Here is a 49635-nt window from a genome sequence, read left to right on the forward strand (position 1 = left end):
AGAGGATATTAAAAAGACGAAATTTAAGTCTGAAATGAAGAAGCTTTTCAAAAAAGCAGGTGTCCCAGTGGTCCCTGGAGCAGTTATCAAGACGGAAGCAGATGTGGATCAAGCTGTGAAAGAAATTGGTCTTCCAATGATTGCCAAACCTGACAATGGAGTGGGAGCGGCCGCCACCTTTAAGCTTGAGACAGAAGACGATATCAATCACTTCAAGTCTGAGTGGGATCATTCAACTGTTTATTTCTTTGAGAAATTTGTCACCTCTAGCGAAATTTGTACCTTTGATGGTCTTGTGGACAAGGATGGTAAAATTGTCTTCTCAACAACCTTTGATTACGCCTATACACCGCTTGATCTCATGATTTACAAGATGGACAATTCTTATTACGTTCTCAAGGATATGGATCCTAAATTACGTAAATATGGTGAGGCAATTGTCAAGGAATTTGGCATGAAAGAACGGTTCTTCCATATTGAGTTCTTCCGTGAAGGGGATGATTACATCGCCATTGAGTACAATAACCGCCCTGCAGGTGGTTTCACTATTGATGTTTATAACTTTGCTCATTCCTTGGACCTCTACCGAGGCTATGCGGCGATTGTAGCAGGAGAAGAGTTCCCAGCGTCAGAATTTGAACCGCAGTATTGTTTGGCTACTTCTCGCCGTGCAAATGCTCACTATGTTTATTCTGAGGAGGACTTGCTTGCCAAATACAGTCAGCAGTTCAAGGTTAAAAAAATCATGCCAGCGGCCTTTGCGGAACTTCAAGGAGATTACCTGTATATGTTGACAACTCCTAGCCGACAAGAAATGGAGCAGATGATTAAGGACTTTGGTCAGCGTCAGGCTTAAGAGACTATCGGATTAAGGAAATTCACTCCCTTAATCCTTTTGTTTTGTCTGATAAAAAATAAGAGCATCCTAACAAGGTAGCTATCATAAAACTTGTTCGATAACTATTTGAAGCAGGATTAGGTGGTCAGAAATTGAATTTTAATATTTCAATTGAGTCATAGTATTATGTTTTTGTATCCTTAAATCAGCTAAAAGGATTCATGACGACACCTATATGATATAGTTTTCAAGATACCAAACAAGTCTATTAATACTCAATGAAAATCAAAGAGCAAACTAGGAAGCTAGCCGCAGGTTGCTCAAAATACTGTTTTGAGGTTGTAGATAAGACTGACGAAGTCAGCTCAATACCTACGGCAAGGTGAAGCTGACGTGGTTTGAAGAGATTTTCGAAGAGTATAAAATATTCAGGTGACGCATAGATATAGTTAATTGAAGCTTTGTTTGAAATCTGATAAAATAATGATATTACTAAGTTTTAAAAACTAAAGAAAAGGGAAGATATGATTACAGGCGAATTAAAAAATAAAATCGATCAGTTGTGGGAAATTCTTTGGACAGAAGGAAACGCAAATCCTTTAACAAATATTGAACAGTTGACTTATCTCTTATTTATGAAAGATTTGGATAGTGTCGAGCTTGGACGTGAAAGTGATGCTGAATTTCTAGGGATTCCTTATGAGGGAGTTTTTCCAAAAGATAAACCTGAATACCGTTGGTCAACTTTTAAAAATATAGGAGATGCTCAGGAAGTTTATCGTTTAATGACTCAGGAGATTTTTCCGTTTATTAAAAATCTCAAGGGAGATACAGATGATACAGCCTTTTCACGATATATGCGAGAAGCTATTTTTCAAATAAATAAACCTGCTACGCTTCAAAAGGCAATTTCTATCTTAGATGTTTTTCCAACTAGGGGATTAGATGTAGATTTTGATAATGACAAACAAAGTATTACTGATATCGGAGATATCTATGAATATCTGTTATCAAAATTGTCGACCGCAGGTAAAAATGGACAGTTCCGTACACCTCGTCACATCATCGATATGATGGTTGAGTTGATGCAACCGACCATCAAAGATATTATCTCAGATCCTGCTATGGGTTCTGCTGGCTTCTTAGTATCTGCTAGCCGTTACTTAAAGCGTAAGAAAGATGAATGGGAAACCAATACAGATAATATCAATCATTTTCATAATCAGATGTTTCATGGAAATGATACGGATACGACTATGTTGAGACTTGGGGCGATGAACATGATGCTACATGGAGTAGAAAATCCACAAATCAGTTACCTTGACTCGCTGTCTCAAGATAATGAAGAAGCCGATAAATATACTTTGGTTTTAGCAAATCCTCCTTTTAAGGGCTCACTTGACTACAATTCAACCTCTAATGACCTTCTTGCAACCGTAAAAACCAAAAAAACAGAATTACTCTTTCTTTCTCTTTTCTTGCGAACTTTAAAACCAGGTGGACGAGCAGCAGTTATCGTACCTGATGGTGTCCTTTTTGGTTCGTCTAAAGCTCATAAAGGAATTCGTCAGGAAATTGTAGAGAACCATAAGCTTGATGCTGTAATCTCAATGCCTAGTGGTGTTTTCAAGCCTTATGCTGGAGTTTCAACTGCCATTCTCATCTTTACAAAAACTGGCAATGGTGGTACTGACAAGGTCTGGTTTTACGATATGAAAGCGGATGGCTTAAGTTTGGATGATAAGCGACAACCGATTAGCGACAATGATATTCCAGATATTATCGAACGCTTTCATCATCTTGAAAAAGAAGCAGAACGTCAGAGAACGGATCAATCTTTCTTTGTTCCAGTTGCTGAGATAAAGGAAAATGATTATGATTTGTCTATCAATAAATATAAAGAGATTGAGTATGAAAAAGTTGAGTATGAACCAACAGAAGTCATCTTAAAGAAAATCAATGATTTAGAAAAAGAAATTCAAGCTGGCTTAGCAGAGTTAGAAGAATTACTCAAGTAGGGAGGTGGCTGTATGAAAAAAGTGAAGTTGGGGGAAGTTTGTGAGATTTTATCTGGTTACGCTTTTAAATCATCACAATTTAATGATAACAAAATTGGTCTCCCCTTAATACGAATTCGAGATGTAGAAAGAGGTTTTTCTGATACCTACTTTGAAGGAACTTATTCCGAAGAATATCTTATTAAAAATGGAGACTTATTGATTACAATGGATGGCAGTTTTATATTGAAAAAATGGGAGGGGGATTTAGCGCTACTTAATCAACGTGTCTGTAAAATTAAAATTACGGATAAAAGTGTAGATGAAGGTTATATATCTTGGTTGATTCCTAAATTTTTAAAAGAAATTGAAGATAAGACCCCTTTTGTTACAGTGAAACATCTTTCAGTAGCTAAAATAAAAGATATCTCATTTGTATTGCCTAATAAACTAGAACAAAAGCTAATTGCAAAAAAACTAAATACGATAAGTCAAATTTATGATTTTCGTAAAATTCAATCAGAAAAATTTAACGAGCTCGTCAAATCCCGATTTAACGAGATGTTTGGGGATTTTTATACTACATTATTCCCCAAATATAAAATAGGTGAAAAATTTGAAGTTTCTAGTGGAAGTACTCAAGAGATAATAAATTATATTGGGATAGCGGAACGATTAATTGGGTAAAAACAACTGAGGTAATAAATAGAGAAATTACGGAAACTGAGGAAAAAATCACAAAATTTGCTTTAGAAAATACATCTCTTAAACTTTTTCCAGTTGATACAATATTAATTGCTATGTATGGTCAAGGACAAACAAGAGGAAGAAGTGCAATCCTCAAAGTTGAATCTACTAGCAACCAAGCATGTGGGGCTATATTTCCAAATAAAATAGACAATCCAGTTTTTATTTGGCATCAATTAATGCTAAGGTATAGCGAATTACGAGAACTTGGACGAGGAGGAAATCAACCTAATTTAAACGGTCAACTGATTAAAAATTTTGAACTGATTTTCCCCCCTCTAGCCCTCCAAAATGAGTTCGCAGACTTTGTAGCCCTGGTCGACAAATCACAATTTGCTTGTGAGATAGCTATAAAAGTGTGGAGAGATAGCTTGAAATTTAGTATAATATAGCTAAACTATTTGTTTAAAGTGAGAAAAAAATGGGAAATTTTAGCTTTCTTTTAAAAAATGACGAATATGAATCTTTTTCAAAACCTTGCATTGAAGCTGAGAATATGATTGCTACATCAACTGTGGCTACTGCCTTTATGGCGCGTCGTGCTTTAGAGCAGGCTGTCCATTGGATATATAGTCACGATTCATATTTAGAAGCTCCCTATCGTGCTACTCTATCTTCTTTAGTATGGGATGATGATTTTAGGGATATCGTAGATTCTGAACTCCACAAGCAGATAGTTCTGTTGATTCGGTGGGGAAACCATGCTGCTCATGGTGGTGAAATTAAGGAACGAGAAGCGATTTTAGCTTTGCATCATTTGTATCAGTTTGTTAATTTTATCGATTATTGTTACAGCAATGAGTTTGTGGAGCGTTATTTTGATGAGAAGTGCTTACCACTTTCAGCAAACATCAAATACCGAGAAACTCCACAATCTATGATAAAGTTACAAGACAGTTTACCAGAACTGCCTGATTTTCATGAACAGATGGCTGCTCAGTCCGTAGAAGTTCAAGAGACTTATACTGAAAAACGTGAGACTGCAGCGCAACGGCAAGATGTACCTTTCCATATTGATCAATTATCTGAGGCAGAGACAAGAAAACTCTTTATTGATATCGATCTCCGTCTAGCAGGATGGATATTTGAAGAAAACTGTCGTGTTGAGATAGCTGTTGATGGTCTGAAGCACGGTTCAGGAATTGGTTACTGTGACTATGTACTTTATGGTAAAAATGGGAAAATTTTAGCGATTGTAGAGGCTAAAAAAGCCTCTGTCAATCCAGAAGTAGGGGAAGTACAGGTCAAAGAATATGCTGAAGCTCTGGAGAAACATATCGGCTATCAGCCAATTTGCTTTATTACAAATGGGTTGAAGCACTATATACTTGATGGTCCGAACCGCCGCCAGATTGCAGGATTTTACTCTCAAGAAGAATTGCAATTAGTGATGGATAGACGTCATCTTCAAAAACCACTTGAGGATATTTCTAGTAAAATTAGGGACGATATTTCCGGGCGTTACTACCAAAAACATGCGATTGCAAGCGTTTGTGAAGCTTTCTCTAATCATCGTAGACAGGCACTTTTGGTTATGGCAACTGGGGCTGGGAAAACTCGTACAGCAGTTTCTCTAGTTGATATCTTATCACGTCATAACTGGGTAAAAAACGTTCTCTTCTTAGCCGATAGAACTTCCTTGGTTAAGCAAGCCTATGATTCGTTTAGAAAATTACTCCCAGATCTTTCCGTTTGTAACTTCTTAGAAGATAAAGAAGGAGCTCAATCAAGTCGCATGGTCTTTTCAACTTATCCGACCATGATTGGAGCGATTAGTGGTCAAGAAGAAGTAAATCAACGTCCTTTCACTGTTGGGCATTTTGACCTTATCATAATTGACGAATCTCACCGTTCTATTTATCAGAAATACAAGTCCATTTTTGATTATTTTGATGCAAGGATTGTAGGCTTAACAGCTACTCCTCGTCAAGATTTAGATAAAAACACCTATGGATTCTTTAATTTGGAGAATGGGGTTCCAACATATGCATATGATTTGGAAGAGGCTGTTAAAGACGGATATTTAGTAGCCTATCATTCTATCGAAACCAAACTGAAACTACCTACGGATGGTCTACATTATGATGATTTGTCTGAAGAAGAAAAGGAACATTTTGATAGCAAATTTGAAGACGATAGCTGTGAAAAAGATATTGATGGGAGTGTATTTAATTCCTTTATTTTCAATAAAAGTACAGTAGAAATTGTTTTAAATGAACTCATGACAAGAGGAATTCAGACAGCCTCGGGTGATGAAATTGGTAAAACTATTATTTTTGCTAAAAATCATGATCATGCGGAATATATCAGAGGTATTTTTAACAACCGCTATCCTGAAAAAGGGAGCGACTATGCTCAGGTAATTGATTATAGTATTAAGCATTATCAGACCTTGATTGATGATTTTAAAATTAAGGAGAAGTATCCTCAAATTGCGATTTCTGTCGATATGTTAGATACAGGTATTGATGTACCAGAGGTTGTGAATTTAGTCTTCTTCAAGAAAGTACGCTCTAAAACTAAGTTTTGGCAGATGATTGGTCGAGGAACCCGTCTATGTAAAGATTTATTTGGACCTGAGCAGGATAAGGAAAACTTTTTGGTATTTGATTATGGGGACAATTTTGATTATTTTCGTGCAGATCCAAGAGATGGAGAGGGTCGTCACATTGTTTCGTTGACTCAGCGTTTATTTAATATCAAAGTGGACTTGATTCGAGAACTTCAGGGACTCCAATACCAAGAAGATCAGTTTGCGAGAGCATACCGTCAGGAGCTTGTTTCAGAACTTCAAGGTCGTATAGAGAGCTTAAATGAGTTAGACTTCAGGGTTCGTATGGTTTTAGATACAGTTTATAGCTATAGGAAATTGGAAAGTTGGCAGAATCTAACTGCTGTTACAAGTGAAACTATTCAAAAAAATCTCTCTCCGCTTTTATTTGATGAAGATAAAGAAGATGAGATGGCGAGGAGATTTGATTTGTGCTTACTTCATATTCAGTTGGGGCAACTGACAGCTAAATCTTCCACTGTTCATATTTCCCAAGTGATGAAGACGGCTAGAGCTCTTTCTGCTATTGGCAATATCCCGCAGGTTTTTGAGCAGGTTGAAATTATCAGGAAAGTACAGGAGCCTGAATTTTGGAAAGAAGTTAGCTTGTCTGATTTGGAAAAAATTCGTCTTGCTATTCGAGATTTATTACAGTTTTTGGATAAAACAGACCGTAAACCCTACTATGTTAACTTTGAAGATCGTATACTCTCCACTGTTCACGAGACCACAGCATTTTTGCAGGTCAACGATCTTCGATCTTATAATGAAAAAGTTGAGCATTATTTGAAAACTCATCTGGATGAAGAGTCCATTTCTAAGCTATACCATAATGAAAAGTTGACATCTGATGATGTGCTTGCACTTGAAAAATTGCTCTGGGAAAAATTAGGTAGCAAATCAGACTACCAACATCATTATGAAAATAAGGCAATTCCGAGATTGGTGCGTGAGATTATTGGCTTAGATAGAGAGTCTGCCAATCGTATTTTTTCTAAATTTTTGTCGGATGAGAACCTTAATGCTAGGCAGATTTCATTTGTAAAATTGATTGTAGACTACATTGTAGAAAATGGTTGCTTAGAGATGAAAGTGTTAACGCAAGAGCCATTTAAATCTCATGGATCTGTTCAACTACTCTTTCAACACCAACTACCAGTACTTCGTAATATTGTTCAAACCATTGAGCTCATCAATGATCGAGCTGGAGAAGTGGCTTAAATTCTAAAGTGATTGCCATACTGAGACTCATTTAAAATTAAAAAGAGTAGAAATTTATGCTATATATGAGAAGTTTTATTAGGAAGAATGTCATCGTTTTCCTAGAATACAGTATCAGTTGTTAAGTGGTTGATAAATTTCAAAGTAGATACTTGTACCACGATGTTTGTTGATCGAGTTATTATAAAAGAGCTACTTTGATTTTAAAGAAATAGAAAACAAAAAGCCGAGCAAGAATTCAATTGCAGGAGAAAATGAAGGAATACTCAGTGAAAATCAAAGAGCAAACTAGCCGCAGGCTGCTCAAAACATGGTTTTGAGGTTGTAGATAAGACTGACGAAGTCAGCTCAAAATATGGTTTTGAGGTTGTAGATGAAACTGACGAAGTCAGCTCAAAACATGGTTTTGAGGTTGTAGATGAAACTGACGAAGTCAGTAACCATACCTACGGCAAGGCGATGTTAATGCGGATTGAAGAGATTTTTGAAGAGTATAAATCTTCCTAGGATAAAGCAAAACGCATAATATCAAGGGTTTTAAACACTTGATATTATGCGTTTTCTGATGTTAAAGACTTTCTACCAGGTTTTTTGAAGCATAATTGTTAGTTGTAGTCATTTATTATTCTTCAAAGAAAAATGGTGGGGCGAATTTTTTCAGTTCTTCAAAGCACTTTTGAGCAGCATCTGCATCTTCACAGATGATAAGACAGACATCATCACCACAAAGGGTAGCGATAGCGTCAGGGAAGCTCAAAGCATCAATGATAGAACCAAAGGATTGAGCCAGTCCAGGAAGGGTTTTTAGTAGGACTTGGTGTTGAACTGGGCGCATCAAGACAAGGGCGTCTTCCATGTAGAGTTCGAGACGTTTTTCCCATTTTGAGATGGAACCATTGTTAAGAACATAATAAGCGCTATCTTCTTCGCGGACTTTTGATAGGTTCATATTTTTGATGTCGCGTGAGAGGGTTGCCTGGGTCACTTGAATGTCGTTCTCAGCAAGAAGGGACTGCAATTCAGCCTGTGTATGAATCTTGTTTTTTGCAACAAGAGCGCGTATGAGTTGGTGGCGGTGCTCTGATTTATTCATAATAATGTAACTCCTTTTAGCAAGGTATGGTAAGCGTGGACTGAGCGAGGTCGACAGTCAAGTAGTAGTCGGTATTGTCACGGATGGTGATTTCAAAGTCAGTCGTATAGAGGACTAAACGAAGAGTATCTCCTTCTTTTAGATTGTAAATAGTTGGTTGCAGTTCAAATTGCACATCCATCCATTCATCTGCAGTAATATCCTCTACTAACAGTAAATCATTTCTATTTTGTAAATTAAGGTAACCTTTTGTCACGACTCGTTGTGCATCTGGTCTAAATGGCAGTTCACAGAGATTTTCCAGCATATGATAGCGACCGTTGTCAATGGTTCTAGCACTTAAAACAGCTGGATAAGGCTGTAAGTATTTCTTTTGACCAAGTTCCAGTAATTGAGCAGATAAAAGCCCCTTGTTTGTGCTGGATTTGATACGAAGATTGAGCTGAGCGCGACCGTTTAGGTGGAGATCTTTAGTTACAGGCAGGTCAATAGTAATCTGATTGGTTTTCCCTTGATAGAGTTCCGTATTGAAGGTCTGGTAGGTCTTACCATAACGCTCAAAATCCTTATCTGGGTACTGGTTTTGAATAGCTTGCTCTTCTTGCCCAAGTGAGAAGGTTTCAAAGTTTTCTTGCTCACCAAAGGTATCAAGTGATAACCAAGTCTGAGGAGCAGTATTGTCCTGCCAGATAACGGTCGGAAGTTGAAAATCTGTATCTTGTCCCAGTAATTTCTTTGTCAACAAAGCATTCATGGACTCACGGAAATCAATGGACTGCCAGTTGTTCATATACACATGGGCGCCATTATGGAAAAAGAAATACTTATTTATATTAGTAGGAAGAGCATGGAACATCTGGTAAACATGAAGTGGTTTGACATTCCAATCCTGAGAACCATGGGTAAAGACAACCTCTGCCTTTACTTTATGGGCATTGAGCAGATAGTTGCGCTCATGCCAAAACTGGTTATAGTCGCCAGTCTTGCGATCCAGTTGCTCTTTCACTTTTTCTAAGTCAGCTTGGTGAGCTTCATTGCCACGGATATAGTCGCCAGCCAAGAGATTACGAGAGTAGGTTAGTTCAGCAAGGGAGTCAAAGTCCTCACCTGGATAGCCACCTGGGCTAGTCACCAGACCGTTTTCTCGGTAGTAGTTGTACCATGAAGAAATTCCAGCCTCAGCAATGATTACTTCTAAACCATCAACACCTGTAGTGGCAAGGCCGTTTGACATGGTACCTAGATAGGAAAGTCCAGTTGTAGCTACTTTTCCGTTTGACCAGTCAGCTTTGACTTGACGCTGGCGCGTATAATCGGTAAAGGCACGGCAACGGCCATTAAGCCAATCAATGACATTTTTATAAGCCTCGATTTGCTGGTAGTCGCCATTAGTCATGAAACCAGTAGAGTCTCTGGTACCAACACCTGAAACATAGAGATTGGCAAAACCTCGTGGAAGGAAGTAGTCGTTGAGTGTATAGCTAGAGTTGATGTGAGTTAGCTTTTCCTCAGCTTCAGCCACAAGCTCAGCTTGGCCTTGAGATTGGACGAGATTGAGTTGAGGTTCCTCTAGTTCAATCTTATGAGCAGGCTTAACCTCGAGATTGCCCTCCATCTTGTAGAGAGCCTTGTCACTAGCCTTGTCATTGGTTCCCTGATGATAAGGGCTGGCTGTCATGATGGCAGGGATTTGGCCCTCATAACGAGGACGAATAATGTTAACCTTGACTAAGTCTGGTAGACCTTTTTGGTCGGTATCGACACGAGACTCCACGTAAACGACTTCACGAATGATATCATGGCTAGAAAAAGTAGCCAAACTCTTGCCGTTAAAGTAGTGGTAGTCATTATCCTCTGGAATAAGACCGTCACTGACAAGTTGGTCGATAAGAGTATTTCCTTTTTTGGTGCGAGTATTGAGTAACTGATAGAGATTTTCAAGCAAGTCACCGTATACAATAGGAAATCCAGTTTCTTTACGAAAAACGTCACTGTCTTCGAAGTCAACCAAATAAGAAAAGCCTAAAAGTTGAAAAGCAACAGTATAAAAAATATCTGCTGTCAGTTCATCTTCTGATTGAAAAAATGTCAGCAGGTCTGTTTTTTTATCAGCTGCTAGGATGGAAAGTGGGTAGTTGGTGTCTTGATAAGTGAAAAAGAAACGACGTAAAAAGGTTTCAAGTGAGTCTTTGTGATTGGCTGTATTTTGTAAATCAAAGCCATATTTTTTTAGTTCAGATAAGATATTTTCTTTTGGGAAAGTGATATAACTATATTGATTAAAACGCATAGAACCTCCATATAGAATGATAGTTAAGATTATTATATCAAAAAAAAAGCAGAGAGGGAATTGTTAACTGTAAAAGGAAATAATCTAATAAAAATGAATAAAGTGCTAAATTCAATATAGAGAACAGTGTAATAATAGATATAATGGATATAATATAAAAATTCTAGGAGATTTATATTGTATGTTTTCTATTTTTTTTATATATAATATAGTATAAATATAAAAACGATGACAAAAATACAAATGAATAGAAAGTAAATTAGTAAGCTGATGAAATTTTTCTCAAGAGAAGCCTTTTATAGGTGAAAATGGTATAATATAGTGAGAAGGATAGAGGAGAAGTGTAAATTGATCGCACAACTAGATACAAAAACAGTCTATAGTTTTATGGAAAGCGTCATTTCGATTGAAAAGTATGTGAGAGCAGCTAAAGAATTCGGCTACACTCATCTGGCTATAATGGATATTGACAATCTTTATGGTGCTTTTGACTTTCTAGAGGTTACAAAAAAATATGGCATTCATCCTTTATTAGGGCTTGAAATGACTGTGTTTGTGGATGCTCAGGAAGTGAATCTGCGCTTTTTAGCTTTATCTAGTGTGGGCTATCAGCAGTTGATGAAGCTTTCGACAGCCAAGATGCAGGGGGAGAAAAATTGGTCGGTTTTATCTCAGTACTTAAATGATATTGCGGTAATTGTGCCTTATTTTGATGGATTTGAGTCTCTAAATCTAGGCTGTGATTACTATATAGGGGTTTATCCGGAAACACCAGCAAGCGAATTTTATCATCCAATCTTGCCCCTCTATCGGGTCAATGCTTTTGAAAGCAGGGATAGAGAAGTTCTTCAAGTTTTAACAGCGATTAAAGAAAACCTACCGCTTAGAGAAGTTCCCTTGCGCTCACGACAAGATGTCCTTATATCAGAAAGTTCTTTAGAGAAATTATTCCTAGAACGATTTCCGCAAGCCTTAGACAATTTAGAAAAGCTGATTTCAGGCATTTCTTACGACTTGGATACGAGTCTGAAACTGCCTCGTTTTAACCCAGCTAGACCAGCAGTAGAAGAGTTGAGAGAACGCGCTGAGCTTGGGCTTGCTCAGAAGGGATTGACTAGTAAAGAATATCAAGACCGTCTAGACCAAGAATTGGCTGTTATTCATGATATGGGATTTGATGATTATTTCTTGGTTGTTTGGGATTTGTTGCGTTTTGGACGACTGAATGGCTACTATATGGGAATGGGAAGGGGTTCTGCAGTTGGTAGCTTGGTTTCTTATGCCTTAGATATTACAGGGATTGACCCAGTAGAGAAAAATCTGATTTTTGAACGCTTTCTCAATCGTGAACGCTATACCATGCCTGATATTGATATTGATATCCCAGATATTTATCGTCCAGATTTTATCAGATATGTTGGTAATAAATATGGCAGTAAACATGCGGCACAAATCGTTACTTTTTCTACCTTTGGTGCCAAGCAAGCTCTGCGTGATGTCTTGAAACGCTTTGGTGTTCCAGAGTATGAATTATCCGCAATTACCAAGAAAATCAGTTTCCGTGATAATCTCAAGTCAGCCTATGAGGGCAATCTCCAGTTTCGTCAGCAAATTAATAGTAAGTTAGAATACCAAAAAGCCTTTGAGATTGCTTGCAAGATAGAGGGCTATCCAAGACAAACCTCTGTCCATGCAGCTGGTGTTGTGATTAGCGACCAAGATTTGACCAATTACATTCCTCTAAAGCATGGTGATGAAATTCCACTGACTCAGTATGATGCTCATGGAGTTGAGGCTAGCGGTCTTTTGAAGATGGACTTTCTGGGACTGCGAAATTTGACCTTTGTTCAGAAAATGCAAGAGTTGCTTGCTGAAACAGAAGGGATTAAGATAGCTATCAACGAGATTGATTTGGAAGATAAAGAAACGTTAGCTTTATTTGCTTCTGGCAATACAAAAGGTATCTTTCAATTTGAACAACCTGGTGCCATTCGTCTGCTTAAGCGTGTGCAACCAGTCTGTTTTGAAGATGTCGTAGCGACTACTTCTCTAAATAGACCAGGTGCTAGTGATTATATCAATAATTTTGTGGCAAGAAAACATGGGCAGGAAGAAGTGACTGTTCTGGATCCAGTACTGGAGGATATTTTGGCTCCAACCTATGGTATCATGCTCTATCAGGAGCAGGTTATGCAGGTAGCTCAGCGGTTTGCTGGATTTAGTCTTGGGAAGGCCGATATTTTGCGTCGAGCTATGGGGAAAAAGGATGCTTCTGCCATGCATGAGATGAGGGCTTCCTTTATTCAAGGTTCATTAGATGTTGGTCATACTGCGGAAAAGGCAGAGCAGGTCTTTGATGTCATGGAGAAGTTTGCAGGTTATGGTTTTAACAGGTCACATGCCTATGCCTACTCAGCCTTGGCCTTCCAGTTGGCTTATTTCAAAACGCATTATCCAGCCATTTTTTATCAGGTTATGTTGAATTTTGCCAACAGTGATTACTTAATAGATGCCTTAGAAGCAGGATTTGAAGTAGCCCCTCTGTCCATCAACACCATTCCCTATCACGATAAAATTGCCAATAAGTCTATCTATCTAGGTTTGAAATCGATTAAGGGAGTCAGCAAAGATTTGGCGCTTTGGATTATTGAAAATAGGCCTTATTCTAACATTGAAGATTTTATAGCTAAATTACCTGAGAATTATCTGAAACTTCCTCTGCTAGAACCTTTGGTAAAAGTTGGTCTTTTCGATTCATTTGAAAGAAATCGTCAAAAAGTATTCAATAATTTAGTTAATCTATTTGAATTTGTAAAAGAGTTGGGAAGTTTGTTTGGAGATACTATTTATAGTTGGCAGGAATCGGAAGATTGGACGGAACAAGAAAAATTCTATATGGAACAAGAACTTTTAGGAGTAGGAGTTAGCAAACATCCACTACAAGCTATTGCAAGTAAGGCTATTTACCCGATTATCCCAATTGGGAATTTGTCAGAAAATAGCTATGCTATTATTTTGGTTGAAGTTCAGAAAATAAAAGTAATTCGTACCAAAAAGGGCGAAAACATGGCTTTCTTACAGGTAGATGATAGTAAGAAAAAATTGGATGTTACCCTCTTTTCAGACTTATATCGTCAGGTTGGACAGGAAATAAAAGAGGGATCCTTCTACTATATAAAAGGAAAAATACAATCACGTGATGGCCGTCTGCAAATGATTGCACAAGAAATAAGAGAAGCAGTTGCTGAACGCTTTTGGATACAGGTAAAAAATCATGAATCGGATCAAGAAATTTCACGTATTTTAGACCAGTATAAAGGTCCAATCCCAGTCATCATCAGGTATGAAGAGGAACAGAAAACCATCGTTTCTCCCCATTATTTTGTAGCTAAATCCAATGAATTAGAAGCGAAATTGAATGAAATCGTTATGAAAACGATTTATCGCTAAAAATACGGAAAATAGAAGAATTTTAAAATCAAATGTGGTATAATCAAGAAGACTGTTAAAAGAAAAAGGAGCATAAACCAATATGAAACGTATTGCTGTTTTGACTAGTGGTGGAGACGCCCCTGGTATGAACGCTGCTATCCGTGCAGTTGTTCGTCAAGCAATTTCAGAAGGAATGGAAGTGTTTGGTATCTATGACGGATATGCTGGTATGGTTGCCGGTGAAATTCATCCCCTAGATGCAGCTTCAGTAGGAGACATCATTTCTCGTGGTGGTACTTTCCTTCACTCAGCTCGTTACCCAGAGTTCGCTCAACTTGAAGGGCAACTAAAAGGGATTGAGCAATTGAAAAAACACGGCATTGAAGGTGTAGTTGTTATCGGTGGAGACGGTTCTTACCACGGCGCTATGCGTTTGACTGAGCATGGTTTCCCTGCTATCGGTCTTCCAGGTACAATCGATAACGATATCGTTGGTACTGACTTTACAATCGGTTTTGACACAGCGGTTACAACTGCTATGGATGCTATTGATAAGATTCGTGATACATCATCAAGTCACCGTCGTACTTTTGTTATTGAAGTTATGGGACGTAACGCTGGTGATATCGCTCTTTGGGCTGGTATTGCAACTGGTGCAGATGAAATCATCATTCCTGAGGAAGGATTCAAGATTGAAGACATCGTAGAAAGCATTAAATGTGGTTATGAGTGTGGTAAAAAACACAATATCATCGTCTTAGCTGAAGGTGTGATGTCAGCAGCTGAATTTGGTCAAAAACTTAAAGAAGCTGGAGATACAAGCGACCTTCGTGTGACAGAACTTGGACATATTCAACGTGGTGGTTCTCCAACTGCGCGTGACCGTGTATTGGCGTCACGTATGGGTGCCCATGCTGTTAAACTTCTTAAAGAAGGTATTGGTGGTGTTGCGGTTGGTATCCGTAACGAGAAAATGGTTGAAAACCAAATTCTTGGAACGGCAGAAGAAGGAGCATTGTTTAGCCTTACTGCAGAAGGTAAGATTGTAGTTAACAACCCACACAAAGCCGATATTGAGCTATCTAGCTTGAATAAGAGCTTGTCATAATTTACAATTTAGTTAATAAGACCAAAAAGGTCATATCTATAAAGGAGTCACAAAAATCATGAACAAACGTGTAAAAATCGTTGCAACTTTGGGTCCTGCGGTAGAAATCCGTGGTGGTAAAAAATTCGGTGATGACGGATACTGGGGTGAAAAACTTGATGTTGAAGCTTCAGCTAAAAACATTGCTCAATTGATTGAAGCTGGTGCTAACACATTCCGTTTCAACTTCTCACACGGTGACCACCAAGAACAAGGTGAGCGTATGGCAACTGTTAAACTTGCTGAAAAACTTGCAGGTAAAAAAGTTGGTTTCCTTCTTGATACAAAAGGACCAGAAATCCGTACAGAATTGTTCGAAGGTGAAGCTAAAGAGTATTCATACAAAACTGGTGAGAAAATCCGTGTTGCAACTAAACAAGGAATCAAATCAACTCGTGAAGTGATTGCATTGAACGTTGCTGGTGCTCTGGATATCTATGATGATGTTGAAGTTGGTCGTCAAGTGTTGGTTGACGACGGTAAACTTGGTCTTCGTGTGGTTGCTAAAGATGACGCAACTCGTGAATTTGAAGTGGAAGTTGAAAACGATGGTATCATCGCTAAACAAAAAGGTGTGAATATTCCTAACACTAAAATTCCTTTCCCAGCCCTTGCTGAACGTGATAACGACGATATCCGCTTTGGTCTTGAACAAGGTATCAACTTTATTGCGATTTCATTCGTACGTACTGCAAAAGACGTGAACGAAGTTCGTGCAATCTGTGAAGAAACTGGAAACGGGCATGTTCAATTGTTCGCTAAAATCGAAAATCAACAAGGTATCGATAACTTGGATGAAATCATCGAAGCAGCTGATGGTATCATGATCGCTCGTGGTGATATGGGTATCGAAGTACCATTCGAAATGGTTCCAGTTTACCAAAAAATGATTATCAAGAAAGTCAATGCTGCAGGTAAAGTTGTTATCACTGCAACAAACATGCTTGAAACAATGACTGAAAAACCACGTGCAACTCGTTCAGAAGTATCAGACGTATTCAACGCTGTTATCGACGGAACTGACGCTACAATGCTGTCAGGCGAGTCTGCAAACGGTAAATACCCACTCGAGTCAGTAACTACAATGGCTACAATAGACAAGAACGCTCAAACTCTTCTTAATGAATACGGACGTTTGGATTCAGATTCATTTGAACGTAACTCTAAGACAGAAGTAATGGCTTCAGCTGTTAAAGATGCTACTAACTCAATGGATATCAAATTGGTTGTAACTCTTACTAAGACAGGTCATACTGCACGTTTGATTTCTAAATACCGTCCAAATGCTGACATCTTAGCATTGACATTTGATGAATTGACAGAACGTGGATTGATGTTGAACTGGGGTGTTATCCCAATGTTGACAGATGCTCCATCTTCAACTGACGATATGTTCGAAATCGCTGAACGTAAAGCGGTAGAAGCAGGTCTCGTTGAGTCAGGCGATGATATCGTTATCGTTGCTGGTGTACCAGTAGGAGAAGCTGTTCGTACAAATACAATGCGTATCCGCACAGTACGTTAAGAAAAATATAAAAACCTATCATATCCAGCTTTAGAGCTTGTGTGATAGGCTTTTTTGGGCTCTTTGTCAACTGTAGTGGGTTGAAGTCAGCTAAGCTCGAGAAAGGACAAATTTTGTCCTTTCTTTTTTGATATTCAGAACGATAAAAATCCGTTTTTTGAAGTTTTCAAAGTTTCGAAAACCAAAGGCATTGCGCTTGATAAGTTTGATGAGATTATTGGTCGCTTCCAGTTTGGCGTTAGAATAGTGTAGTTGAAGGGCGTTAACAATCTTTTCTTTATCCTTGAGGAAGGTTTTAAAAACAGTCTGAAAAAGAGGATGAACCTGCTTTAGATTGTCCTCAATGAGTCCGAAAAATTTGTCAGGCTCTTTATTCTGGAAGTGAAAAAGTAAGAGCCAATAGAGATTATAGTGGTGTTTCAAGTCTTCTGAATAGCTCAAAAGCTTGTCAAGAATCTCTTTATTGGTCAAGTGAATACGAAAAGTAGGGCGATAAAAACGTTTATCACTCAATTTACGACTATCCTGTTGAATGAGCTTCCAGTAGCGCTTGATAGCCTTGTATTCATGAGATTTTCTATCGAATTGGTTCATGATTTGGACACGCACACGACTCATAGCACGGCTAAGATGTTGTACAATATGAAAGCGATCTAGAACGATTTTAGCATTCGGGAGTGAAACAGTCTGGGAGACTGTTTCAGCCTGAGCCTAGAAATTTGAAAGCGAATCTGTTTAGCCAAGGCATAATAAGGACTAAACATATCCATAGTAATAATTTTGACGCGACATCGGACAGCTCTATCATACTTAAGAAAGTGATTACGAATGATAGCTTGTGTTCTTCCCTCAAGAACAGTGATGATATTGAGATTGTTAAAATCTTGCGTAATGAAGCTCATCTCCATCTCCCGATTGAAACAGTCACTCCCCGGACTGTTTCAACGTCCCAAGACATAATCTCAGGCAGATTTCTAACATTACACTCAAAGTGGAAGTCATTGAGCTTTCGAATGACAGTTGAAGTTGAAATGGCCAGCTGATGAGCAATATCGGTCATAGAAGTCTTTTCAATCAACTTTTGCGCAATTTTTTGGTTGATAATACGAGGAATTTGGTGATTTTTCTTGACGATAGAAGTTTCAGCGACCATCATTTTTGAACAGTGATAGCACTTGAATCGACGCTTTCTAAGGAGAATTCTAGTAGGCATACCAGTCGTTTCGAGGTAAGGAATTTTCGACGGTTTTTGAAAGTCATATTTCTTCATTTGACTTCCGCACTCAGGGCAAGATGGAGCTTCATAGTCCAGTTTGGCGATGAGTTCCTTGTATGTATCCTTATTAATGATATCCATAGGGGATTTACCCACTACAAATATTATAGAGCCCAAAAAGGTGGCTATGTCACCTTTTTGTGTCAGTGTAGGTATTTGTGACGCGGTGGTGGGGCATCAATGGAGTTTCTTGAAGGTAATACTCTTCGAAAATCTCTTCAAACCACGTCAGCGTCGCCTTGCCGTAGGTATGGTTACTGACTTCGTCAGTTTCATCTACAACCTCAAAACCATGTTTTGAGCTGACTTCGTCAGTTCTATCCACAACCTCAAAGCAGTGCTTTGAGCAACCTGCGGCTAGCTTCCTAGTTTGCTCTTTGATTTTCATTGAGTATGAAATAAGATATGCACAAATTGATTAGAAAAGTCAAATGAATTTCTACAAATGTTTTAGCAATCGCAATCTACTTGTCTAGATTCGATCTGATATATTTTCGATTTAATGATATGGTATTTAAAACCTCCAAAGCAGCTTGCTCCATTATTTTACTTACGTGAGTGTAGATGTTATTTATTGTTTTAGCGTCTTTGTGTCCCACTCTAACCATTATAGCTTTTAATGGGATATTCTTCTCAGCTAGTGTACTAAAGAGTGTGTGCCTGAAAATATGGGAACTAAGGGGCTGGTTTATCGGTTTCGCTAGTTTAGTATTTGCCTTTTGAAAAGTGATCTTAAATGCCTTTCTCTAAATTTACATATCACTATTGTTTAACAAAATATAATCTGCTTTAGGTCACTTATTCTTTTTTGAAATGTAGAATGAACTTTTTCAAAGTTTTTCGAATCTTTTAAAATCTGTTTGTTTTATATCGTCATTCTCCCTCTTTTTTAATTCTCCCTATACAGCCTGACAACTTTTCCGATGGTGCGAATACGGTTGCTTTCGTCTAGGCAGATGTCGGGGTATTCGGGATTGAGTTTTTTGAGGTAGCCTTGGCGAAGTTTCTTGACCTAGTTAGCACCGTCTACTTGGAAGATGACGATGGTATTATAGTCAATCTGTGGGGGATTCTTGATAAATAGGTAGTTGCCGTTTCTTATCTTTGGCTCCATGGACTTGCTGACGACATAAGCGATTGCGTCGTAGTCGTCTGGGATTTCATCCTCATAGAATGGAAACTCCATATCTAAATTGTCGTCCTGCATCGAGCGGCTACCTGCAGAGATAAACTACCTAACACGAGAGTAAGTAGTCTGTCTGTAGTCGTCCAGTCTGATGATTTTTGCGATACTTCGTTTATCATCGTTTTTCTTCTCATACAGTTGCCTATCGGCATAGGTCAGTACTTTACCTTGTCTGGGTGATGCCCGTTGGTCGTAGATAGATTGGATATCGCTAGGAGAATCCTTTTGAACTGGAGGAAAGAGGACATCAATCAAGCTACTGAATACTTTAACTAAGTCAAATATAGTATTTTTCTTAGTAGACCTACCCCTTTTTTCATAGTTTCCAAGGGTGTTTTTACTTATACCAATCTTAGTACTCAATTCTTATTGAGTCCAACCATTACTAGTCTATATTGTTTTATTTTTCGCATGTAACAATCGCAATCTCTTCTTTATCCACGAATGAAATCGCTTTCTGTTTTTATAAGTAAAGCATAACACGAAATCCACGAAAATGAAAACTTTGTTGTGTTTTCGTAAAAAAATTGTTGACAGAGCACGAAACGCCTATTATAATTAAATCAAGCTTAAGGAAATAACAAAAAAACAAATCGGAGGGAAAGACGATGAGCATATTAAATGAGAAAGTAATCAATATCTGTAAATCAGTAGTTAAAGAAACTTTAATCCAAGACATTTAGGAGAAAAAGATGAAGAAATCAAGAAAATTAGCCATATTAGGAATCTGTTCAGCTTTGTTTTTAGGCTTGGCAGCTTGTCAGCAAGATGCTACAACTTCGAATGGGACGAGTCAAAGGCAAAGTAGTTCAACGAAAGTTCCATGGAAAGCTTCATACACCAACCTAAACAATCAGGTAAGTACAGAAGAGGTCAAATCTCTCTTATCAGCTCACTTGGATCCAAATAGTGTTGATGCCTTTTTTAATCTCGTTAATGATTACAATACCATTGTCGGCTCAACTGGCTTATCAGGAGATTTCACTTCCTTTACTCACACAGAATACGATGTTGAAAAAATCAGTCATCTCTGGAATCAAAAGAAGGGTGATTTTGTTGGAACCAACTGCCGTATCAATAGTTATTGTCTTTTGAAAAATTCAGTCACCATTCCAAAACTTGATAAGAATGATCAATTGCTTTTCCTAGATAACGATGCGATTGATAAGGGGAAGGTCTTTGATTCACAAGATAAGGAAGAGTTTGATATTCTATTTTCGAGAGTTCCAACTGAGGCAACGACGGATGTCAAGGTTCACGCTGAAAAGATGGAAACATTCTTCTCCCAATTTCAATTCAACGACAAAGCTCGAATGCTATCTGTAGTCTTGCACGACAATCTGGATGGTGAGTATCTGTTTGTAGGCCACGTTGGAGTCTTAGTACCGGCTGATGACGGTTTCTTATTTGTAGAGAAATTGACTTTCGAAGAGCCCTACCAAGCGATTAAATTTGCCAGCAAGGAAGATTGTTACAAGTATTTAGGCACCAAGTATGCGGATTATACAGGCGAGGGACTGGCTCAGCCTTTTATCATGGATAATGATAAGTGGGTTAAACTTTAATGGTGGTATGATATGACAGTAATCCTAGGACTTTTATTTCTATTTTTGATGAGTTGGTGGGTTATTTCAATCGTTAATAGCCAGAAACCACGAAAAAATGAAACATTTATTGGCTATATCCAAAGATACGATATTGATGGGAATGGCTATCAATCAGAAGTATGGGAAGTGACTGAGGAGGAAGATTTATAATTAAAGAACAGACTCGTCTTTACAGTATTGCACCTATTTCCAGATAGTCCATTTGTAGTTTTATCCAGATTGCTATATAATTTAACTTAGAGAAAATAGGAGGACTAATCAGATGGAATTAAAAGATTTTACAGAAAAAGAACAGGAAATGATAAAGAATGGGCTGACGACGTCTAAGATTAGTGACAAGGAAACTGCTGAGAAGATTCTTGCGCTTGTCCCACAAGACTTGATTAAGCGAATCCCATTTTTCGTCAGAAAACATGCTACGACACGTACGATTAAACGCATTTCAATCGAACACCTTGAACTCTACGCTGCAGCTCAAACAAGTGGTGAGATTCCAGAAAAAGAACGAGAAGAATTACGTCAGATTATCACAACTATCTTTGAACAAAAGATGAATAAGCATAGTATTAAGTAGAGAATGAAAATGTATTTTATTGGCGGTTTGGGAAGCAATGTCTATCATAGCAAGGATCTTCTTCAAGAACTAGATTCGCAGGTCTATTTTCTAAATCCTTATGAAAAGCATCTTCGAGATGAAACAGAATTGAAATCATGGTTTAAAAAATCGATAGAAGAGGAAGAATCTATCTGTCTGATAGGCCATTCTCTTGGAGGAGATTTGGCTCGTTATCTCGCATCGGAATTTCAAGAAGTGAAGAAACTGATTCTTTTGGATGGTGGCTATCTAGATTTAGATAAGATTTTACCTTTAGATACAGAGTTAGAGGAAACTAAAAATTATATCAAATCTCAAATCGTTTCGGACTTAGCTCTTCTTATTTCTAAAGAAAAATCTGAAGCAAAGCATTGGTCAGAAAATATGGAGAAAGCCGTAAGGCAGTCCTATCACTGGAATTCTGAGTATAATAGATATGAGTTGGCTATAAATTATGAAAATATAGAAGCGATACTCCGCTTACGGAGAAAAATACAAGCTTTTAAGAGAGAAGTGGGAGATACCTTGTTTATTAGTCCTCGCTATCCTAATGAAGCTACATGGAGAGAGGAAACACTAAAAGAATTACCAGATTATTTTGATACTATTTTTCTAGAAAACGTTGGCCATGAGCTTTATACTCAAGCACCCAAAAAAATCGCTAGTATGATTAATGAGTGGTTCTCTTATTCTCACTGAGTTGCTTGTATGGCTTGAAATGGTATAAGATGAAAATCTACAAGTCACTAATTCTCATATAACAAAAAAAACGAACAGGCTCTTTTCTGTCATTCAGAAGAGAACTTGTTCGTTTTTATCTTGATTTTCTTAAAAAGCTCGATAAACATAGGGATTTTCTGGTTTATCGACTTTTGTAAAGCTGTCGATTTCCAAGGTTGGGAGATTTTGTTTGAGTTCTTTATGGTAGTGATTGAGCAGTTTTCCTTTGGCCGTAATCCAAGTGTTGTTTTCATACTGCCGGGTATTTCCCTTGGTCAGCAATCCATAGACACCAGAATCTGCGATACAGTGGATAATGCCGAATCGGAACAGAAATTGACTATTGGCATGACTGGGGTCGTTATAGACAAAGCCTGTAAACTGGATTGTCTTGCCCTCAAACTCATCTGGATAGTCGTAGATAGCCTCCATGACCTCCATATAGTTTTCATTAGTGATCTGAATGCTATCCTGGGACAAGTATTTATCCGCCGCCGTTCGCATTTCCTTTTCATAGGCTGATTTTGAAAAATAAGAACTGGTATCTGGTTTCAAATATTGGCTTGTCGTCCCTTCGCTTGTCTGAATGGCCAGATCCGTTCCTTCCGATAGGGGGAAATGATAGCCTTTGGCAGAAACGGTCTGAGAATCCAAGCTAACAGTTGGGAAAGTTAAGCCGATGACAAGTGGAATAGCCAGAAGAGAAATACTCGTCATCTTGGCCAATCGGCTGTTCAGATGACTGTGGGTTTTGACTTGCTTCATCCAGATATACAGTTGAACAATTGCCAAAATAAAGGAAAGCACCATGGAGATATAGGCCAGATAGGAATAGTGCATGTTGATGTACTGGTTTAGTTTGCCCGACAGATGGAGGTAAATAGTCAGTTCAAAATAGCCAGCTAAAACTAAAAATCGAATCATAGGATGACTCCAATCAAGAGAGAATAGGCTAAAACGACCAGAGTCACAATCGTAATGAAGTGACTAATAAATCGTGCTTTCAAGTAATTTTTCATCATGAGAATATTTTTGATATCCAGCATTGGGCCAATGACGAGAAAGGCCAGAACTGGAGCCAAACCGAAACTCGAGAGAAGAGAAGCACCTATAAAGGCATCCGCCTCACTACAGAGCGAAAGAAGAAAGGATAAAATCATCAAGAGCAGGATGGCAAAAAGAGGGGTCGCACTGATAGAGGTCAGAATCCGAGTCGGAACGTAGACCTGTATTATAGAAGCAAAGAGGCAGCCAAATACCAAATAACGCCCCGTATCAAAAAATTCATCAATGGCCTGCACAAAGACTTGAAAAACTTTTTTTGCAGAACTCAAGTAAGAAAAATCATGCTCATGACAAGTCAGACGATTTTCTTTCTGAATCGGTTCTTGCCAGAAAAATCCTAGAAAAATTCCTAGTATTACAGCTACAAGAATGGAACCCAGAGCTCGTAATAGGGCGACATGGAAGGAGTTGCCAAAGGCAGAATAGGTCGCAAAAAGAACAATGGGATTGATAACAGGTGCTGTCACAAGAAAGGGAACGGCCGTGTAACTGGGAACCTTTTTTTCCAGAAAACGATTGATAATGGGGACAATCCCACATTCACAAGAGGGAAAAAGTATCCCGACGAAGGTGCCAAAAAAGATTCTCCCCCAACGATTTCGAGGGAGAAAATGATAAACCTTGTCAGGTGTGATATAGACCTCAATCAGCCCTGAGACAATACTTCCTATCAGAACGAAGGGGAGGGCTTCAATGATAATGGAGAGAAAAATGGCTCCAGTTTGAAGTACACTAGATGGGAGTTGTTGGAAAGCAGTCATCTAGCTTTTCTTTTCTGCTTTGGCTTTTTTCTCTTTGTCATCAGGGAAAGTGACTTGTTTCAAATCTGGGAGTTTAGCAAACTCTTCAAACATCTTGTCCAAGTCGTCTCGTTTTGTAAATTTTACAGCCATAGGTGTACCTCGATTCTAAATTCTACCTCTATTATACTATTATTTTGAGGAAAAGGGAAAAGTTAAAATTGAGTATCTAACGAATAATAGAGTTTGATATATCCTGATATACACTATGATTGTGATATAATAGTTGTGGAATAACGGAGGAAATTATGGATCATGAAAAAAATCGGTCAGATTACCGATGAAGTAAAAGAAATTTTTGATATTGTTCTTGAAGCGAGCGACATAAAGGTCAACAAAGACGGTTTGAGAAGTCATATGATAAAAGGCCATCACAATGATGTGATTCATCATATTGAAGACCTGGAACTCATACTAAGGAACCCAGATTTCGTCGGCATCAATCCACGAGAGAAAGACGCCAGTTTTGAATATGTAAAAAGATTTGATAATAATGTTCTTGTTGCGATTAAGTTGCGATTAAGTTACATAAAAGTGGTGATTTCTTTTATGTTCCGACCATGTATCGTTTACAAGATTACAAGTTACAAAGTCGTATTAAGTCTGGTAGATTGAGAAAACATAACATTAAATTGTCTGAAAATTTATTGACAGATTAGAAAAAACATAGTATAATGAAACGTAAAATGAATTCAGGTTTCCTGAACCGATAGGAGTATACAATGAAAAAACTAGGTTTTGTCCTTTTATCTTCAGCCTTGCTATTGACAGCTTGTGCTAATAACCAATCTAAGCCAAGCAATACGAGTGATTCGTCCAAGGTGACAGCCTTGTCTGAAGACAAGCAGAAAATGCTTGATAAGGCCACTGCTGACTATAAGACTTTTGTGCAAGAGCAAATCGATAAACTGTTGACAGATACAGAAGGCTTTGTCAAACTGTTGAAAGAAGGTAAGTTAGAAGAAGCTAAGAAGGTTTATCCACTGATTCGTATGTCCTATGAGCGTTCAGAACCAATTGCTGAAAGTTTTGGTGAGTCAGATGTCAAGATTGACTTCCGTTTGGCAGACTATATGGACGAAAACAAGACAGAAGAGGGATGGTCAGGTTTCCACCGTATTGAGCGTATCCTTTGGGAAGACAATACAACTAAAGGAACTGAAAGCTATGGTGATCAGTTGGTCAATGATATCAAGGAATTGAAAGCCAAGATTGCAACTGTTGATGTGGACTACAAGGTTATGCTGACTGGGGCAGTCGACTTGCTTAACGAAGTTGCAACAAGTAAGATTACAGGGGAAGAGGAAATTTATTCTCATACAGACTTGTATGACTTCCGTGCCAATATCGAGGGAGCTGAGAAGATTTTCCAACTCTTTAAACCTTTGCTTGAAAAATCAGACGCTAACCTAGTTAAAGAATTGGAAGCGGACTTCAAGTCTGTCAATGATTTGTTGGACAAACACAAGACCGACAAGGAACACTACAAGCTCTATACAGATTTGACAACAGAAGATACCAAAGAATTGTCAGAAGCTGTGACAAAACTTGGTGAGCCTCTATCACAAATGGGTAAATTTCTTAGTGGAGAATAAGAGTCATGACTGAAAAAGACGAAAAGTTTTTTGAAAAGAAAATGGACCGTCGAGAATTTCTAAAAAAAGCAGGGATTGGAGGGGCTGGTTTAGCGCTAGGACTCTCTGGTGCTTCTGCTTTTTTCGCACCTAAGCTAGGAAGTCAGGAAAAAATCTCGTACGGAAATGAAAAAATTGCTTTTTATGGCAAGCATCAAGCTGGGATTAGTACGCCCATGCAAAAGAATATCTATTTTGTTGTCTTGGACCTGCATACGACGGATAGAGATAAGATTATCCAGCTATTCAAGGATTGGACGGATTATAGTGCCAAGTTGGTTGAGGGGGAATTGGTCAAAAAAGATGGCCAGAATGCTCTCTTGCCTCCGAGTGATACTGGTGAGACAGTCGGGCTCAACCCTCATCGTTTGACGCTGACTTTTGGTGTCTCTGCGAGTTTCTTGAAAAAGATGAACTTGGAAAACAAGCGTCCTCAAGTTTTCAGGGATTTACCGCCTTTTCCTAAAGAGCAATTGCGTGAAAAATATACTGGTGGAGATATTGTCATCCAGGCCTGTGCAGATGATGAGCAGGTTGCCTTTCACGCTATTCGCAATCTCATCCGTAAGGGGAGAAATGCCGTGACCCTTCGTTGGAGTCAGTCTGGTTTTGCAGCTATCGGGGATCGAATGGAGACTCCGCGTAACCTCTTTGGTTTTAAGGATGGAACAGCAAATCCAACCAAGGAGAAAGACTTTGACCGCGTCATTTGGGCTGATAGTAAGGACTGGATGGAAAATGGTTCTTATATGGCAGTTCGTCGGATTCAGATGTTTTTAGAAACTTGGGATCGTACTAGTCTTGAAGAACAAGAAAATACCTTTGGTCGTTACAAGGAAAGTGGTGCCCCTTTCGGTAAGAAAAATGAGTTTGATGAAGTGGATTTGAGTCTTTTGCCTGATGATTCGCATGTTCGTTTGGCTAAGGAAGTGGACAAGCCGCTTTTGCGTCGTTCTTATTCTTACTCTGATGGAATTGATGAAAAAACTGGCCAGTTTGATACGGGCTTGCTCTTTATTTCTTTCCAGAAGGATCCTGATAACTTTGTCAAGGTTCAAACCAATCTAGGCGCTACTGATAAGATGAATGAATACATCACTCACATCGGTAGTGGACTCTTTGCTTGCTTTGGTGGTGTGGAGAAAGGGGGCTACATTGGTCAGAAATTATTGGAAGGCTAAAAGCTGGTTACTAGTTTTAGCTTTGTCACTTTTAATTCTTTCCCCAGTAGGTGCCCAAGAAAGTCTGAGTTTTTACTTTGTGAAAATCACAGATGCTTCTAAAGCGGTCAAAAATGGGAGTCAGTCTGAGGCTCAGAAACTCGTTCAGAAGATGGCATCAGACTTCGAAAGAGTAGAAGACAGCAATTCTGAGGCTGGTAAAGTTGTTAAGGAAAAGTTAGCTCAATCAGGCGAGATTACTGAAGACAAACTCACCGAAATTTCTGCAGCCCTATTAGCTTTTGAAAAAGAACAAAATCCTATTGACCTAGATGCGGAAAAGGAAAAATTGCTAAACCGTCTGAGTCTACGTTTTGAAGCCTTGGAACAGGCTATTACTTCCAAAGATTTGGAAAAGGTCCGAGAGGCCTTTAAGAAAATGAATTCCACTTGGACCATCAATGAAAGTGTGGTTCGTGACAATAGTACGGCCCATTATGGACGTGTTGAAACAGCTATTTCTTTCTTGCGTAGTAGTATGGAAACCGAGCCTACAGATTTTAATTCAATCCAGATTTCCTTTGAGGACTTAAAAAAGGCTATTGATGATTTTGTAGCTGGAAAAGCAGTCGTAGCAACATCTTCTGATTTGAGTCTTAAAGACGGTATTGCCCTTTTGACAAAGGCTTTGGAACAATTCCAAGCTGGTGATCAAGCATCAGGAGCAGCTAGCATGAAGGAATTCATCACTATCTGGCCAACGATTGAAGGCTCTGTTAGCACGACCAATCCTTCCCTCTATACTCGAGTGGAAAGTGAAAGCCCTGTGATTATGGTCAAGGGAAGTGAGAAGGAATACCAAGAAAAATTAGAAAAACTGATTGCAGATTTATCACAAATTGATACTAGCGCACGTTACAATGCCTTTGATGCCATGCTGATTCTCCTGAGAGAAGGGGTAGAGGCTCTCTTAATCGTCATGGCCTTGGTGACGACCTTGAAAGCAGCCAAGATGCGAAAGGGACTCAAGTGGGTTTATGGTGGTGCTATCACTGGAATCATGGCTAGTCTCCTTATTGCTTTTATCCTGCAAATTGCCTTTCCAGCAGTAACATCAGGCTCCAATCGTGAAATCATCGAAGGAGCAGTGGGAATTTTTGCAGTAGCTATGATGATTTTGATTGGAATCTGGCTCCACAGCAAATCCTCGGTCAAAAAATGGAATACCTTTATGGAGTCACAAATGGAAACAGTGACCAAAACAGGCTCCTTTATTTCCATGTTTGCCCTCAGTTTTCTAGCTGTTTTCCGTGAGGGAGCAGAAACCATTCTCTTTTATGTTGGGATTTTACCAAGAATTTCCAGTTTTGAATTTGTCTTGGGAATTTCACTTGCCTTGCTGGTTCTGGTAATTATTGCCGTTGTGATGAACAAGGCCAGTCAATTCTTCCTGCCACATAAGGTCTTCTTTATCCTGACTTGGATGATTTATGCCCTAGCCTTCAAGATGCTGGGGGTTAGTATCCATGCTCTTCAGTTGACCAATATGGCACCAAATCACTTAGTGACAGGCTTTCCAACGATCGACTTGCTTGGAATTTATCCAAGTTGGGAAGGCTTGGTTAGCCAGCTAGTCTTTGTTATTATTGTCTTGATTGTCACTTTTAGACAGGGTGAAAAATAAATGGATAGAAAAGAATTGACAATCGTTGAACATCTGGTAGAATTTAGAAAGAGACTATTGGCAGTAGTCATTTGTTTCTTTTTGGTATTCTCTGCTTCTCTGCTGTTTGCAGACCAGATTTACCAGTATGTGACCCAATCTTTTCAGCAAAAGTTGATTGTTTTAGGGCCTAATGATATTTTATGGATTTACATACGTTTGGCTAGTCTGATGGCCTTTACTATCACCTTGCCTTACACGGTGTATCATATTTGGTCTTTCATTAAACCCGGTTTAAAGAAGGAAGAAGCTAGAGCTGTCTTTGCCTATATTCCAGCTAGTTTCCTTTGTTTTCTAGTTGGACTGGCTTTTGGTTTTTACTTTGTAACACCGGCCTTACTTCAGGTTTTATTAGGGTTGGGAGAAGGTCTATTTGAAACGCAGTTAACCGCCCAAAATTATCTGTCTTTTGTTTTTCAAACGACCTTGCCTTTGGCTCTGATTTTTGAATTGCCAGTTATCATTGCCTTTTTGACGTCGATTGGACTCATTGGACCAGAATTATTGACTGCTTATCGCCGATATGCCTATTTTATCTTATTGGTACTCGCAGTCATCTTAACACCAGCTGACTTTGTCAGCGATTTGGCAATGACTGCCCCCTTGATATTACTCTATGAATTAAGTATTGCTATTAGCAAACACATTATGAAACGCAAGCAGAAAGGAGAGAGGAATGGGAATCTTACGTGATATTGGAGCACCAGGATTGATTATCATCGTTTTAGGAGCTCTCTTGATATTTGGACCAAAACGATTGCCTGAACTAGGCGAGTCAATCGGTAAAATGCTATCTGAATTTAAAAAAGCAGTTAAAGGAGCTGAAAATCAAGATAAGGAAGACTAAACCTTGTCTAATAAAAAACTTTGTACTCTGGAAGCCATCGCGTGGCTAGCTAGAGTGCAAAGTTTTTTTATTTTTTAGTTAAAATGAAGACTGTGTTCCTTATAAGTACAAGGTTATTAAGAGAGTGGTGGACATTAAAATGATGATTTTGAGTTTTTGTTATTTTTGCTTTGGAGCAAGGTAACATAGTCACTTTTGGTGTGAAATAAGTGGGAAAGAAAAACAGTTCTTTGAGTCTGGTCGATAAAGTAAAGCAAGATATACTGACCGATAATTTTTCCTCGCGTAGGGTACTTACTGTTGATTTTTAGTCCGATTTTTTCATCTGCATCAAAGCCAGCTTCAGGAAAAGTTTCTAAACTTTTTAAGCCGTCTAAAATTCTGGCTACAGTATTCTTAGCAGACTGAGGTGATAAAAGAACAGTAGTAATGTAGTCATGGATATTGTCAATTGCCTGACTCACTTCAGTAGAAAGACTCACTTTATAAGCCATATCGTAGCCTCATATTGTCTAGGGAAGTTCCTTTTCCGGATTCGTATTCTCTTAAGGAGCGTTCAGATTGGGCTTGTAGTTCCTGAATCAATCGCTCACGATGTATATCTTCTGCAGTTTTTATTGGCAAATCCTGTTCGAGTACAATCTGCTCGATAAAAAGACTAATAGCATCCGTCATAGTCATTCCTTTTTCCTTGATGATAGCTCTAGCTTGTTCCATTGATGACTCATTGATTTTAAAATTGTACTGTTTAGTAAGTGATGTCGTCATGGTATATCTCCAATCTATACTATATATAGCTAGTATATATCTTTTATATTTTTTAGGCAAGAGAAAACTTTGTACTCTAGAAACTATCGAGAGTGTAAAGTTTTTTTAGTTTGGAACATGAAAACAGCAGTTGATTTCAAGAAACAAAAAAGAACAGCCGAAGCTGTCTTTTTCTCATTATTTGAGACCGTATTTTTTGTTGAAACGATCCACGCGTCCATCTGCTTGAGTGAACTTTTGACGTCCGGTGTAGAATGGGTGTGAGTCTGATGAAATTTCCACACGGATCAATGGGTAAGTTTCGCCTTCGAACTCAACTGTTTCGTTAGAGCGTTTTGTTGAACCGCTAAGGAATTGGTAACCAGTAGTTGTGTCCATGAAGACAACTGGGCGATATTCTGGATGGATATCTTTTTTCATTTTACAATATTTCCTTTCTGCCATGGTCTCTTTGCGAGCCATAGATTGTTACCATACTAGTCTATCAGATTCTGAAAAGTTTGGCAAGTATTTTATCAGTTTTTAAGCAAGTTTTTTAACTTTTGGTAGATGATTTCGTTTTCTTCTAGGCTATAGGAATTAGCACCACTTGCTAGAGGGTGGCCTCCACCATCATGTTCCTTGGCGATTTCATTGATAGGATGGATTTTACTACGTAAGCGAACGCGGTAGTGGCCATCAGCCTGCTCCACAAAAATTCCCCAGAGACTGACGCTGTCAATGCGTCCAGGTGCACCGACAATGGCTGCAGTTTCAGCATCGGTAACATTAAATTGTTTCAAGATTTCCTGACTCAGGATAACACGAGCAGCACCATTTTCATCCACTTCCAGATGGTCGTAGATGTAGCCTTGAAGTTTAGCAATTTTGTAACTCATAGTGTCCATTTTGCGAGTGAGAGCCGCAAAGTCAAAGTTATGTTCTCTCAAATAAGCAGCCAGGCGAAGAGTCCGTGCAGTGGTAGAAGGGTAGAGGAAACGACCTGTATCGCCAACGATTCCTGCAAAGAGCAACTCAGCAGCGCAATCTGACAAGGCTAGCTGGGTTGTTTGGGCAAATAGGGTAATCATCTCACTAGCGCTACTTGAACTAGTATCTACCCAAGATAAGTCGCCATATGCATCATCATTTGGATGATGGTCAATCTTAATGAGAAAATCACTTTGACTATAGCGCTTATCATCGATACGAGCGGTATTAGCTGTATCACAGACGATGACAAGGGCGCTCTGGTAGGCACTATCTTCAACAGAATCCATTTCAGCCATCCAAGTAAGAGTTGGTTCATCAAAACCAACTGCTTTGATGTTTTTTTCTGGGAAATGATGTTTGAGAAGAGCTTTCAAACCCACCTGACTTCCCAAGGCATCAGGGTCTGGTTTCATATGACGATGAATGATAATCGTGTCGTATTCTTTGATTTTTTCTAAAATTTGATGGCAAATTTCCATAAATAACCTCAATTCTTTCTCATTTCATTGTAGCACAAGAATTTTTATTTTTAAAATGAAAAAGATGTGATATAATGGAGAAAGATAAATTGAGGAGGACGATATGGTATTAGCAAAAATTGTATTTGCCAGTATGACCGGTAATACCGAAGAAATTGCAGATATTGTAGCAGACAAATTACGTGACTTGGGCTTGGATGTCGATGTTGATGAATGTACAACTGTTGACGCTTCAGACTTCTTGGAAGCAGACATCGCTATCGTTGCGACCTATACTTATGGTGATGGTGAATTGCCAGATGAGATGATGGACTTCTACGAAGACCTAGCAGATCTCAACTTGAATGGCAAAATCTACGGAGTGGTTGGTTCAGGAGATACCTTCTACGATGAATTCTGTAAGGCTGTTGATGACTTTGATCGTGTTTTTGTTTCGACAGGAGCAGAAAAAGGTTCAGAATGTGTTAAAGTTGATCTCTCTGCTGAGGAAGAAGACATTGAGCGCTTGGAACAATTCGCAGAAGAATTGGCTGCTAAAGTAGGATAAGTATAAACGTGCGCTGATGTAATCAATCAGTGCATTTTTCTTATCGTGAGTTAGGATTTTACTAGCCTATTTGGTGGCTTTTTGATACAATAATTCAAATAAAGGAGGAGACTGTATGGATTTAGATAGTATTCGTCAAGAAATTGATCAAATCGACGACCAAATCGTCAAGCTCTTAGAAGAACGAATGCATTTGGTTGAGGGTGTAGTTGCCTATAAGAAAGCTTCAGGTAAACCGATTTTAGATACCAAGAGAGAAGCGGTTATTTTTGAAAAGGTTAGAAGTCGTGTAGGAGATAAGCGCTATCAGGAAACTATTGTCGCGACTTTTTCGGACATACTCAAACGTTCGCGTGATTATCAGAATCAGAATATCAAATGAAAAAAGAACAATTTTATCCGCTAGGCATTTTTATAGCTGCTATGTTGGGCGGACTTGTGCACTACCTTGTTTCTACTTGGTTATCAGCCAGTCCAGACTTTCCTTGGGGCACTCTCTTTGTCAACTATCTGGGAATTTTCTGCTTGATTTATCTTGTCAAGGGATATCTGGTCTATAAGGGGACTAGTAAGGGCTTGATTTTAGCACTAGGGACGGGCTTTTGTGGAGGTTTAACAACTTTTTCCAGCCTAATGCTTGATACTGTGAAGCTGCTTGATACAGGGCGTTATCTTAGTTTAGTCCTGTATTTGCTTTTGAGCATCGGTGGAGGCCTACTCTTAGCTTATTTTCTAGGGAGGAAGAAATGGTAATGGTCTATCTTGCAATTGCTTGTGGTTTCGGAGCACTCGTACGCTATTTCTTTTCCCGCTATAATCAAACTTCTAAATTGCCCCTCGGAACGCTCATAGTCAATCTTCTAGGTTGTTTTTTAATTGGATTATTCTACAATCATGTGGAGTCTAAGGAAGTCTATGCTATTTTAGCAACAGGATTTTGTGGAGGTTTGACAACTTTTTCGACCTTGAATGACGAACTCCAAAGATTGTTAAGTGATAGGAAGGGATTTTATTCTTATTTAGCTTTGACCTACCTCGGTGGTTTGATTGCGATTTTTTTAGGAATTCTGCTATAAATTTCTTTACTTTTTTGTGGAAATTTGGTAAACTGTATCTTGTGTGTAATGGACGCACAAAAATACAGTTTATCCGCTGAGGAAGATTCCTCAAGATTGACAAAGATAGGAGAATAAAATGAATCCATTAATCCAAAGCTTGACTGAAGGTCAACTTCGTACAGATATCCCATCATTCCGTCCTGGTGACACTGTTCGTGTACACGCGAAAGTTGTCGAAGGTAACCGTGAACGTATCCAGATTTTTGAAGGTGTTGTTATCGCACGTAAAGGTGCTGGTATCTCAGAAAACTACACAGTTCGTAAAATCTCTAACGGTGTAGGTGTTGAGCGTATCTTCCCAATCCACACTCCACGTGTTGAAAAAATCGAAGTTGTTCGTTACGGTAAAGTACGTCGTGCGAAATTGTACTACTTGCGTGCTCTTCAAGGTAAGGCAGCTCGTATCAAAGAAATCCGTCGTTAATTCGACTAAAACTCTGCTTTTTCAGCAGAGTTTTTATCTAGCTCCCTTAGTTCAATGGATATAACAACTCCCTCCTAAGGAGTAGTTGCAGGTTCGATTCCTGCAGGGGGCATAATAAGAAGCGTAAAGAAACATAAAGAATATTCAAAGTGTTTATTTGTAGGCAATCATCACAATTTAGTTTTTTAAAATAGGTTAGTATTTTTGGAATCTTTGACCAAAGTGTGACCAAAATTTGACCAAAAGTCAATGAATATAGAATAAAGTAGATCAGGAAGCTGGTCTATTTTATTTTGTAGTTATTGAGAAAAAGTGGTTTGTTTTAATTTGACTATTATACACATAATGCGTATAATAGTAAGTGTAAGGAGGTAACGAATATATATGCCACTTACAGGTAAAGAAATGGTGAAATTAGCTCTTGAGAATGGATGGTTTGAAGTTCGTCAAAGAGGAAGTCATCATCATTTTAAGAAAGAGGGTTTTTCTTATCTTGTCACGATTCCAGTTCATGGAAATGAAGATTTGGGAAAGGGATTGGAGAGAAAGATTCTCAAAGATTTAGGATTGTAATTTTTACTTTCCTAAGTCTTTTTACATCAGAGGTAGTAGAATGTTGGGGGTAGTAGAATGTTAAAAACGTATCCAGCTATTTTTCATAAAGAAGGAACAGGATATTGGGTAGAATTTCCAGAATTTGGTGGTGGTACAGAAGGAAAAAATATCGAAGAAGCGATGAAAAATGCTCGAGAAATGCTTGAAAATGTTTTAGCTTCTTATATCGATGAAGGGATGGCGTTGCCTACTCCAAGTGATATTTTAAAGATTGAAGTTTCAGATGGTTTTGTATCAATGATTCAAGTTGATCCTGCGCCTTTTGTGAGAAGTAACAAGGCGATTAGAAAGAACGTGACCGTTCCTGAATGGCTAGTTCGTCTTGCTGATCGAGAAAAGATTAACTATTCAGAAGTTTTGGCACAAGCATTAGAGAAGAAGTTGCAAGTTTAAATTTAAAGACTGTATTTATTAGGGAATAAGTTTGATATGTATTGGTAAAAGTGATACAATAGATATACAAGAAGAAAAGGAGAAATGCTATGTCACAAATTGCTGTAAGAGTAGATGATGAATTGAAAAAAGAAGCGACTGCGATTTTTAATGAGTTGGGGTTGGATATGTCAACTGCTGTGAAGTTATTTTTGAAGCAAAGTGTGTTGACAAGAAGTATTCCTTTTGAAGTTAAACTTGATTCTGAGTAAGGTGAAATAAAAGTGTGGATAGATATAATCTAAAGGGGTTCGGTTATGGTTTATACAATAGATCAGATAAAGGAAAAAATTGTTCCTGTTGCTAAACAATATGATTTATCTAAAATTTATCTATTTGGCTCTTATGCTAGGGGCGAAGCTGATGGGAAAAGTGATGTTGATATTGCTTTGGAGTTAGAGGATGATTCTATATATTTTGATGTATATGGTAGACTTTTGACTATTTTTGATGGTAATATAGATATTCTATTGGTTAGTGATTTACTTTCTCCAAAAACAAACATTGGGAAGTTAGTCAAGAAAAATTTTTTGAATGATAGAGAGGTTATTTATGAGAAGTCAATCTCTTGAAACTGATATAGCATATTTGAAGGATATGGTTTTATATCTTGATAAGGCCGATGCTGTTTTGTATAAAGCAAGAAGATATAATTTACCTTTAGATGATGATATGGTAGTTGATTCTATCGCTATGAATTTAGGACAGGTAGGAGAACAGTTATCGTTAGGCAAATTATCAGAGGAAGTAAAACAGAAGTATTCAGATAGGATAAACTGGACTCAGATAAAAGGTTTTAGAAATTTTATTTATCATAATTATTCTAACTTAAATTTTAAAATTATAGAGGGTATATTGAAGGAATCTGTTCCCAAAACGAAAGAATCTTTACACTCGATTATAAGAGAATTAGAAGGTGAATTATAAAATAGAAAATGAAAGAGAAACTCTAAAAACGTATGGAAGATTTGCTAGAAATCGACAAATTTTATTCCTCAAAAAACGAATACTTCCATAAGAGAAATTATTATTGATGAAGATTTAATATCTGTATTGGATGCATTGAAAGAGGAACAAGATAAGGTTCTTTATAATCGTGAAGAATTAAAGAAATATGATTTGGTCTCTTGTGATAGAAGGTATAAACTTTCTACAAATTATGGATTGAATAAATACTTGAAAGTATTTTTATCCGAACTTGGGATAGGTAGCCAAACCATGATAGCAAAAGCAGGCAGGCATATTTACGGTTTATATTTATTAGACTTCCTGCAAAACTAGAATCCTAGTTCATGATTGATAATACCAACAATCAAATTCATTTGTAAGCCGAAGCGTTTACGATGATTTCGATAGGTTGTTGAAAATATTTTAAACGTTTTCATAGTGAAATGAAATAAGAACAGGACAAATCGATCAGGACAGTCAAATCGATTTCTAACAATGTTTTAGAAGTAGAGGTGTACTATTCTAGTTTCAATCTACTATACTCTGTCAAAAATATTCTCAACCTTGATTCTCTCCTTAGATAGCGCATGGTTACAGGCTTTATCTTCAGCTGTTAGCAGCTTGAGTTTGCTGGATTTCCTCGGAGTTTGCGCTTGAGGATATAGCTTCATGAGCCCTTGATAAGCACTGTCAGCCAAGATTTTACCAGCTTGTCCGATATTTCTGCGACTCATTTTGAACAACTTCATATCATGACAATAGTTCACAGCGAGCTCCAAAGAAACAATTCTCCCTTGACTTGTGACAATCGCTTAAGCCTTCATAGCGTGGCATTTCTTTTTACCAGAATCATTCGCTAATTGTTTTTTTAGGGCGATTGATTTTTACTTCCGTCGCATCAATCATTACCGTGTCCTCAGAACTGAGAGGAGTTCTTGAAATCGTAACACCACTTTGAACAAGAGTTACTTCAACCCATTGACTCCGATGGGTTAAGTTGCTTTCGTGGATACCAAAATCAGCCGCAATTTGTTCATAAGTTCGATATTCTCGCACATATTGAAGTCGCCATAAGAAGGTATTCTAGGCTTAGTTTAGGTTTTCGTCCCCCTTTTGCGTGTTTACCTTGATAAGCTGTTTTCAATACAGCTAACATCTCTTCAAAAGTCGTGCGCTGAACACCAACCAGGAGCTTAAATCGTGCATCAGTTAGTTGTTTACTTGCTTCATAATTCATAGAACTATTCTACCATATTTTGTTTCGCAGGAAGTCTATTATCAAAAGGTGTTGATATATGGGCTGTTTCAAGATTACTAAGGCATAAAGATATACAACAAATTATTCAAACTTACGGACATACTCTAAAAGAGGGTTATTGATAAATAGTATAGGAAGAGCCTTAAAATAAGGTTTTTTCTATTTATCGATTCCAGCAGGGGGTATGTAATTAGATACTATAGTAGATTGAAACTAGAATAGTGTATCTGGACTTCTAAAACATTACTAGAAATTGATTTGTCCTATTCCTATTTCATTTTACTATAAAAACCGCTCAACTGAGCGGTTTTCGTCTATTCATACCCTCTTACAGTACCCATGTTCGGATGGCATGGGCAACACCGGATTCGTCATTTGTTTTAGTGATGTATTTGGCGATTTTTTTGATTTCTGGATTTCCATTTTCCATGACAACGGGGTTCCCAACGACTTCCAGCATGGCACGGTCATTTTCTTCGTCACCGATAGCCATGGTTTGATTTTTGGTCAATCCGAGTTTTTCAGCTAGGTGAGTGATGGCTGACCCCTTGTCTACATTCTTTTTAAGGAGTTCGAGGTAGAAAGGAGCAGACTTGTTGATAGAGTAGCGTTCGTAAAATTCTGCTGGTATCTTTTCAATTGCAGTATCGAGAACCTCAGGCTCATCGATGAACATACACTTGACGATTTCCTTGTCAGCCATTTCTTCAGGTGTGCGGTAGAAGATAGGCATGTTGACGAGGGTTGATTCGTGCACAGTGTATGTTCCGATATTGCGATTGGCAGTATAGATACCGTCCTTAGTAATAGCATGCATGTGGACACCGAGCTTACGACTGAGAAATTCCATATCCAGATAATCCTCATAAGTCAAGGATTCGCTGATAATCTCATGCCCTGTAGCAGTTTCTTGGACAAGGGCACCATTGAAGGTCACAACATAGTCACCCTCGTCTCTCAACTGCAAGTCGTCCAGAAGTTTGGCAACACCTGCGATAGGGCGGCCAGTTGCAATGACGACTTTGACACCAGCTTCTTTGGCATCTTGGATGGCAGAAAAGACTTCAGGAGTAATCTCCTTTTGACTGTTGACTAGGGTTCCGTCAATATCGACAGCGATTAGTTTAATACTCATAAAATTCCTCTTCTAGTTTTTATTTGGGGTAAAATGATCGTTCTCAATTAAGTGTAAAAATTGCTGGGTAATGCTAGCAAAGATGCTGTTTTGGTCCAACATTTCTTTTGGAAAATAAAAGCGATTATCTCCGTGGCGACTGCCAGCAAGGGATTGGACGATAGGAGACAGGCTAGAGAGTTCGGCCAGTTGACCATTTTTTTGTAAAATCTCAATCTGTGTCCGTGGATTTTCAGATTCGGGACGATAGATATCATAAGGGAGGTCAAAATTCTTATGAATGGCAGTGTAGTAGTCGGGATCAAAGCCGATATCCTCAACCAATTTTCTCATGCTAGCGAGTTGGTCTTGGTCTTCTTGTGAAAAAGTAATGGATTTAAAGACCTTGCGGTTGACAAAGCGTTGCGACAGGTCTGCAAGAATCTTGTCAGGACTGGTCATCCAGAGTTGGAAGTAGGTATTCATCACACCATCATCCAGAGCTAGATAGTCAGACAAGGTCACATTTTTTTCGAAGAAAGGCAGGAGGTGTGGAGAAGTTCGGGCAAAGAAATCCTTGTCCTCAGGATAGAGTTCCTTGGCGCGTTTGAGAAGATTCTGTAGGAGAACTTCCATGGCGCGTGTTGCGGGGTGGAAATAAACCTGCATGTACATCTGGTAGCGACTGAGGACGTAGTCTTCGATGGCGTGCATGCCATTGCGCTGAAAGGCGATACCATTTTCGACAGGACGAATGACTCGGAGGATGCGAGTCAGGTCAAATTCCCCATAGGATGCTCCTGTAAAATAGGAGTCGCGCAAGAGATAGTCCATACGGTCCGCATCAATCTGACTGGAAATGAGTTGCACCACCTGCTTGTTAGGATAGGTATGGTCTATGACACTGGCAACTTTTTCTGGAAAGTCTGGCGCCACTTGTAGCAGGACTTGGTGAATCTCCGTCTCAGGACTTTGGATGATTTCCTGGGTGATGCCCTCATGGTCTGTATCAAAGAGATGTTCAAAAGTATGGGAGTAGGCACCATGACCCAGGTCATGGAGGAGAGCAGCGGTCATGGTGAGGAGGGATTCGGCAAGATTCCATCCCTCAGGATATTTTTCTTCAAAAATCTCCGTGATACGTCGTGCAATTTCATAGACTCCTAGACAGTGGGAGAAGCGGCTGTGTTCTCCACCGTGGAAGGTATAACTGGAAGTTCCCAGTTGCTTGATACGGCGCAAACGTTGAAATTCTTTTGTATTGATCAAGTCATAGATGATTTGATTATTGACATGGATGTAGTTGTGAACAGGGTCACGGAATACTTTTTCGTTCATATGACCATTATAGCAAAAAGCTAGAGTTTTTGGTAAAATAGTAGGACAAGAGACAAGAAAGAGGACTTGATGTGAAGATTCGGATGCGAAATACGATTCAGTTTGATGAGCAGTTGGAAGTGATTGACCAACTTTATGACGTGGAAGTGCATGAAAAGGGAGATTATAGCTACCTGCTTTTCTATAATGAGGAAAAGGAAAAAGTAGTGATTAAATTCCATGGTCAAGAACTGGTGATGAGCCGTTTTTCAAATCCCAAGACCATTATGCGCTTTCTAAAGGATAGTGATAGTTTAGCCGACATTCCTACACCAATGGGCATGCAGGAATTTGTTATCCAAACCAGTCGCTATGAAGTTGATGGGCAAAAGATTGAACTAGATTATCAACTACAAAATCAAGAGGGACATCCCTTTGCCAGCTATCAATTGGAAATTACTTGGGGCTAGTCTCATGTCTTTTTCAAATTTACCTGGCTATCTTCTCGGATTGGCTTCCTAATGTGGTAGATTAGGCTAATTTTTGGTATAATAAAAGTTATGGAAATCGAAAAAACCAATCGTATGAATGCGCTCTTTGAATTTTATGCAGCGCTTTTGACAGATAAGCAAATGAATTATATCGAGCTCTACTACGCTGATGATTACAGCCTTGCTGAGATTGCCGAGGAGTTCGGTGTCAGTCGTCAGGCTGTCTATGACAATATCAAGCGAACAGAAAAGATTCTGGAAGATTATGAGATGAAATTGCACATGTACTCGGACTACATTGTCCGCAGTCAGATTTTTGATCAGATTTTGGAGCGCTATCCCAAGGATGACTTTCTGCAGGAGCAGATAGAAATTTTAACAAGCATTGATAATAGAGAATAAGAGGAAGAAAAATGGCATTTGAAAGTTTAACAGAACGTTTGCAGAACGTCTTTAAAAATCTACGTAAAAAAGGAAAAATCTCTGAATCTGATGTCCAAGAGGCAACCAAAGAAATTCGCTTGGCCTTGCTCGAGGCCGACGTTGCCTTGCCTGTTGTAAAGGATTTTATCAAGAAAGTTCGTGAGCGTGCAGTCGGCCATGAGGTCATTGATACACTTAATCCTGCGCAACAGATTATTAAAATCGTTGATGAGGAATTGACAACCGTTTTAGGTTCTGATACGGCAGAAATTATCAAATCACCTAAGATTCCTACAATCATCATGATGGTTGGTTTGCAGGGGGCTGGTAAAACAACTTTTGCTGGTAAATTGGCCAACAAACTCAAGAAGGAAGAAAATGCTCGTCCTTTGATGATTGCGGCGGATATTTATCGTCCAGCTGCTATTGACCAGCTGAAGACACTGGGTCAACAGATTGATGTGCCTGTCTTTGCTCTTGGTACAGAAGTACCAGCTGTTGAGATTGTTCGTCAAGGTTTGGAACAAGCGCAAGCCAATCATAACGACTATGTCTTGATTGATACTGCGGGTCGTTTGCAGATTGATGAGCTCCTCATGAATGAGCTTCGTGATGTGAAAGTATTGGCTCAACCAAATGAAATCTTGCTTGTCGTTGATGCTATGATTGGTCAGGAAGCAGCCAATGTTGCGCATGAGTTTAATGCTCAGTTGGAAGTAACTGGGGTTATCCTTACCAAGATTGATGGCGATACTCGTGGTGGTGCGGCTCTATCTGTTCGTCACATCACTGGAAAACCAATCAAGTTCACTGGTACAGGTGAAAAAATTACAGATATCGAAACCTTCCACCCAGACCGCATGTCTAGCCGTATCCTTGGTATGGGGGATATGCTCACTCTGATTGAGAAAGCTTCTCAGGAATACGATGAGCAAAAAGCTCTTGAAATGGCTGAGAAGATGCGTGAAAACACCTTTGATTTCAATGATTTCATTGCTCAGTTGGATCAGGTGCAAAACATGGGCCCAATGGAAGACTTGCTCAAGATGATTCCAGGTATGGCTAACAATCCAGCCCTTCAAAACATGAAGGTAGATGAGCGTCAGATTGCTCGCAAACGTGCTATTGTGTCTTCAATGACACCTGAAGAGCGTGAAAATCCAGATTTGTTAAATCCAAGCCGTCGTCGTCGTATCGCTGCAGGTTCTGGAAATACATTTGTCGAAGTCAATAAATTTATCAAGGACTTTAACCAGGCTAAACAGCTCATGCAGGGTGTCATGTCTGGAGATATGAATAAAATGATGAAGCAAATGGGAATCAATCCAAACAATCTTCCCAAAAATATGCCAAATATGGGAGGAATGGATATGTCTGCCCTTGAAGGAATGATGGGACAAGGTGGTATGCCTGACTTATCAGCTCTCGGAGGAGCAGGAATGCCCGATATGAGCCAGATGTTTGGTGGCGGACTCAAAGGTAAAATCGGTGAATTTGCCATGAAACAGTCTATGAAACGCATGGTGAATAAAATGAAAAAAGCGAAGAAGAAACGCAAGTAAGACGAAGGAAGGCCGCAGAGCTTTCCTTTTTTAGAAAAATAATAAAGGTCTATTTTGAATCTGTAAAGAATAAAAAATAATAATACTCAATGAAAATCAAATAGCAAACTAGGAAGCTAGCCGCAAGCTGCTCAAAACACTGTTTTGAGGTTGTAGATAAGACTGACGAAGTCAGTCACATATATACGGTAAGGCGACGTTGATGTGGTTTGAAGAGATTTTTGAAGAGTATAAATATAAAGAAAAATCAGAAATTGAGATTAGAGAACTCTTTTGATTTCAATCCTTATTTTTGATAAAATGAAGCTGTAATGTATTAAAAATGAAGCATTACAAAGATAGGATAAGCCAACTTAATTTGTTAGAAAATTAAAATTACAAAAGCTTGACAAAGCTAAGAAAGGATACTACCATGAGCACAGCACAGCACAGCACACAGGTGAAAACTCTGGACTTGAGAAATTAACTCTCACTTCAAAAGATGTTTTTACAGATAATATTTCAAAAATTGGTCAACTTTTTCCTGAAGTTCTGACGGAAAAGAGGGATGAATACGGCAGATTACGTCCTGCGATTGACTTTGAGAAGCTTAAACAGTTTTTATCAGAGGAAATTGTGGATGGTCGAGAATCCTATGAGTTTACTTGGGTTGGAAAGCGTGAAGCTATTGCAGAAGCTGGGCGACCAACTACTAAAACCCTAAGACCAGATCTTGATGAAAGTGTTGACTTTGAAAACAGTGAAAATGTCTTTATTACTGGAGATAATTTAGAAGTCTTAAAAATCTTACAAGAATCCTATCTAGGAAAAATCGATATGATTTATATCGATCCACCCTATAATACAGGAAAAGACTTTGTATATTCTGATAAGTTCCAAAAAACAGACGAAGAGTTGAAGGAAGAGATGGAACTTTTGGATGAAGAAGGACGCCAGGTAGTTGGGCTTACAAAAAATGAAAAGACTTCGGCCCGTTATCACTCAGACTGGCTCAATATGATGTATCCACGTCTCCGCCTAGCACGTAATCTCCTCAAGGATTCAGGTGTTATCTTTATTTCTATCGATGATAATGAACAAGCTAACCTCAAAGCTATCTGTGATGAGATATTTGGGGAGGAGAATTTTGTAGCAGGTGTAATTTGGAATAATAAATACACAGTTTCAAATGATACTGATATTTCGTACCAACACGAGAGTATATTAATTTACTCAAAAAATAGAAATTTTGGACAATTAAATTTATTACCACGTACTGAAAAACAAAATAAAAGTTATAAAAACAGGGATGATGACCCAAGAGGTCCGTGGAAATCCACCCCGATTCATGCTAGGAGTGGTAGCTTATCAAGTATTTATACTATTAGATTTCCTAACGGAGTTGAATGGACTTCTCCACAAGGAACATATCCTCGATATTCCAAAAACAAATTAGAAGATTTATACAATGATAATAGACTTTATTTTAATAAGAATGGAGGAGTAGATAAAAAAACATTTTTATCAGAGGTTAGAGATGGTGTAACAGTTGGAACCCTTTGGAATTATGAAGAAGTGGGACATTCACATGGTAACAATGAAGAATTAGCATTATTAATTAAGAAGGGTATGTTTAATGACCCTAAGGGAACTAAGCTATTAAGAAAAATTTTGAAGATTGGAAGTAAGAAAGATTCTATTGTATTAGATTTTTTCGGTGGTTCGGGTACTACGGCGGATGCAGTCATGCAACTGAATGCTGAAGATGGTGGAAATCGTAAGTTTATTCTGTGTACGTTGGATGAGGAAGTAGCAGATAAGTCTGCTGCTAAAGAAGCAGGTTATGAAACCATTGACCAAATTTCACGTGAGCGGATTCGTCGTGCTGCCGCCAAGATTCAAGAGGAGCATCCAGAGTTGGTTGACAAGCAGGACTTTGGATTTAAGGCTTACAAACTAGATTCTTCTAATTTTAAGGATGTTTCAGCTAGACCGGATCAATTTATTCAAGGAGAACTATTTGATAGTGTATCCAATATCAAGGAAGGACGTACTGGCCTTGACTTACTTTTCCAAGTTATTCTGACATGGGGAATGGAACTGTCACTAGCCATTGATTTGGATAAGGTAGCAGGAGCAGAAGTTTATGACGTAGATCAAGGTTCGCTCATGGCTTGTTTCGAAGATGAAATATCAGAAGAAGTAATCCGTCACATCGCTCAAGCACAACCACTTCGTGCCGTTTTCCGTGATAGCTCATTTGCCAATTCAGCAGATAAAATTAACGTAAGTGAAATCTTCAAAGAATTATCACCACATACAAAAGTGAAGGTGGTGTAATGTGAGCGAAATTCTAGATTTTAAAGATAGAGATATAGACTATGAGATTAATTTAAAATGCAATTCGATAGATACTGTAAGGGCAGCTAGAATTAATACAAGTAAAAGATTGTACGAGTATGCTGAAAAATGGGAATTGATCTTTTTAGCAATGAGTATAATGTCAACGGGTTTACTAGTGTATTCGCTAATAAATCCCGAAAATAAAGATAGATTAGCTTTGTCGGCTTTGTTTTCCATATATTCTTTGCTTGTCCAGAATTTTGTTGCTAAGTTGAATTATAATGAGAGAGCTCTGAAATTACACTATCATCAGTTAGAATTAGAAGACTTTTTACTTGATTTAAAATCAATTATTTTCCAAAAATCACTTAGTGATGATGAAAAAATTAATAAATACCAACAGATAATGTCAAGGTATCAAATTAGCCTACGCGGAAATGAAAATCATTCAGATTTTGATCACAAGTATGCTAAAAAGTATCAGAAGAGAAAATATGGTCAAGGCAATTCGCAATCTGACATGGAATCTAAAGTAACAGAAGAGACAATTGAAGATGGTAAGAAAAAGTGTTGCCTAAAAGATGCCTTTCTTTATATTGAGCAATTTATCAAGAGACATGATTTTAGTTGGAATAAAATCATTATTTGGTTTCAATATATATTGATTCCATTAGTTCTTATCTGGTATTTGTTTTTATCCTGAAAGTAATAAATTATAAAGAAGAAAATAAATTATGAAACTACAATTTAAAAAACAACAATTCCAGTTGGATGCGGTTAGTGCCATTGCAGATTTATTTCAAGGGCAAGCCAAACATACTGGAGTTCAGTATATGGCGGATCCAGGTCGTCTCAAGTCAGATGAGGTAGATTTGGTTTTAGATGCTTATCGAAATGCACCGATTCAATTGAGTCAAGCAAGTATACGAGAAAATGTTCATACTATGCAAACTCGCTATGGTTTGCGTCCTTCTGATAAACTATCGATTGATATGATTGCTGGACGAGAAGCTTATAATTTTTCCATAGAGATGGAGACGGGAACAGGGAAGACCTACACTTATATCCGTACAATTATGGAGTTGAATAAACGCTATGGCTGGCTTAAATTTGTCATTGTCGTTCCAAGTGTAGCCATTCGTGAAGGAGTTCTCAAATCTCTACAGATCATGTCAAGCCACTTTCAGATGGAGTATGGCAAACAACCACGCTATTTTGTCTACGATTCTTCACGTTTAGGTGATTTGGATAGTTTTGCCAATTCGTCAGACCTTCAAATTATGGTCATCAACTCTCAAGCTTTTAATGCGAAAGGGAAAGATGCGCGACGGATTCATTCTGAGCAGGAAAGTTTCCGTTGGCGTCGTCCGATTGATGTATTGGCAGCTATGAATCCGATTATGATTATTGATGAGCCTCAGTCTGTTGAAGGGAAACAGACAAAGGAAAGACTAAAAGATTTTAAGCCATTGTTTACGCTACGCTATTCGGCTACACACAAGGAAAAGCATGATATGGTTTATAGATTGGATGCCATGGATGCTTACAATCAAAAATTAGTGAAAAAGATTGCGGTTAAGGCTATTGAGCAAACTGGGACGACCGGGACACAAGGCTATCTTTATCTACAAGAAATCATTCCACAAAAAACAGGAGCACCCAAAGCAAAAATTGAGTTTGAAGTAAAAACGCAGTCAGGTGTCAAAAGGAAATTGAAGGTAGTGGAAGAACCCTTTGATTTATACGCTGAATCAGGGAATTTATCTGCTTATAAAGGAATGACCCTTAGTCACTTTGATGCAAGGGAGAACAAACTTCAAGTTGGCGTGACGCAAGAACTTCATGTTGGTGAAGTGATAGGGGAAGTGGATGAGTCGAGCATCAGAAGAATTCAAATCCGAGAAACTATAAAAAGTCATCTCGAAAAAGAAAGTAAACTGTACAATCGAAGAATTAAAGTATTATCCCTATTTTTCATCGATGAAGTGGCCAAGTATAAACAATATGATGAACATAATGATGCCTATAATGGTGAATATGCTCAGATTTTTGAAGAAGAATATCGAAATCAAGTAAACCAGTTTATCCAAACACAGGAACCAACTCCTTATCGTCGATATTTGGAGGCTAATCTTGAAGGAAATTCAGTTCATGCCGGTTACTTTTCGGTAGATAAAGTGAAGAAGTCAGATAAGACCATTTTTGTGGACTATAAATCTGCCAGTGAAAAGAAAAATAATCTTTCAAATGACATTGATGCCTATGACTTGATTATGAAGGACAAGGAGCGTTTATTGAGCTTTGAAGAGCCAGTTCGTTTCCTCTTTTCTCACTCAGCTCTAAAAGAGGGATGGGATAATCCTAATGTCTTTCAAATCTGTACGCTGAAGCAATCTTCAGCAGAGACTCGAAAACGTCAAGAAATCGGTCGTGGTATGCGTTTAGCAGTTGACCAAAACGGAATTCGTCAGGATTTTGAACTCTTAGGAAATGATGTTCATGAAATCAATAAACTGACAGTAATTGCAAATGAAAGTTATGATCAATTTGCTCGAAGTCTACAAGAAGAAATCAAAGAACTCTTAGCAGAACGTCCTGTAAAAGTGGATGTTACTCTCTTTACGAATAAAGTTCTAACGAATCAAGAAGGTCAAACAATACGAATTACCAAGGAACAAGCAGATTCGATTCATTTTGATTTGATTCGACAAGGCTATATAGACCGTGAAGGGCAATTGACTGCAGAATATTTTACTACAAAAGAAAATCATCAGTTACAACTGTCTGAAACACTAGCAGGTTATGAGGATAAGCTGGTAGAGATATTGGAGAGCGTTTATCATGCTGGACAGTATGAAATTGAAAATGCCAATAATGCGGTAATTCAATTCTCAAATGAGGTCAATCAAGAAAATATTGCCCGAAAAGAATTTTTAAATCTCTGGAAGCAAATCAATCGTAAGACGAGTTACCAAGTAGAGTTTGATGATGCGGAATTGGTAAAACATTCGGTTGACTATATCAATGAGAAATTAGTCGTTAGCAAACCAAGCTTTCATATAACTCAAGCAAGCGCTACTGAGATGAGTAAGGAAGAAGGTCTCCATCTCACAGTAGCTGAGAATGATCGTCAGCAAGAATATCTAACGGATTCGCAGATTATGACCAAATATGATTTACTAGGGGAAATTGCTGAACAGACTGGTTTAACTCGTAAATTGGTTGCGGAAATATTAAGTAAAATCTATGTCTACCAATTTGACAAGTTTAAACAAAATCCTGAAGAGTTTATTCTTAAGGTTTCAAAGCTCATTAATGAACAAAAAGCGAGTCAAATTATCAAGCATATCCAGTATAATGTGTTAAATGAAGAGTATGATATGGACTTGTTTTATGACAATCCTGAAACTGCTAACAGATCAGATGATCACTTACTTGAATCCAAAAAAGGGATTTACAATTTTGTAAAAGTTGATTCCAATACGGAGAAGACCTTTAAAGAATCTTTGGAACAATACGAGGATGTTCGTGTTTATGTGAAGCTACCAGGGAAGTTCAGTATTGCGACTCCGCTTGGGAACTATAACCCTGACTGGGCAATCGCCTTCCGTGAAGGTAGTGTCAAACATATCTATTTTGTTGCAGAAACGAAAGGCTCTATGTCTAGTCTTCAATTAAAACAAGCTGAGCAAGCAAAAATTGCCTGTGCGCGTGCTCATTTTAAAGCGTTAGCTCAAGCTGGATTGATTAGTGATCAGCACATCTATGATGTGGTTTCAAGTTACGAGGAATTATTAAATATTGTAAGATAGAGAGGTAAAAGAAATGGAATTTATTGTATATCGTAAGGGAAGAGAAGTAGCTGTTTTACAACGTAGGAGTGATGCAGAGAGATATGTGCGCTCTAAAACTGGATTTTTTGGTGAACCAGATGCTTACTATCAGATTGAACAAAGAGGTTGTTATTTGACAGAAGCAGCTGTAACTTACAAGGGATTGGCAGATGACTGTGCTGAATTGATGACTTTGCGAAAATTCAGGGATTCTTATCTAGCTTTTAAAGATGGTGGTCAGGAGGAAATTGAATCCTACTATAAGATGGCTCCTCAGATTGTTGCCAAGTTAGAAGAACATTCAAATCGTGAGGAAATACTAGAGTCTATCTGGTCAGGACTTGTCTTACCTTGTGTTTCCTTGATTAAAATAGGAGAGAATCAAACTTGCCATCAATTGTATAAAACATATACACTAGAATTGTCTCAAAAAGTGGTCCAATAAAACGAGTAGAGTATAGGAAAAGAGTTCGGGTCCTCGCTAACTTGTATAGTGAAGAGACCCCCTATTCTATTTAGATCCCCAATACCAAAACAAACGTGTCAAACTAATCACTAATAGAACATACTTGGAAGATTTTGAATGGAATGAGGAAGATACAAAGGAAGACAATTTCTCTAGCTGGCTTGATGAAATGGTAGGATTGTAAGGGGGGATTTTTACCCCTTGGGTTTTAAGAGTATATATAATTAAGATAAACTAAAAAGACTAACACAAAAAAAGAAAGTAGAGAAAAGAAAATGAAGTTATTAAAGGGTTTGGGCTTTGCCTTGGTATTGTTTTACATGGTTATATTTATTGGAGTAAACTTTGTGACTGTTGGGGTTGATAATGATAAAAAAGAAGAAACAACAAAAGAGATACAAAGGTATGAATTGTTAGACTAGACTAAAATAAAAAAGCATTATACAATAGTAATATGAAATCAACTAAAGAAGAAATCCAAGCTATCAAAACACTTTTAAAAGACTCTAGTACAGCTAAATATCATAAACGCCTTCAAATCGTTCTATTTCGTCTGATGGGTAAATCTTATAAAGAGATTATAGAGCTTTTAGACTGTAATCAAACAACGATTTGGCCAACTGTAAAAAAATATGAGGAGTTCGGACTCGACTCTCTCCTTCAAGAAACACGTGGTGGTCGTAACCATGCATATATGACAATTGAGGAAGAGAAAGCCTTTCTTGCCCGTCATTTGAAGGCTGCAGAGGCAGGAGAATTTGTTACAATTGATGCCTTATTTCAGGCTTATACAAAGGAGTTAGGTTCTTCCTACACACGTGATGCCTTTCTCTTTCCACACTTGTTCAATGGGGTTCATCTCTGGTGTGTATGGAGGAATAAAGGTAAAACCAATATTAGTCGGAATCTTTAAGGTACTTGATTTATGCCATATGGCATTGTCCATAACGAGTAAAAGATAATCATCTGGATAAGCTTGTGAAAGCTCTTCTAAAAAGGCGTTCATCCACTCAGTATGACATCCACCAGCGATTAAGAAAAATGATTCGCCTGTATGGGCATCAACAGCTCCGTAACAATAGCGAAATTCTC

Annotated in this window: 48 protein-coding genes, 1 tRNA gene and 7 pseudogenes (1 of these 56 cut by a window edge); 38 read left to right on the top strand and 18 right to left on the bottom strand. The window is 38.3% G+C overall.

Going from position 1 to position 49635, the window contains the following annotated elements; genetic code table 11:
- The 4 genes and pseudogenes from HT709_RS06610 to HT709_RS06625 all read left to right on the top strand — a co-directional run.
- A protein-coding gene (locus tag HT709_RS06610; RefSeq protein ID WP_001108623.1) for an ATP-grasp domain-containing protein crosses the window boundary here: on the top strand, nucleotides 1-856 show its 3' portion. The gene continues 311 nt to the left of window position 1, outside the view; 856 of the gene's 1167 nt are visible here — the last part of the coding sequence; its start codon lies off the left edge, out of view; the stop codon is at nucleotides 854-856.
- A gap of 506 nt (nucleotides 857-1362) precedes the next feature.
- Entirely contained in the window at nucleotides 1363-2856 is a 1494-nt protein-coding gene (locus tag HT709_RS06615) for a class I SAM-dependent DNA methyltransferase (protein WP_000627747.1), read from the top strand.
- 12 nt (nucleotides 2857-2868) lie between these two features.
- Nucleotides 2869-3974, top strand: a pseudogene (locus HT709_RS12195) (restriction endonuclease subunit S).
- 29 nt (nucleotides 3975-4003) lie between these two features.
- Nucleotides 4004-7354 (top strand): DEAD/DEAH box helicase family protein, encoded by a 3351-nt coding sequence (locus HT709_RS06625; RefSeq protein WP_050222954.1) that lies wholly within the window; start codon nucleotides 4004-4006, stop codon nucleotides 7352-7354.
- 622 nt (nucleotides 7355-7976) lie between these two features.
- Here HT709_RS06625 and HT709_RS06630 read toward each other — a convergent pair.
- The gene (locus tag HT709_RS06630) at nucleotides 7977-8447 is read right to left on the bottom strand and encodes an arginine repressor (RefSeq protein ID WP_023934390.1); all 471 of its coding nucleotides are present in this window, start codon (nucleotides 8445-8447) and stop codon (nucleotides 7977-7979) included.
- A 16-nt stretch (nucleotides 8448-8463) separates the two neighbouring features.
- A complete protein-coding gene (locus HT709_RS06635) occupies nucleotides 8464-10737 on the bottom strand; it encodes a Xaa-Pro dipeptidyl-peptidase (protein WP_172925619.1) in 2274 nt (757 codons plus the stop codon).
- A 348-nt stretch (nucleotides 10738-11085) separates the two neighbouring features.
- Here HT709_RS06635 and HT709_RS06640 point away from each other — a divergent pair, with 348 nt between their 5' ends.
- The 3 genes from HT709_RS06640 (at nucleotide 11086) to pyk (ending at nucleotide 16841) form a co-directional block, all read left to right on the top strand.
- Entirely contained in the window at nucleotides 11086-14187 is a 3102-nt protein-coding gene (locus tag HT709_RS06640; RefSeq protein ID WP_166731173.1) for a DNA polymerase III subunit alpha, read from the top strand.
- Between the two features lie 82 nt (nucleotides 14188-14269).
- Nucleotides 14270-15277: a 6-phosphofructokinase gene (gene pfkA, locus HT709_RS06645; RefSeq protein WP_050261439.1), complete on the top strand. Its 1008-nt coding sequence runs from the start codon at nucleotides 14270-14272 to the stop codon at nucleotides 15275-15277.
- A 58-nt stretch (nucleotides 15278-15335) separates the two neighbouring features.
- Nucleotides 15336-16841 carry a pyruvate kinase gene (pyk, locus tag HT709_RS06650; protein ID WP_001042799.1) on the top strand — a complete coding sequence of 502 codons (1506 nt, stop codon included), beginning with the start codon at nucleotides 15336-15338 and terminating at the stop codon, nucleotides 16839-16841.
- Between the two features lie 90 nt (nucleotides 16842-16931).
- Here the strand turns inward: pyk and HT709_RS06655 are convergent.
- The 4 genes and pseudogenes from HT709_RS06655 to HT709_RS12200 form a co-directional block, all read right to left on the bottom strand.
- Nucleotides 16932-18198, bottom strand: a pseudogene (locus tag HT709_RS06655) (transposase).
- Nucleotides 18199-18247: 49 nt separating this feature from the next.
- Nucleotides 18248-18505, bottom strand: a complete 258-nt coding sequence (locus HT709_RS11855) for a hypothetical protein (RefSeq protein WP_138704219.1) — start codon at nucleotides 18503-18505, stop codon at nucleotides 18248-18250.
- A gap of 76 nt (nucleotides 18506-18581) precedes the next feature.
- The gene (locus HT709_RS06665) at nucleotides 18582-18848 is read right to left on the bottom strand and encodes a tyrosine-type recombinase/integrase (RefSeq protein WP_078929922.1); all 267 of its coding nucleotides are present in this window, start codon (nucleotides 18846-18848) and stop codon (nucleotides 18582-18584) included.
- 281 nt (nucleotides 18849-19129) lie between these two features.
- Nucleotides 19130-19324, bottom strand: a complete 195-nt coding sequence (locus HT709_RS12200) for a S24 family peptidase (RefSeq protein ID WP_007284915.1) — start codon at nucleotides 19322-19324, stop codon at nucleotides 19130-19132.
- Between the two features lie 671 nt (nucleotides 19325-19995).
- Between HT709_RS12200 and HT709_RS06675 the strand changes: the two genes are divergently transcribed.
- From HT709_RS06675 to HT709_RS06690, 4 genes are all read left to right on the top strand, one after another.
- Nucleotides 19996-20868 carry a DUF4300 family protein gene (locus HT709_RS06675; protein ID WP_000749590.1) on the top strand — a complete coding sequence of 291 codons (873 nt, stop codon included), beginning with the start codon at nucleotides 19996-19998 and terminating at the stop codon, nucleotides 20866-20868.
- 12 nt (nucleotides 20869-20880) lie between these two features.
- Nucleotides 20881-21060: a hypothetical protein gene (locus HT709_RS06680; protein WP_000216060.1), complete on the top strand. Its 180-nt coding sequence runs from the start codon at nucleotides 20881-20883 to the stop codon at nucleotides 21058-21060.
- Between the two features lie 112 nt (nucleotides 21061-21172).
- Entirely contained in the window at nucleotides 21173-21484 is a 312-nt protein-coding gene (locus HT709_RS06685) for a hypothetical protein (RefSeq protein ID WP_172922256.1), read from the top strand.
- Between the two features lie 3 nt (nucleotides 21485-21487).
- A complete protein-coding gene (locus HT709_RS06690) occupies nucleotides 21488-22204 on the top strand; it encodes an alpha/beta hydrolase (protein ID WP_172922255.1) in 717 nt (238 codons plus the stop codon).
- Nucleotides 22205-22333: 129 nt separating this feature from the next.
- Here the strand turns inward: HT709_RS06690 and HT709_RS06695 are convergent, their stop codons facing one another.
- From HT709_RS06695 to HT709_RS12065, 3 genes are read right to left on the bottom strand one after another with little or no spacing between them, the layout of a single operon-like run.
- A complete protein-coding gene (locus HT709_RS06695) occupies nucleotides 22334-23149 on the bottom strand; it encodes a TIGR03943 family protein (RefSeq protein WP_000617844.1) in 816 nt (271 codons plus the stop codon).
- The gene (locus HT709_RS06700; protein ID WP_000123618.1) at nucleotides 23146-24051 is read right to left on the bottom strand and encodes a permease; all 906 of its coding nucleotides are present in this window, start codon (nucleotides 24049-24051) and stop codon (nucleotides 23146-23148) included. Before HT709_RS06700 ends, HT709_RS06695 begins: the two co-directional genes overlap by 4 nt.
- Nucleotides 24052-24183: an SPJ_0845 family protein gene (locus HT709_RS12065; RefSeq protein ID WP_000268686.1), complete on the bottom strand. Its 132-nt coding sequence runs from the start codon at nucleotides 24181-24183 to the stop codon at nucleotides 24052-24054.
- A gap of 162 nt (nucleotides 24184-24345) precedes the next feature.
- Here HT709_RS12065 and HT709_RS06705 point away from each other — a divergent pair, with 162 nt between their 5' ends.
- The 6 genes from HT709_RS06705 (at nucleotide 24346) to tatA (ending at nucleotide 29454) form a co-directional block, all read left to right on the top strand.
- Nucleotides 24346-24705, top strand: coding sequence for a hypothetical protein (locus HT709_RS06705; RefSeq protein ID WP_007284914.1), 360 nt, complete (start codon nucleotides 24346-24348; stop codon nucleotides 24703-24705).
- Nucleotides 24706-24812: 107 nt separating this feature from the next.
- Nucleotides 24813-25685, top strand: coding sequence for an iron uptake system protein EfeO (gene efeO / locus HT709_RS06710; protein ID WP_172922254.1), 873 nt, complete (start codon nucleotides 24813-24815; stop codon nucleotides 25683-25685).
- A 5-nt stretch (nucleotides 25686-25690) separates the two neighbouring features.
- Nucleotides 25691-26905, top strand: a complete 1215-nt coding sequence (gene efeB, locus HT709_RS06715) for an iron uptake transporter deferrochelatase/peroxidase subunit (RefSeq protein ID WP_119943626.1) — start codon at nucleotides 25691-25693, stop codon at nucleotides 26903-26905.
- Nucleotides 26880-28568: an FTR1 family protein gene (locus HT709_RS06720; RefSeq protein ID WP_166731807.1), complete on the top strand. Its 1689-nt coding sequence runs from the start codon at nucleotides 26880-26882 to the stop codon at nucleotides 28566-28568. The genes efeB and HT709_RS06720 overlap by 26 nt, the downstream gene beginning before the upstream one ends.
- Nucleotides 28569-29300, top strand: coding sequence for a twin-arginine translocase subunit TatC (tatC, locus tag HT709_RS06725; RefSeq protein ID WP_000375159.1), 732 nt, complete (start codon nucleotides 28569-28571; stop codon nucleotides 29298-29300). It begins immediately after the preceding gene.
- Nucleotides 29284-29454 carry a twin-arginine translocase TatA/TatE family subunit gene (gene tatA / locus HT709_RS06730; RefSeq protein ID WP_000512107.1) on the top strand — a complete coding sequence of 57 codons (171 nt, stop codon included), beginning with the start codon at nucleotides 29284-29286 and terminating at the stop codon, nucleotides 29452-29454. The genes tatC and tatA overlap by 17 nt, the downstream gene beginning before the upstream one ends.
- 134 nt (nucleotides 29455-29588) lie before the next feature.
- On the opposite strand, the gene HT709_RS06735 is transcribed toward tatA, so the two are convergent.
- The 4 genes from HT709_RS06735 to HT709_RS06750 all read right to left on the bottom strand — a co-directional run bounded on the left by HT709_RS06735 (nucleotide 29589) and on the right by HT709_RS06750 (nucleotide 31673).
- Nucleotides 29589-29948 (bottom strand): type II toxin-antitoxin system RelE/ParE family toxin, encoded by a 360-nt coding sequence (locus tag HT709_RS06735; protein WP_023936126.1) that lies wholly within the window; start codon nucleotides 29946-29948, stop codon nucleotides 29589-29591.
- Complete coding sequence (locus HT709_RS06740) at nucleotides 29938-30222, bottom strand: type II toxin-antitoxin system RelB/DinJ family antitoxin (RefSeq protein ID WP_023936124.1); 285 nt, start codon at nucleotides 30220-30222, stop codon at nucleotides 29938-29940. Before HT709_RS06740 ends, HT709_RS06735 begins: the two co-directional genes overlap by 11 nt.
- Before the next feature lie 177 nt (nucleotides 30223-30399).
- A complete protein-coding gene (locus HT709_RS06745; RefSeq protein ID WP_000710764.1) occupies nucleotides 30400-30642 on the bottom strand; it encodes a type B 50S ribosomal protein L31 in 243 nt (80 codons plus the stop codon).
- Nucleotides 30643-30737: 95 nt separating this feature from the next.
- Nucleotides 30738-31673, bottom strand: a complete 936-nt coding sequence (locus tag HT709_RS06750; protein WP_119920089.1) for a bifunctional oligoribonuclease/PAP phosphatase NrnA — start codon at nucleotides 31671-31673, stop codon at nucleotides 30738-30740.
- Between the two features lie 103 nt (nucleotides 31674-31776).
- Between HT709_RS06750 and HT709_RS06755 the strand changes: the two genes are divergently transcribed.
- From HT709_RS06755 to HT709_RS12205, 12 genes and pseudogenes are all read left to right on the top strand, one after another.
- Entirely contained in the window at nucleotides 31777-32220 is a 444-nt protein-coding gene (locus tag HT709_RS06755) for a flavodoxin (RefSeq protein WP_000241950.1), read from the top strand.
- 115 nt (nucleotides 32221-32335) lie between these two features.
- A complete protein-coding gene (locus tag HT709_RS06760) occupies nucleotides 32336-32602 on the top strand; it encodes a chorismate mutase (protein ID WP_000362492.1) in 267 nt (88 codons plus the stop codon).
- Complete coding sequence (crcB, locus tag HT709_RS06765) at nucleotides 32599-32973, top strand: fluoride efflux transporter CrcB (protein WP_119920090.1); 375 nt, start codon at nucleotides 32599-32601, stop codon at nucleotides 32971-32973. The genes HT709_RS06760 and crcB (HT709_RS06765) overlap by 4 nt, the downstream gene beginning before the upstream one ends.
- Nucleotides 32967-33296, top strand: a complete 330-nt coding sequence (crcB, locus tag HT709_RS06770; protein ID WP_054388225.1) for a fluoride efflux transporter CrcB — start codon at nucleotides 32967-32969, stop codon at nucleotides 33294-33296. Before crcB (HT709_RS06765) ends, crcB (HT709_RS06770) begins: the two co-directional genes overlap by 7 nt.
- Before the next feature lie 118 nt (nucleotides 33297-33414).
- Nucleotides 33415-33762 carry a 50S ribosomal protein L19 gene (gene rplS, locus HT709_RS06775; RefSeq protein WP_001068669.1) on the top strand — a complete coding sequence of 116 codons (348 nt, stop codon included), beginning with the start codon at nucleotides 33415-33417 and terminating at the stop codon, nucleotides 33760-33762.
- Between the two features lie 40 nt (nucleotides 33763-33802).
- Nucleotides 33803-33874: transfer RNA gene (locus HT709_RS06780), tRNA-Arg, on the top strand.
- 272 nt (nucleotides 33875-34146) lie between these two features.
- Nucleotides 34147-34335 carry a type II toxin-antitoxin system HicA family toxin gene (locus HT709_RS06785; RefSeq protein ID WP_023936121.1) on the top strand — a complete coding sequence of 63 codons (189 nt, stop codon included), beginning with the start codon at nucleotides 34147-34149 and terminating at the stop codon, nucleotides 34333-34335.
- Between the two features lie 57 nt (nucleotides 34336-34392).
- Nucleotides 34393-34770 (top strand): type II toxin-antitoxin system HicB family antitoxin, encoded by a 378-nt coding sequence (locus HT709_RS06790; RefSeq protein ID WP_000921490.1) that lies wholly within the window; start codon nucleotides 34393-34395, stop codon nucleotides 34768-34770.
- Nucleotides 34771-34859: 89 nt separating this feature from the next.
- Nucleotides 34860-35021 carry a type II toxin-antitoxin system RelB/DinJ family antitoxin gene (locus tag HT709_RS06795; RefSeq protein WP_000077979.1) on the top strand — a complete coding sequence of 54 codons (162 nt, stop codon included), beginning with the start codon at nucleotides 34860-34862 and terminating at the stop codon, nucleotides 35019-35021.
- A 45-nt stretch (nucleotides 35022-35066) separates the two neighbouring features.
- Nucleotides 35067-35381, top strand: a complete 315-nt coding sequence (locus tag HT709_RS06800; protein ID WP_000263130.1) for a nucleotidyltransferase domain-containing protein — start codon at nucleotides 35067-35069, stop codon at nucleotides 35379-35381.
- The gene (locus tag HT709_RS06805) at nucleotides 35362-35736 is read left to right on the top strand and encodes a HepT-like ribonuclease domain-containing protein (RefSeq protein WP_001257560.1); all 375 of its coding nucleotides are present in this window, start codon (nucleotides 35362-35364) and stop codon (nucleotides 35734-35736) included. The genes HT709_RS06800 and HT709_RS06805 overlap by 20 nt, the downstream gene beginning before the upstream one ends.
- Before the next feature lies 1 nt (nucleotide 35737).
- Nucleotides 35738-36072, top strand: a pseudogene (locus HT709_RS12205) (site-specific integrase); the annotation flags it as partial.
- 14 nt (nucleotides 36073-36086) lie between these two features.
- Here HT709_RS12205 and HT709_RS06815 read toward each other — a convergent pair.
- The 4 genes and pseudogenes from HT709_RS06815 to HT709_RS06830 form a co-directional block, all read right to left on the bottom strand.
- A pseudogene (locus tag HT709_RS06815) lies at nucleotides 36087-36194 on the bottom strand (IS5/IS1182 family transposase); the annotation flags it as partial.
- 102 nt (nucleotides 36195-36296) lie between these two features.
- Nucleotides 36297-36994 (bottom strand): annotated as a pseudogene (locus HT709_RS06820) (transposase family protein); the annotation flags it as partial.
- A gap of 349 nt (nucleotides 36995-37343) precedes the next feature.
- Nucleotides 37344-38150, bottom strand: coding sequence for a sugar-phosphatase (yidA, locus tag HT709_RS06825; RefSeq protein ID WP_172925620.1), 807 nt, complete (start codon nucleotides 38148-38150; stop codon nucleotides 37344-37346).
- Nucleotides 38151-38162: 12 nt separating this feature from the next.
- Nucleotides 38163-39467, bottom strand: coding sequence for an HD domain-containing protein (locus tag HT709_RS06830; RefSeq protein WP_001003510.1), 1305 nt, complete (start codon nucleotides 39465-39467; stop codon nucleotides 38163-38165).
- Nucleotides 39468-39538: 71 nt separating this feature from the next.
- On the opposite strand from HT709_RS06830, the gene HT709_RS06835 reads away from it, so the two are divergent.
- The 9 genes and pseudogenes from HT709_RS06835 to HT709_RS06875 all read left to right on the top strand — a co-directional run.
- Complete coding sequence (locus tag HT709_RS06835) at nucleotides 39539-39916, top strand: DUF1934 domain-containing protein (protein WP_014017237.1); 378 nt, start codon at nucleotides 39539-39541, stop codon at nucleotides 39914-39916.
- Nucleotides 39917-40006: 90 nt separating this feature from the next.
- Nucleotides 40007-40339: a putative DNA-binding protein gene (locus HT709_RS06840; protein WP_000402066.1), complete on the top strand. Its 333-nt coding sequence runs from the start codon at nucleotides 40007-40009 to the stop codon at nucleotides 40337-40339.
- A gap of 11 nt (nucleotides 40340-40350) precedes the next feature.
- Nucleotides 40351-41922, top strand: coding sequence for a signal recognition particle protein (gene ffh, locus HT709_RS06845; RefSeq protein ID WP_138707479.1), 1572 nt, complete (start codon nucleotides 40351-40353; stop codon nucleotides 41920-41922).
- A gap of 615 nt (nucleotides 41923-42537) precedes the next feature.
- The gene (locus tag HT709_RS06850; RefSeq protein WP_054388223.1) at nucleotides 42538-44241 is read left to right on the top strand and encodes a site-specific DNA-methyltransferase; all 1704 of its coding nucleotides are present in this window, start codon (nucleotides 42538-42540) and stop codon (nucleotides 44239-44241) included.
- Between the two features lies 1 nt (nucleotide 44242).
- A complete protein-coding gene (locus HT709_RS06855) occupies nucleotides 44243-44947 on the top strand; it encodes an SLATT domain-containing protein (RefSeq protein WP_172925621.1) in 705 nt (234 codons plus the stop codon).
- Nucleotides 44948-44978: 31 nt separating this feature from the next.
- Nucleotides 44979-48056 carry a DEAD/DEAH box helicase family protein gene (locus tag HT709_RS06860; protein ID WP_054388221.1) on the top strand — a complete coding sequence of 1026 codons (3078 nt, stop codon included), beginning with the start codon at nucleotides 44979-44981 and terminating at the stop codon, nucleotides 48054-48056.
- A 13-nt stretch (nucleotides 48057-48069) separates the two neighbouring features.
- A complete protein-coding gene (locus HT709_RS06865) occupies nucleotides 48070-48522 on the top strand; it encodes a CFI-box-CTERM domain-containing protein (RefSeq protein ID WP_000394498.1) in 453 nt (150 codons plus the stop codon).
- Nucleotides 48523-48818: 296 nt separating this feature from the next.
- Nucleotides 48819-48965 carry a hypothetical protein gene (locus tag HT709_RS06870; RefSeq protein WP_000770987.1) on the top strand — a complete coding sequence of 49 codons (147 nt, stop codon included), beginning with the start codon at nucleotides 48819-48821 and terminating at the stop codon, nucleotides 48963-48965.
- Nucleotides 48966-48997: 32 nt separating this feature from the next.
- Nucleotides 48998-49372: pseudogene (locus HT709_RS06875) on the top strand (helix-turn-helix domain-containing protein); the annotation flags it as partial.
- Here HT709_RS06875 and HT709_RS06880 read toward each other — a convergent pair.
- Nucleotides 49373-49635, bottom strand: a pseudogene (locus HT709_RS06880) (transposase); the annotation flags it as partial. It lies immediately after the preceding pseudogene.

Source organism: Streptococcus sp. 1343, assembly GCF_013277355.1.
GTDB classification, from domain to species: Bacteria; Bacillota; Bacilli; order Lactobacillales; family Streptococcaceae; genus Streptococcus; species Streptococcus pseudopneumoniae.

Coding starts and splice junctions, on each gene's coding strand:
- HT709_RS06760 (WP_000362492.1), top strand. CDS start 32,336: ATGGATTTAGATAGTATTCGTCAAGAAATTGATCAAATCGACGACCAA.
- HT709_RS12065 (WP_000268686.1), bottom strand. CDS start 24,183: ATGGCTGTAAAATTTACAAAACGAGACGACTTGGACAAGATGTTTGAA.
- HT709_RS06870 (WP_000770987.1), top strand. CDS start 48,819: ATGAAGTTATTAAAGGGTTTGGGCTTTGCCTTGGTATTGTTTTACATG.
- rplS (WP_001068669.1), top strand. CDS start 33,415: ATGAATCCATTAATCCAAAGCTTGACTGAAGGTCAACTTCGTACAGAT.
- HT709_RS06690 (WP_172922255.1), top strand. CDS start 21,488: ATGAAAATGTATTTTATTGGCGGTTTGGGAAGCAATGTCTATCATAGC.
- HT709_RS06830 (WP_001003510.1), bottom strand. CDS start 39,467: ATGAACGAAAAAGTATTCCGTGACCCTGTTCACAACTACATCCATGTC.
- HT709_RS06740 (WP_023936124.1), bottom strand. CDS start 30,222: ATGACGACATCACTTACTAAACAGTACAATTTTAAAATCAATGAGTCA.
- ffh (WP_138707479.1), top strand. CDS start 40,351: ATGGCATTTGAAAGTTTAACAGAACGTTTGCAGAACGTCTTTAAAAAT.
- HT709_RS06615 (WP_000627747.1), top strand. CDS start 1,363: ATGATTACAGGCGAATTAAAAAATAAAATCGATCAGTTGTGGGAAATT.
- HT709_RS06705 (WP_007284914.1), top strand. CDS start 24,346: ATGAAAAAAATCGGTCAGATTACCGATGAAGTAAAAGAAATTTTTGAT.
- HT709_RS06700 (WP_000123618.1), bottom strand. CDS start 24,051: ATGACTGCTTTCCAACAACTCCCATCTAGTGTACTTCAAACTGGAGCC.
- HT709_RS06790 (WP_000921490.1), top strand. CDS start 34,393: ATGTTAAAAACGTATCCAGCTATTTTTCATAAAGAAGGAACAGGATAT.
- pfkA (WP_050261439.1), top strand. CDS start 14,270: ATGAAACGTATTGCTGTTTTGACTAGTGGTGGAGACGCCCCTGGTATG.
- HT709_RS12200 (WP_007284915.1), bottom strand. CDS start 19,324: ATGCAGGACGACAATTTAGATATGGAGTTTCCATTCTATGAGGATGAA.
- HT709_RS06680 (WP_000216060.1), top strand. CDS start 20,881: ATGACAGTAATCCTAGGACTTTTATTTCTATTTTTGATGAGTTGGTGG.
- HT709_RS06745 (WP_000710764.1), bottom strand. CDS start 30,642: ATGAAAAAAGATATCCATCCAGAATATCGCCCAGTTGTCTTCATGGAC.
- HT709_RS06755 (WP_000241950.1), top strand. CDS start 31,777: ATGGTATTAGCAAAAATTGTATTTGCCAGTATGACCGGTAATACCGAA.
- HT709_RS06675 (WP_000749590.1), top strand. CDS start 19,996: ATGAAGAAATCAAGAAAATTAGCCATATTAGGAATCTGTTCAGCTTTG.
- HT709_RS06685 (WP_172922256.1), top strand. CDS start 21,173: ATGGAATTAAAAGATTTTACAGAAAAAGAACAGGAAATGATAAAGAAT.
- tatC (WP_000375159.1), top strand. CDS start 28,569: ATGGATAGAAAAGAATTGACAATCGTTGAACATCTGGTAGAATTTAGA.
- HT709_RS06860 (WP_054388221.1), top strand. CDS start 44,979: ATGAAACTACAATTTAAAAAACAACAATTCCAGTTGGATGCGGTTAGT.
- crcB (WP_119920090.1), top strand. CDS start 32,599: ATGAAAAAAGAACAATTTTATCCGCTAGGCATTTTTATAGCTGCTATG.
- HT709_RS06840 (WP_000402066.1), top strand. CDS start 40,007: ATGGAAATCGAAAAAACCAATCGTATGAATGCGCTCTTTGAATTTTAT.
- yidA (WP_172925620.1), bottom strand. CDS start 38,150: ATGAGTATTAAACTAATCGCTGTCGATATTGACGGAACCCTAGTCAAC.
- efeB (WP_119943626.1), top strand. CDS start 25,691: ATGACTGAAAAAGACGAAAAGTTTTTTGAAAAGAAAATGGACCGTCGA.
- HT709_RS06695 (WP_000617844.1), bottom strand. CDS start 23,149: ATGATTCGATTTTTAGTTTTAGCTGGCTATTTTGAACTGACTATTTAC.
- crcB (WP_054388225.1), top strand. CDS start 32,967: ATGGTAATGGTCTATCTTGCAATTGCTTGTGGTTTCGGAGCACTCGTA.
- HT709_RS11855 (WP_138704219.1), bottom strand. CDS start 18,505: ATGAAAATCAAAGAGCAAACTAGGAAGCTAGCCGCAGGTTGCTCAAAG.
- efeO (WP_172922254.1), top strand. CDS start 24,813: ATGAAAAAACTAGGTTTTGTCCTTTTATCTTCAGCCTTGCTATTGACA.
- HT709_RS06635 (WP_172925619.1), bottom strand. CDS start 10,737: ATGCGTTTTAATCAATATAGTTATATCACTTTCCCAAAAGAAAATATC.
- tatA (WP_000512107.1), top strand. CDS start 29,284: ATGGGAATCTTACGTGATATTGGAGCACCAGGATTGATTATCATCGTT.
- HT709_RS06805 (WP_001257560.1), top strand. CDS start 35,362: ATGAGAAGTCAATCTCTTGAAACTGATATAGCATATTTGAAGGATATG.
- HT709_RS06735 (WP_023936126.1), bottom strand. CDS start 29,948: ATGGCTTATAAAGTGAGTCTTTCTACTGAAGTGAGTCAGGCAATTGAC.
- HT709_RS06795 (WP_000077979.1), top strand. CDS start 34,860: ATGTCACAAATTGCTGTAAGAGTAGATGATGAATTGAAAAAAGAAGCG.
- pyk (WP_001042799.1), top strand. CDS start 15,336: ATGAACAAACGTGTAAAAATCGTTGCAACTTTGGGTCCTGCGGTAGAA.
- HT709_RS06625 (WP_050222954.1), top strand. CDS start 4,004: ATGGGAAATTTTAGCTTTCTTTTAAAAAATGACGAATATGAATCTTTT.
- HT709_RS06785 (WP_023936121.1), top strand. CDS start 34,147: ATGCCACTTACAGGTAAAGAAATGGTGAAATTAGCTCTTGAGAATGGA.
- HT709_RS06865 (WP_000394498.1), top strand. CDS start 48,070: ATGGAATTTATTGTATATCGTAAGGGAAGAGAAGTAGCTGTTTTACAA.
- HT709_RS06800 (WP_000263130.1), top strand. CDS start 35,067: ATGGTTTATACAATAGATCAGATAAAGGAAAAAATTGTTCCTGTTGCT.
- HT709_RS06750 (WP_119920089.1), bottom strand. CDS start 31,673: ATGGAAATTTGCCATCAAATTTTAGAAAAAATCAAAGAATACGACACG.
- HT709_RS06630 (WP_023934390.1), bottom strand. CDS start 8,447: ATGAATAAATCAGAGCACCGCCACCAACTCATACGCGCTCTTGTTGCA.